General features: G+C 64.3%; 38 protein-coding genes. 22 read left to right on the forward strand and 16 right to left on the reverse strand.

The window, feature by feature from the left end; translation table 11 throughout:
• The 3 genes from C493_RS18275 to C493_RS18285 all read right to left on the reverse strand — a co-directional run.
• Nucleotides 1-1457: 3-hydroxyacyl-CoA dehydrogenase/enoyl-CoA hydratase family protein (locus tag C493_RS18275; RefSeq protein WP_007260974.1), on the reverse strand; the 1457-nt coding region annotated here is incomplete at its 3' end.
• A 53-nt stretch (nt 1458-1510) separates the two neighbouring features.
• The gene (locus C493_RS18280; protein WP_007260975.1) at nt 1511-2212 is read right to left on the reverse strand and encodes an acetate--CoA ligase family protein; all 702 of its coding nucleotides are present in this window, start codon (nt 2210-2212) and stop codon (nt 1511-1513) included.
• Nucleotides 2205-3593, reverse strand: a complete 1389-nt coding sequence (locus C493_RS18285) for an acetate--CoA ligase family protein (protein WP_049889486.1) — start codon at nt 3591-3593, stop codon at nt 2205-2207. Before C493_RS18285 ends, C493_RS18280 begins: the two co-directional genes overlap by 8 nt.
• Before the next feature lie 208 nt (nt 3594-3801).
• Here C493_RS18285 and C493_RS18290 point away from each other — a divergent pair, with 208 nt between their 5' ends.
• A complete protein-coding gene (locus tag C493_RS18290; protein ID WP_007260977.1) occupies nt 3802-4551 on the forward strand; it encodes an IclR family transcriptional regulator in 750 nt (249 codons plus the stop codon).
• Nucleotides 4552-4747: 196 nt separating this feature from the next.
• Here the strand turns inward: C493_RS18290 and C493_RS18295 are convergent, their stop codons facing one another.
• A complete protein-coding gene (locus C493_RS18295; RefSeq protein ID WP_007260978.1) occupies nt 4748-6202 on the reverse strand; it encodes a YjiH family protein in 1455 nt (484 codons plus the stop codon).
• A 682-nt stretch (nt 6203-6884) separates the two neighbouring features.
• On the opposite strand from C493_RS18295, the gene C493_RS18300 reads away from it, so the two are divergent.
• From C493_RS18300 to C493_RS18325, 6 genes are all read left to right on the forward strand, one after another.
• Nucleotides 6885-8030, forward strand: a complete 1146-nt coding sequence (locus C493_RS18300; protein ID WP_007260979.1) for an acyl-CoA dehydrogenase family protein — start codon at nt 6885-6887, stop codon at nt 8028-8030.
• An 86-nt stretch (nt 8031-8116) separates the two neighbouring features.
• Nucleotides 8117-9814, forward strand: coding sequence for a long-chain fatty acid--CoA ligase (locus tag C493_RS18305; RefSeq protein ID WP_007260980.1), 1698 nt, complete (start codon nt 8117-8119; stop codon nt 9812-9814).
• A 611-nt stretch (nt 9815-10425) separates the two neighbouring features.
• Nucleotides 10426-11715 carry a cyclase family protein gene (locus C493_RS18310; RefSeq protein WP_152421202.1) on the forward strand — a complete coding sequence of 430 codons (1290 nt, stop codon included), beginning with the start codon at nt 10426-10428 and terminating at the stop codon, nt 11713-11715.
• Nucleotides 11716-12171: 456 nt separating this feature from the next.
• The gene (locus tag C493_RS18315) at nt 12172-13428 is read left to right on the forward strand and encodes an acyl-CoA dehydrogenase family protein (protein ID WP_007260982.1); all 1257 of its coding nucleotides are present in this window, start codon (nt 12172-12174) and stop codon (nt 13426-13428) included.
• 144 nt (nt 13429-13572) lie between these two features.
• Entirely contained in the window at nt 13573-14823 is a 1251-nt protein-coding gene (locus tag C493_RS18320) for an MFS transporter (RefSeq protein WP_007260983.1), read from the forward strand.
• Nucleotides 14824-14872: 49 nt separating this feature from the next.
• The gene (locus C493_RS18325; RefSeq protein WP_161606917.1) at nt 14873-16072 is read left to right on the forward strand and encodes a CaiB/BaiF CoA transferase family protein; all 1200 of its coding nucleotides are present in this window, start codon (nt 14873-14875) and stop codon (nt 16070-16072) included.
• Between the two features lie 78 nt (nt 16073-16150).
• Here the strand turns inward: C493_RS18325 and C493_RS18330 are convergent, their stop codons facing one another.
• The 3 genes from C493_RS18330 to C493_RS18340 all read right to left on the reverse strand — a co-directional run bounded on the left by C493_RS18330 (nt 16151) and on the right by C493_RS18340 (nt 19205).
• Entirely contained in the window at nt 16151-16630 is a 480-nt protein-coding gene (locus C493_RS18330) for an Lrp/AsnC family transcriptional regulator (RefSeq protein ID WP_007260985.1), read from the reverse strand.
• 97 nt (nt 16631-16727) lie between these two features.
• Complete coding sequence (locus C493_RS18335) at nt 16728-17921, reverse strand: CaiB/BaiF CoA transferase family protein (protein ID WP_007260986.1); 1194 nt, start codon at nt 17919-17921, stop codon at nt 16728-16730.
• A gap of 111 nt (nt 17922-18032) precedes the next feature.
• Nucleotides 18033-19205, reverse strand: a complete 1173-nt coding sequence (locus C493_RS18340) for a 3-hydroxyacyl-CoA dehydrogenase NAD-binding domain-containing protein (protein ID WP_049889485.1) — start codon at nt 19203-19205, stop codon at nt 18033-18035.
• Between the two features lie 142 nt (nt 19206-19347).
• On the opposite strand from C493_RS18340, the gene C493_RS18345 reads away from it, so the two are divergent.
• Nucleotides 19348-20007, forward strand: coding sequence for an enoyl-CoA hydratase/isomerase family protein (locus tag C493_RS18345; RefSeq protein ID WP_007260988.1), 660 nt, complete (start codon nt 19348-19350; stop codon nt 20005-20007).
• The gene (locus C493_RS18350) at nt 20004-21722 is read left to right on the forward strand and encodes an AMP-binding protein (RefSeq protein ID WP_007260989.1); all 1719 of its coding nucleotides are present in this window, start codon (nt 20004-20006) and stop codon (nt 21720-21722) included. The genes C493_RS18345 and C493_RS18350 overlap by 4 nt, the downstream gene beginning before the upstream one ends.
• A 120-nt stretch (nt 21723-21842) precedes the next feature.
• Here C493_RS18350 and C493_RS18355 read toward each other — a convergent pair whose 3' ends face one another.
• Nucleotides 21843-22259: a Zn-ribbon domain-containing OB-fold protein gene (locus C493_RS18355; RefSeq protein ID WP_007260990.1), complete on the reverse strand. Its 417-nt coding sequence runs from the start codon at nt 22257-22259 to the stop codon at nt 21843-21845.
• Entirely contained in the window at nt 22256-23422 is a 1167-nt protein-coding gene (locus tag C493_RS18360) for a thiolase domain-containing protein (protein WP_007260991.1), read from the reverse strand. The genes C493_RS18355 and C493_RS18360 overlap by 4 nt, the downstream gene beginning before the upstream one ends.
• Nucleotides 23423-23599: 177 nt before the next feature.
• Here C493_RS18360 and C493_RS18365 point away from each other — a divergent pair, with 177 nt between their 5' ends.
• On the forward strand, nt 23600-24736 hold the full coding sequence (locus C493_RS18365; protein WP_007260992.1) for an acyl-CoA dehydrogenase family protein: 1137 nt from the start codon (nt 23600-23602) through the stop codon (nt 24734-24736).
• A 66-nt stretch (nt 24737-24802) separates the two neighbouring features.
• Here the strand turns inward: C493_RS18365 and C493_RS18370 are convergent, their stop codons facing one another.
• The gene (locus tag C493_RS18370; RefSeq protein ID WP_007260993.1) at nt 24803-25588 is read right to left on the reverse strand and encodes an enoyl-CoA hydratase/isomerase family protein; all 786 of its coding nucleotides are present in this window, start codon (nt 25586-25588) and stop codon (nt 24803-24805) included.
• A 277-nt stretch (nt 25589-25865) separates the two neighbouring features.
• Between C493_RS18370 and C493_RS18375 the strand changes: the two genes are divergently transcribed.
• Nucleotides 25866-26795, forward strand: a complete 930-nt coding sequence (locus tag C493_RS18375) for a TAXI family TRAP transporter solute-binding subunit (RefSeq protein ID WP_007260994.1) — start codon at nt 25866-25868, stop codon at nt 26793-26795.
• A gap of 69 nt (nt 26796-26864) precedes the next feature.
• On the opposite strand, the gene C493_RS18380 is transcribed toward C493_RS18375, so the two are convergent.
• From C493_RS18380 to C493_RS18390, 3 genes are all read right to left on the reverse strand, one after another.
• A complete protein-coding gene (locus tag C493_RS18380; RefSeq protein WP_007260995.1) occupies nt 26865-27635 on the reverse strand; it encodes an SDR family NAD(P)-dependent oxidoreductase in 771 nt (256 codons plus the stop codon).
• A gap of 93 nt (nt 27636-27728) precedes the next feature.
• Nucleotides 27729-29765, reverse strand: a complete 2037-nt coding sequence (locus C493_RS18385) for a TRAP transporter permease (RefSeq protein WP_083912446.1) — start codon at nt 29763-29765, stop codon at nt 27729-27731.
• Between the two features lie 92 nt (nt 29766-29857).
• Nucleotides 29858-30286 (reverse strand): universal stress protein, encoded by a 429-nt coding sequence (locus C493_RS18390; protein ID WP_007260997.1) that lies wholly within the window; start codon nt 30284-30286, stop codon nt 29858-29860.
• 100 nt (nt 30287-30386) lie between these two features.
• Between C493_RS18390 and C493_RS18395 the strand changes: the two genes are divergently transcribed.
• The 3 genes from C493_RS18395 to C493_RS18405 all read left to right on the forward strand — a co-directional run bounded on the left by C493_RS18395 (nt 30387) and on the right by C493_RS18405 (nt 32792).
• The gene (locus C493_RS18395; RefSeq protein WP_007260998.1) at nt 30387-31184 is read left to right on the forward strand and encodes an enoyl-CoA hydratase/isomerase family protein; all 798 of its coding nucleotides are present in this window, start codon (nt 30387-30389) and stop codon (nt 31182-31184) included.
• Between the two features lie 100 nt (nt 31185-31284).
• The gene (locus tag C493_RS18400; protein ID WP_007260999.1) at nt 31285-31482 is read left to right on the forward strand and encodes a hypothetical protein; all 198 of its coding nucleotides are present in this window, start codon (nt 31285-31287) and stop codon (nt 31480-31482) included.
• 86 nt (nt 31483-31568) lie between these two features.
• Nucleotides 31569-32792 carry an MFS transporter gene (locus tag C493_RS18405; protein ID WP_007261000.1) on the forward strand — a complete coding sequence of 408 codons (1224 nt, stop codon included), beginning with the start codon at nt 31569-31571 and terminating at the stop codon, nt 32790-32792.
• Between the two features lie 55 nt (nt 32793-32847).
• Here the strand turns inward: C493_RS18405 and C493_RS18410 are convergent, their stop codons facing one another.
• Complete coding sequence (locus C493_RS18410) at nt 32848-33738, reverse strand: sulfurtransferase (RefSeq protein ID WP_007261001.1); 891 nt, start codon at nt 33736-33738, stop codon at nt 32848-32850.
• A 157-nt stretch (nt 33739-33895) separates the two neighbouring features.
• Between C493_RS18410 and C493_RS18415 the strand changes: the two genes are divergently transcribed.
• The 4 genes from C493_RS18415 to C493_RS18430 all read left to right on the forward strand — a co-directional run bounded on the left by C493_RS18415 (nt 33896) and on the right by C493_RS18430 (nt 38031).
• Nucleotides 33896-35101 (forward strand): CaiB/BaiF CoA transferase family protein, encoded by a 1206-nt coding sequence (locus tag C493_RS18415; protein WP_007261002.1) that lies wholly within the window; start codon nt 33896-33898, stop codon nt 35099-35101.
• A gap of 68 nt (nt 35102-35169) precedes the next feature.
• Nucleotides 35170-35733 carry a carboxymuconolactone decarboxylase family protein gene (locus C493_RS18420; protein ID WP_007261003.1) on the forward strand — a complete coding sequence of 188 codons (564 nt, stop codon included), beginning with the start codon at nt 35170-35172 and terminating at the stop codon, nt 35731-35733.
• 140 nt (nt 35734-35873) lie between these two features.
• Nucleotides 35874-37145, forward strand: coding sequence for an MFS transporter (locus C493_RS18425; RefSeq protein ID WP_241430921.1), 1272 nt, complete (start codon nt 35874-35876; stop codon nt 37143-37145).
• A gap of 97 nt (nt 37146-37242) precedes the next feature.
• Nucleotides 37243-38031 (forward strand): enoyl-CoA hydratase/isomerase family protein, encoded by a 789-nt coding sequence (locus C493_RS18430; RefSeq protein WP_007261005.1) that lies wholly within the window; start codon nt 37243-37245, stop codon nt 38029-38031.
• 78 nt (nt 38032-38109) lie between these two features.
• Here C493_RS18430 and C493_RS18435 read toward each other — a convergent pair whose 3' ends face one another.
• Nucleotides 38110-39279 carry an acyl-CoA dehydrogenase family protein gene (locus C493_RS18435; RefSeq protein WP_007261006.1) on the reverse strand — a complete coding sequence of 390 codons (1170 nt, stop codon included), beginning with the start codon at nt 39277-39279 and terminating at the stop codon, nt 38110-38112.
• A 632-nt stretch (nt 39280-39911) separates the two neighbouring features.
• On the opposite strand from C493_RS18435, the gene C493_RS18440 reads away from it, so the two are divergent.
• From C493_RS18440 to C493_RS18455, 4 genes are all read left to right on the forward strand, one after another.
• A complete protein-coding gene (locus C493_RS18440) occupies nt 39912-40919 on the forward strand; it encodes a TIGR04024 family LLM class F420-dependent oxidoreductase (RefSeq protein ID WP_007261007.1) in 1008 nt (335 codons plus the stop codon).
• A gap of 665 nt (nt 40920-41584) precedes the next feature.
• A complete protein-coding gene (locus C493_RS18445; protein ID WP_007261008.1) occupies nt 41585-43243 on the forward strand; it encodes a class I adenylate-forming enzyme family protein in 1659 nt (552 codons plus the stop codon).
• Nucleotides 43244-43365: 122 nt separating this feature from the next.
• Nucleotides 43366-43950 (forward strand): rod-determining factor RdfA, encoded by a 585-nt coding sequence (rdfA, locus tag C493_RS18450; protein ID WP_007261009.1) that lies wholly within the window; start codon nt 43366-43368, stop codon nt 43948-43950.
• A 6-nt stretch (nt 43951-43956) separates the two neighbouring features.
• On the forward strand, nt 43957-45804 hold the full coding sequence (locus tag C493_RS18455) for an archaea-specific SMC-related protein (protein ID WP_007261010.1): 1848 nt from the start codon (nt 43957-43959) through the stop codon (nt 45802-45804).
• A 101-nt stretch (nt 45805-45905) separates the two neighbouring features.
• Here the strand turns inward: C493_RS18455 and C493_RS18460 are convergent, their stop codons facing one another.
• The gene (locus C493_RS18460; RefSeq protein ID WP_007261011.1) at nt 45906-46394 is read right to left on the reverse strand and encodes an Lrp/AsnC family transcriptional regulator; all 489 of its coding nucleotides are present in this window, start codon (nt 46392-46394) and stop codon (nt 45906-45908) included.
• Nucleotides 46395-46916: the final 522 nt, after the last annotated feature.

Here is a 46916-nt window from a genome sequence, read left to right on the forward strand (position 1 = left end):
GGGAACTCGTAGACGGTCTGGAACATCTCGTCGACGTCCATGATCTCGGCGGGGTCGTCGGCGGTGAAGCCGGTGATGTCCGCGCCGGAACTGAACGCCTTGTCGCCGGCTCCCTCGAAGACGACGCAGGCGACCTCGTCGACGTCGACGTCGGTGAGGAGTCGGTCGATCTCCATGAACATGTCGTCGGACATCGAGTTCATCCGCTCCTGGCGGTCGAGTTCGATCTCGAGAACGCCGTCGTCGTCGACTTCCCAGTTGATGTAGTGGTAGGGCGGATCGACGCGGTAGTCGTAGAACCCCTTGCCGGCGTCTTCGCCGGTCCAGCCCTCCTCGACGAGTTCGACGAGGTAGTCGGCGGGCTCGTAGCGGTCCTCGCCGTACTCCTCGTACAGCGACTCGAGTTTCTCGAGGACGATATCGAGGCCGAGTCGGTCGCCGCGCCGGCACATCCCTTCGGGGAAGCTGCCGCCGAGGCGGAGGCCGACGTCGATCGCTTCGGGCGTGGCGACGTCGTTACCGACGAGCCAGGCGGCCTTGTTGATCATCACGGCCTCGGCTCGCAACACGTCGTAGTCGCCGGCGTCCTCGGGTTCGTAGTCGACGCCGTCGCCGTCCTCGTAGTCGTAGAAGCCCTTCCCGCTTTTATTGCCGAGGTTGTCGTTCTCGACCTTTTCTTCGATCGCCGGCGGGACGGGTTGTCCCGACGCATCGCGGAAGTGGTACGCGATGTCGATGCCGCCGAAGTCGTTGAGTTCGAACGGCCCCATCGGGTAGCCACGCTTGTAAACCATCGACGCGTCGGCTTCCTGAACGGTGGTCTCGTCGTTCGAGAGCATCCAGGCGGCCTCCTCCATGAACGGGACGAGGACGGTGTTGACGACGAAGCCGTGGACGTCCTTGCGGACGTAGATCGGCGTCTTGTCGACCGACTCGGCCCACTCGTAGGCCGCCTCGGCGGTTTCGTCGCTCGTCGCCTCGCCGTAGGTGACCTCGACGAGATCCATCTTCACCGGCGGGTTGAAAAAGTGCAGGCCGACGACCTGGTCCGGCCGGTCGGTCGCCGACGCGATATCCGAGATCGAGAGACTCGAGGTGTTCGACGCCAAAATGGCGTGGTCGGGGGCGTGCTCGTCGACCGTCGAGAACGTATCCTCCTTGATCTCGAGTTGTTCGGGGACGGCCTCGATGACCAGATCGGCGTCCGAGACCGCGTCGGCGAGATCCGTCGTCGTCTCGACTCGGTCGAGCACGGTCTCCGCGGACTCGTCGATCTGGCCCTTCTCCGCGAGTTTTTCGACGCTCCATTCGATGTTGTCGTACCCGTCCTGGACGAGGTCGTCCTCGATGTCGCGCATCGTCACGTCGTAGCCGCCGATCGCGGCCACCTCCGCGATTCCGTGACCCATGCTGCCGGCACCGAGCACTGCTACTCGTTCGACTAGCTCGTTCGCCATCACGAGTATCTGCGCTACCTCGTCACATATATCTTTGGAAGCGATTCCGCCGCTCAGGCGTCGTCGGTTCGCGTCACGAGCGCGTCGAGCGCGACCGCGTCGTCGGGCCGCGCGAGCACCGGGTTGATCTCGACGTCGCGGACGTCCTCGCGCTCGGCGAGCAGGTCGCCGACGGTGACGATCGCTTCGGCGACGGCCAGCCGATCGACCGTCGGCCCGCCGCGATAGCCGTCGAACAGCGGCGACGCCTCGAGTTCCTCGGTCATCTCGAGGGCTTCGGCCGTCGAGATCGGCGCGATCCGGTGGGTCGTATCCTGCAACACCTCGACGGCGGTGCCGCCGAGTCCGAGGAGGACCGTCGGACCGAACGAGGGATCGCGCGTTCCGCCGACGATGACCTCGAGTCCGGCCTCGAGATCGACGGCTTCCTCGACCAGGACGTCGGCGTCGACGTCGCGGTCGGCTGCGGCCTCGAGGATCGCCGACGCGGCCGACCGAACCGCCGCGTCGTCCTCGAGGTTGACGTTCACGCCGATACCGTCGGCCCACTCGCTTTTGTGCTGGATCGACGGCGAGGCAACCTTGACGACGACGGGGTAGCCGATCCGCTCCGCGACGTCGACGGCCTCCGCGGGCGATCGGACGCGCTCGCCGTCCGGGACGGAGAGCCCGCGCTCGCCGAGCAACGCCTTCGCCTCGGGTTCCGTCAGCGCCGATCGACCGCTCTCGGCCGCCGCGTCGATCGGATCACTCATCGGCGGTCACCCCCGAGACCGCGTCGTCGACGTTCGGATCGGCGTTTCGCCGCGCGTACTGTACGAGCCCGGCGACGGCGTCGGCGCCGCTCTCGGGCGTCCGGTAGGTCGGAATCCCGAGTTCCTCGAGTTTCGGGAGCTCCTCGTCCAGTACGCGCTCGGGCCCGCCGCTGGCGAAGACGATCGGCTTGTCGACGTCCTCGACGACCTCCTCGAGCGTCTCGACGGGATAGCCGAGCCCCTTCTCGTAGAGTTCGTAGACGAGCACGACGTCGACGTTCTCGTCGCGGGCGACGGCGCCGACGACCTCGCCGAACTCGGGCATCGGTCGACCGGTGTCGACGGGGTTCTCCGAGAACGTGATGCCGGGAAGGATCTCCTCGACGACGTCCTGGGTCTCCTCGGTGAGCGACGGCAGGACCGCCCCGTTCGCCTTTAGTCGGTCCGTGATCGCGATCCCCGGGCCCGCCTGGGCGGTGACGACGCCGACGTTCGGGCCGTCGGGCTCGGGGCAGGTCGCGAGCGCCGTTCCGGCGTCGATCAACTCCGCACAGGATCGAACCGTCGGAACGCCGTACTGCGCGAACCCGGCCTTGTACAGTTCGTACTCCCCGGTCAGTGCGCCCGTGTGCGATTCGGCGAAGTCGCCGACGTCCTGTTCGCCGACGTGGTACGCGACGACCGGCGTGTCGACTGACTCGCACGTCTCGAGGAGTTCGCGCGCATCGGCCGTTCCCTCGACGTGTAGCAGGATCGTCTCTGTTCGCTCGTCGTCGTCGAAGTACTCGATCGCCTCTTTGAAGCCGATGTTCGCGCGGTTGCCGAGGCCGACCATCGCCGAGACGCCGATACCGAGGTTCTGGGCTCTGAAGCCGAGCGAGTAGGAGAGGCCGCCGCTCTGGGCGACGATCGCCAGGTTCCCGGCCGGAATCGTCTCGAGGTCGGTCGTGAACGTCGCGTAGAGGTTCTTCTCGGGGACGAGAAAGCCGCTCGTGTTCGGCCCGAGCAACGCGACGCCGCTGGATTCGGCCGCGTCGATGAGCCGTTCCTGGAGCTGTTCGCCGTCGCCGCCGGTTTCGGCGAAGCCGCCCGCGAAGATGACAGCGCCGCCGACGCCGGCCTCCCCGCACTCTTCGATGACGTCCGGCACCGCTGCCGCCGGGACACAGAGCAACGCGAGGTCGGGGTCGTCGTCGATTTCGGTTACCGAGGCGACGAACTCCCGGCCGAACACGTCACCCTCGCCGGAGGGGTTGACCGGATAGACGTCACCGCCGAACTCGAGGGCGTTTCGCATCGCTTCGTAACCGATCTTTCCCGGGGTATCCGACGCGCCGATGACGGCGATACTTCCCGGATCGAACAATCGTGTGACGGACATGGTTCGCAGTTCCGGTAAGACGATAAAAGTCTTTTCCCTCCCGCTCTCGCGATCGGCCGATACCGCGTCCACCGGGCGCGAATCGGCTGAAACGATAGTCTCGCGACCCGCCGACCGGTCGATCCCACCCGTGCCGTTTCTCGCCGTCTCTCCCGAACCGTCCAAAATAGTCGAACAGCTTAATAGCGGGAGTCGTATACGTACTGGTATGTCCGGCATGAAATCGGTTCAACGAGCCTTCGACGTAATAGACGTCCTCTGGAAGCTCGACGGCGCTGGGCCGACCGAGATCGCAAACGAGATGGATATCCCGCGAAGCACGGCCCACGTCTACCTCCAGACGCTCGAGTCGACGGGATACGTCGTGAGCACCGCTGGCACGTACAAACTCAGCCACGCGTTCCTCTCGATGGGATCGCGGATCCAACAGCGAAACCAGATCTACCAGGTCTCGCGGCGCGCCATCCCGGATCTGGCCGAGGAAACGGGGGAGGTCGTGACGCTCGTGATTGAGGAGGCGGGCGAAGCCGTCTTCCTCCAGCGGGAGTCCGGCGAGAAGGCGATCGAACTCGGGCTGTACGCCGGCCTCACGCTCCCGCTTTACTCCCACGCGGCCGGAAAGACCATCCTCTCGCAACTCCCGTCGAAGCGCGTCGACGAGATCATCGATACACGGGGGCTCGAACCGGTCACGACCGAAACGATAACCGATAGAGAACGCCTTCGCGAGGAACTCGAGACGATCCGATCGGACGGCTACGCCGTCGACTGGGACCAACAGATCGAGGGGATGGGGACGATCGCCGTTCCGATCGTGGTCGACGATACGGTCGAGGGGAGCATCGGTATCGCCTGTCCGACCGAGCGGGTGAAAAACGAGTCCTATCGGATGGAGCTGGTGAACAAGCTCCGAGAGACCAACGAGACGATCACGATCAAGTATCGGTACGGCACCTGATCGGCGCTCCGTCTCCTGATTCGTTCTCTTGATTCTCTCGAGAATCGCCGCTTTGCTATCGCATCCCTTTCCGACGGTCGACGACCGAGTTCGACCCGTTCTGGCAGTAGTACTCGTTCTGCGGGACGCTGGCGTCATCGAACTCGGAGACGCGTCGCGGCCGTCGGGTCGCCGGATACTCGAGACGGCGGCCGTCTCAGAGTAGCCCGGCGAGGTTGACGGCGTGGGTCAGCGCGGCGCTAATCGGGATCAACACGAGCGTTCGGACCACGAAGATAGCGGTGATGTCGCGGAGGCGGACCGGAATGTCCGTGAACATGTCCATCATCATCGGGCCGGAGGCCGCAAGGAAGAGGATCTGGCCGCTCACGACGAGGATGACGAAGAACTGCGCCATCGGCGCGAGTCCGGTCGCCATCAGCGCGCCGACGTACATTTCGGCGAAGCCGATGATGAGCGCCGACGCGACGACGTCCGCGTCCGGGATGCCAAACGCCGCGATGACGGGCTCGAGGGGTGTGGAGATGAGCTGGAACAGCTGCGTGTTGTGGTAGGTGAGCAGGACCAGCGTCCCGACGGCGACGACGGTGCCGGTGATCGTCGCGGTGAGGACGATGCCGTCGACGAGTCCCTTCCAGCCCGCGCGCACGGACGACGTTCCTTTCGATTCCTCCATCGCTTCGCTGAGGGCGAGACGGACGTAATCGCCGGCCGAGCCGTTGAGCTTCGGTTCGACGTTCGGCTCGGCGATGTACTCCTCGGGAACGCGAGACAGCGGCGGGATACGGATCGTCACGATCGCCGCTGCGAGGATCGCGATGAGATAGGCGAGCAGAATGACGGGGAAGATGTGGAGCATGTCGAACGCGGCCGCGAAGACGCCGATCGTCCCGATACTCGCCGTCCCGAAGCACGAGCAGATGATGAAGACCTCGCGTTTGTTGTAACCGCCCCTATCGAACACCGTTCGCGTGACGTAGAAGCCAATCGCGAACGAGCCCGCCCACGACGCGGCGCCGTCGAGCGCCGATCGGCCGGGCAGTCCGAACAGCGGCTGCATGACGGGCCGCGCGAGCGTCCCGACGAACTCGAGGGCGCCGCACTCGATGAGCATGTTGACGAAGATCGAGCCGAGCGGGATGATGATCACGATGCTCAAGATGAGCGTCCCCCAGACGATGCCGGAGACGTCCGGATCGAGTACCAGCGCCGGACCGACCTCGAAGAGGAAGCCGGTCGCGATCACCGCGCCGAGGATCCGTAACGCCCAGAAGGCGGTGTTCGTCTCCCAGAGTTCGAGGCTCAGCCGATCAACTGTCTCGTCCTCGAGTTCGTAGATCCGTCGCGAGTGAAACTCCGAAACCGTCGTCAGCAGCGCCGAGCCGACGACCATCAGCCAGGCCATGCCGAGGACGTACTGGGCGGCGTTCGCCTCGATAATGCCGACGAAGATGTCGAACGGAACCGTGACCGTCTCCCCCCACGGAACCGGGAGTACGAAAAACGCTAGCCCGATCGAGAACACGGTGACGAACCGGACGAACGGAATCGTCTCCGTCTCGGTGAGGGAGTCCTCGTCGATCGTTTGCTCGTCGGGTTCGGCGTGTTCCCACGTCTCTGTATCACTACGCCACGCGTCTTGCCGAAGCATATCATGTGACTATGTTACATTAGTTATATATGTTTCGGTACCTTCGCAGACTGGTTCGCGACCGTACAACTATCGCCGAACATCGTCTCGTTTTTCAGAGTGTCACGGAACAATGTCTCTCTTGTGACGCTTTTAGCGTAGCTACTGAACGCCACTACACAGCCGACCGTCAGATGGTGTTCCGATCAGTGTGCAACTCGTTTCAGTGGCTCCTACCGTTCCCGTCGCCCCTTCTTGCGTCGGATGGTCGGTCGTCTCGAGCCGGTCACGTCCACAACTGTTGGATACCTCTCTTTCTAGCGAGAGTATTCGGACGGAGCGTACGCTGCACGGATTGTACGGGCCGGTCGGCCGCCGCGTCGAAACAGACTGATGAGCGACGGTCGTTCAATTGATTTACGAGGGTACTTCTGTAATACCCTGGGCTCTGTTGTGAACGATTCTCTCTGTCTGAGGCTACCACGGCACAGCACATATCCACTACTGTTGGATGAATTCCGTTCTCGTGTCGGTACGTCTGTCGTTGTCGCTCGCGTTCGTCTCCGCCATTGATTCCGCCGTCTACGGTCGGACTGGGCCGCTACAGGGTGTCGCTGCACCGCCGACTTCCGTTCGACGCCCCCGGGACGAGGCGCGTAACGACAATCCGTAAATTTAGGTGGACCCAGTCGTACTATCCGATATGGACTTCGCGATACCGTCCGAACAGCAGGCGATGCTCGAGGAGATCCGCCGGTTCGGCGAGAACGAGATCGAGCCGGTCGCCGGGGAGTACGACCGCGACGAGACGTACCCTCACGAGATCATGGACAAAGCCGCCGAGATGGGGCTGCTCGGCTCGGCGTTCCCGGTCGAGTACGGCGGCGCCGACTACTCGATGCTCGAGCGCGCGCTGATGATCGAGGAACTGTTCTCGATCGACCCCGGAATCGCCCTCTGTATCACGTCCGCCGACTTCGGCAGCGAGGCGATCCTCGAGTTCGGCACCGAGGAACAGAAAGAACGGTACCTGCCGCCGATCGCGGCGGGCGAGGCGGTGATGGGCGCGGCGATCTCGGAACCGCAGGCCGGCTCCGACGTGACCTCGCTGACGACGCGCGCGGAGAAAAGTGGTGACGAGTGGGTCATCAACGGCAACAAGATGTGGATCACGAACGGAACGATCGGCGACTACTTCGTCGTTCTCTGCGAGACGGATCCCGACGCCGAGAGCCGCCACGCCGGCTACTCCCAGCTCATCGTCGAGGCCGACCGCGACGGGTTCGACGCGGACAAGATCAGCGGCAAGATGGGCGTCCGCGCCAGTCCGACGGCCGAACTGATCCTCGACGACGTCCGCGTCCCCGAGGCAAACCTCGTCGGCACGCGCGGCGAGGGCTTCTACCAGCAGATGCAGTTCTTCGACGAGACGCGCGTCACCGTCGCCGCACAGGGCGTCGGCATCGCGACGGGCGCGGCCGACCGCGCACGCGAGTACGCCCAGGAGCGCGAACAGTTCGACCAGGCCATCGCCGAGTTCCAGGCGATCCAGCACAAGATCGCGGAGATGTACACCGACATCGAGGCGGCGCGCCAGCTCACCTACAAGGCCGCCTGGGCCGCGGACCGGGACGACGTCGACGGAACGCGGTACTCCTCGATGGCTAAGGAGTACGGCTCCCGCGTGGCCGTCGACGTCGCCAACGAGGCGGTCCAGATCCACGGGGGCTCGGGCTACGTCGACGACTTCGCCGTCGAGCGCTTCTACCGCGACGCGAAGATCACCCAGATCTACGAGGGGACGACCGAAGTTCAGAAGAACATCATCGCTCGAGAACTGCTCTCGTGAGCCGATGACCCGACGACCCGACCGAGCCGAGCCACCGAAACCGATATGCTGATAGAGACACACACCCACACACTGATCCAACCATGATGGACTACGACCTCACCCTGACGAAAACGCTCACCCGCGCGGTCGAACAGTTCGGACACAAGGAGATCGTCACCAAGCTCGACGACGGTAGTTACCACCGCTACACCTTCGAAGACGCCTACGAGCGCATCTGCCAGCTCGCCCACGCCCTCGACGAGTACGGCCTCGAGCGGGGCGACCGCGTCTCGGTCATGGCGGTCAACCACTACCGTCACTACGAACTGTACTACGGGCCCTCCTGTAGCGGCCGGAGCATCCACATGACGAACCACCGGCTCCCCGAGGAGCACCTCATCGAGATCATCAACGAGGCCGAAGACCGCCTGCTGTTCGTCGATCCCGCATTCGTCGAGACGATCGAGTCGGTCGCCGACGATCTGGAGACTGTCGAACAGTACGTCGTTCTCGACGATTCGGTCCCGGAGACGTCCCTGTCGCCGGTCACAGACTACGAGTCGTTCATCGGTGGCCACCCGACCGAGTACGACTGGCCGGACCTCGACGAAGAGACTGAATGTGGCATCTGTTACACCTCGGGAACGACGGGCCTCCCGAAGGGCGCCGCCTACTCCCATCGCGGACTGTACCTCTTGAGCATGTCCTACGGCGCGAAGGACAGCTTCGGCGTCTGCGAGCAGGACGTCATCCTCCCGGTGGTGCCGATGTTCCACGTCAACGGCTGGTGTCTCCCCTACAGCGGCACCCTCTACGGTTCGTCGTTCGTGCTCCCCGGCTCGCACACCGACCTCGAGAGCGTCGAGGAGATGATCCGCGACGAGGGCGTGACGCTCGCGGCGGCCGTGCCGACGATCTGGACGGAGATGGCGACGTACATCGACGAGAACCCGGCGGCGGACATCAGCACGCTCGACCGCATCCTCACCGGCGGAAGCTCGCCGCCGCCGGCGATCATGCGCCGGTTCGAAGCGGAGTTCGACGCGCCGATCATCCAGGGCTACGGGATGACCGAGGCTTCCCCGCACCTGGTCAACACGCTCGTGACGACGGAGGTTCAGGAGCTTCCCGAGGAGGAGCAGTACGACCTCCGAACGAAGCCGGGACAGCCGACGCCGGGCGTCGAGCTCAGGCTCCGCGATCAGAACGGGGATCCGGTGCCCCACGACGGCGAGTCGACGGGCGAGATTCAGGCCCGGAGCCCGTGGGTCATCGACGAGTACTTCGCCCGGCCTGGAGCAACCCAAGAGTCGTTCACCGAGGACGTCCCTAGGAGCGAAGCGGCTGGGGAGTTGGAAGACTCGTCTTCCAGAAGGTGGTTCAAGACCGGCGACATCGGCACGATCGACGAGTACGGCTACCTCGAGGTCGTCGACCGCTTAGACGACGTGATCAAAAGCGGCGGGGAGTGGATCTCCTCGGTCGAACTCGAGAACGAGCTGATGGCCCACGAGGCGGTCGCCGAAGCGACGGTCGTCAGCGTCGACCACGAGCGCTGGCAGGAGCGCCCGGTCGCCTACGTCGTGACCACCGACGACGTCACCGAGGACGATCTTCGGGACCACCTCCTCGAGCGGTTCCCCAAGTGGTGGCTGCCGGACCTGTTCCTCTTCGCCGACGACATCCCGCGCACGTCGACGGGCAAGTACGACAAGCAGTCGCTCCGAACGACGTTCCACGACGAACACGGCTCGCTCCCGACCGACGAGGCGACGCTCGAGGGGACGCCCGAGCAGGACTGAATTCTCCGGAACGCTGCTCGCTTCGCCAGCCTCGTTTTTTCTTCGCCGCTTGAGTGGATAGTCCTCGGCTACGCGTTCGTGTCTCGGTTGTCAGTCGCTGTGCTGCTTATCGTCAGGGGAGACCGAGAGCACCGCTTTTGATTGTTCGGTGAATACGTTCTGGTCCGCTATAGTAGCCACTGAAAGTCAGTGCACACCCAATCGTACGACGGCTGTACGGTTGGTGTGTAAGCAGTTTCAGTCGTCATTATAGAAACACGTCCATTTTGATGACGCACTTATCGGGGTGTCGGCACGTGTTCTCGTCGCTATGCGATGTCGCCAGTTCTTGCCGGTTCGACCGTGCGTGTCCTGACGACCTCTTCCTTCGAAATTGACCGACTCTATCGCGCATCTTTGGCCCCTTCGCAGCGTCCTCTGATATAATATCAAGACCTCGAGCACTCGGTACATCCACTATCGAAATCGTACGGCCTTCGTTTTGCAGTCTTTCGTCCGGAAGCCGAGATAGACGCGTAAATTAGTGTAGTGTTCCATTATACTACCTCATCCCCTGATTACTCATCACACGAAACCATATAACAAAGCGTTCCATTGACAACTCGTATCATATGTGTGATAACCGAGAGGAAAGCGGAGAAGCGAGTCGACGAAACTTCATGGTCGGATGCGGTGCCGCGGCGGCGATGGCCGTAAGCGGACTCGGTGCCGGTACGGCGGCGGGACAAATGGAGTCGATGGGGGACATCGAAACGCTAGTCGACGGATTGCCGACCAACTGGGGGCGGTGGGGCGAAGACGACGAGATCGGCGCGCTCAATTTGCTCGACAGCGAGCAGACGTTTGCCGGACTGCAGGCGGCGATGCGCGGCGGTCCGAACAACATCCAGCAGTACACGCTGCAGGTCCCGATGACGGGCGACGCGCTGGAATCGGTCGTCGACGAGACCGCAGAGTCGTCGGTGGACGCTGGCGATCCACTGTACCCGCCGCGGACGCCGGCCAGACGGGATAATACCGACGACGCGACGACCATCGACGATCCCGCCGCGAACGCCGGAGTCAAGTCGTCCGACGACGCGTTCGTCACGAAGCTGTTCCTCCACGGGACGACTCACATCGACGCGCTCGGACACGTCTGGTACGGCGACCAGCTCTACAACGGGTACGACGAGATGGCGACGGCGGCGGTGACGGAGTTCGACCAGCCGATTCCGGGGCTCGATGCCGAGGGCAACGCGACCGAGGTGACCGAAACCAGGGGACACGCCGAGGCCAGCGTCGCGCCGCTCGCCGAGTCCGGAATCACGGGTCGCGCGGTCCTCCTCGACGTCGGTCGTCACGCGGGCGACGAAAACGGCTGGCTCGAGCTCGGCGCCTCGATAACGCTGTCGGATCTCCTGGAAACGGCGGATACACAGGGCGTCGACGTTCGGGAACGGGACATCGTCCTCGTCCGAACCGGCGCCGTCGAGCGGGCGGTCGATCCCGACGCGGAGTGGGGACCGGACGCGGAACCGGGCCTTACCTTCAGCGAGGAACTCGTCGAGTGGGTCCACGAGATGGACATTCCGCTCATCGGCGCGGACAATATCGCGGTCGAAAAACTCGTCCAGAAAATCGACGGCGAAACCTACGTGATCCCGCTCCACGCGGCACTGCTTCGCGACCTCGGCGTCTCGCTGAACGAAATACTCTGGCTCGGTGACGTGGCCGAACAGTGTGCAGAAGACGGCATCTACGAACTCATGTACGCCGCGGCGCCGTTACACGTCGACCGTGCGACGGGGGCGCCGGCAAACCCGATCGTCCTGAAAGCGACTCGAGACGGCGACCGCGGACGGGACACTGATCGCCGAGGGGACGCCGCAAACGGCGAAAACCGGCGGCCACGCAACTGAGCGCCGACGAGTGGGCTTTCGCTCGAGTACCGTTCGTCTCTGCCGGCCCCCGTCCGTCCCCGTCGTCCCGATCTTCTGCCCGTCGCGTCCGCTGCGACCTGTTCTTCGAATCCGTGGCGCTTCCAGTTACGGACGCCATACTATACAAGTGTATTACTGTAAATAGTCTCGGATTTTCAACTCTCGAGTTGCCAAACCAGTCTCCGGATTCGACTGGCAAACATCCGTTATCAGATACCATACATCGTCAACGACCGGGTCGGCGTGAGCGTCCGCACTCGTCCGAGTTATATTTTACAAGAGAACGCAGTGAATTGTACTTCGAGGCGCGTTCGCGGCGCTGATCGATTCGCTGATCCGGGAATCGCCAACGGTGATCGACCGTTTCCGAACGCCCGCGTTCTCGGCGGTTTCTTTCGTCGAAACGTTATTGTACCACGGTGGTGACTGGTACGCATGATCGGCGAACGATCGTTGCTCGAGGACGACGAAACGGCGTATCTCGAAGCGACCAAGCGCGTGCTTCGCGAGGAGGTCTTTACGGGCCAACTCGACAGAGACCACATCGAGTCGCTGGACCGAAACGAGGAGACCGAAGACGACTGGGCGACGTACGCAGAGCGGATGGGCGAACACGATTTGCTGGGCGTCTCTATTCCGACCGAGCACAACGGCGGCGGCGAGGGGATTATCGAGACGGTGCTCGCCGAACAGGCGATCGGATACGAAGGGAGCATCGTCCACGCCTGTCAGACCTCCCTGACCCAGCACATCGGTCGGACGATGTACGAACACGGCAGCGACTACATCGTCGAAAACTACCTCGAGCCGATGCTCGCCGGCGAGTTCGTCGTCGCGCAGGCCTTTACCGAACCCGGGAGCGGCACCGACATCGCCAACCTCGAGACGAGTGCGGAACGCGACGGCGCGGACTACGTCGTCAACGGCGAGAAGCGATTCATCGACTTCGCGCCGTACGCCGACGTGTTGTTCGTTCCGGTCCGAACCAGCGGTTCGGCCGGCGACCGAGACGGGCTCTCGATCCTCGTCGTCGACGGCGACACGGACGGTCTCGACGTGCTCGAGCCCCACACTGACTGGCACGGGTTCCGGGGCACCGGCGCCTCCTGGATCGAGTTCGACGACGCGCGGGTTCCGGCGGAGAACGTCGTCGGCGAACCCGGCGAGGCCTGGACGTACATCACGAACGAACTCAACCTCGAGCACCTCACGATCTCGCGGTACTGTCTCGGCGCCAGCGAACGCGCACTCGAGATCGCGATCGATTATACGGCCGAACGAGAGGTAAACGATCAGTCGCTCTCGCGGTACCAGGGTGTCAACCACAAGATCGCCGATCTCAGCACTCGCCTCGACGCGGCTTACGCGCTGAACACGCGGGCGGCCCGGATTCTCGACGACCGGGGGATGGACGCCGGACGCATGGAAGGGGCGATGGCCAAGCAGTTCGGCAACGAACTCGCCCACGAGATCGCCGACACGGCGATGCAGGTGATGGGCGGCATCTCTACGACGACGAAGTATCCGGTCGAACGCATCCAACGCGACGTGCGGGCGGGTCGGTACATGGGCGGTGCGACCGAGGTGATGCAGAGTATCGTCCAGCACGACGTCTACGCGTCCGTCCGCGACGAGACGTTCGACGGCGACCTCGTCGGAAACGAACTCGAGGGCAAACCCTGGCGGACGTGACGGCCGTCATACTGTCGGACAGCAGTCAGTGAGCAGTCGGTCGCTCTGTCGTGAGCGGACGGCGACGAGACGATCGGAACGCCCGGCTGCGTGTGTCGATGCACGCCGAAATATTGATCATCACCTCGCGTGAATGTGGAAACAGTGAACATTGTCGCTCGGTACCGCGGGGCACTCGAACGGAGCGTCCGAGCGCTCTGGAACGACGGCCGCGGCAAGATCCTGCTCGTCATCGCCGTCGGCTGGGGGCTCTCGATGGGGACGCGAATGGTTTACCCAGTCTTGCTCCCCCACCTCCGTACGGCGTACGGGATCGACCATACGACGGCCGGTCTGCTGGTCACCGTGCTGTTCGTCGCGTACGCGATCGGACAGCTCCCCGGCGGGATCCTCGCGGATCGAATCGGTGAACGGACGATTTTGATCGTCAGCGCGCTCCTCGCCGGAGGCACGCTGGCGCTGGTGACGACCGCGGGCTCGGTGGCGGTGCTGTTCGCCACGACGGCCCTGTTCGGGCTCGCGATCGCGCTCTACGCGGTGGCCAGGTACACCGTCCTGACGCGGCTGTACCCCGACAATCTAGGCGCGGCGAACGGGGCGACAGCGGCGTCGGCGGACGCGGCCCAGTCGGTGTTGCCGCCGCTTGCGGGAGTGCTCGCGGCGGGACTCTCCTGGCAGGCGGGATTCGGGTTCGCGGTCCCGCTGTTCTTGCTCACCGCACTCGCGCTCTGGCTGATCGTTCCGGCGCGAACGGACGACGACGAATCCGGCGTTGACGACGATCGAACGGACGAGAACGCTGCCGCAGACGATTCCACTTCGAACCCCATGTCGGACGCGCTCGTCGCTCTCCGCCGTCCCGCGATCGCGAAGGGCGCGCTCGTCTACGCACTCGCACTCTGTATCTGGCAGGCGTTTACCGCCTTCTACCCGACGTACATGATCGAGATCAAGGGACTGTCGCCGTCGCTCGCCGGCGTGTTATTCGGACTGTTTTTCGTGCTGGGAATCGGCGTCAAGCCGCTTTCGGGCGGCGTGTACGACCGTATTGGTGCGCGCCGATCGCTGTTTATCGTCACGAGCGTCTCCGGCGTGGCGCTCGGTCTGCTCCCCTTCGTCGACGCCGTCTGGCTCCTCGTAGTGATCACGGCCCTGATCAGCGCGCTTCTCGGCATCAGTACGATCGTCGAATCGTTTCTGCTCAACCCCCTTCCGGAGAACGTCCGCGGAACCGGATTCGGCGTCGTTCGCACCGTTGCGTTCCTGATCGGTGCGACGAGTCCCGCACTGTTCGGCGCGGCCGGCGATCGCAACCTGTTCGACGAAGCGTTCCTCTCGCTTGGCGTCCTCGCCGGGGTGGCGCTCGTGGTCATCGCACTGCTTCCCGACGAGTGACGGCGCTCGATCCAGTAACTACATAGTCTACCGTGGTAATTGTATGCGTGTGCCACTCTCAGACATCTCCGTCGTCGATTGCGGACAGGTGATCGCCGGGCCGTTGTGTGCGACGTTTCTCGCCGACCTCGGCGCCGACGTCGTCAAGGTCGAACCGCCGAACGGCGAAATGTACCGCAGCTACAGACGAACCCTCAACGGCGAGCCGTACAATCCGGGATTCGAACTGTTCAACCGGAACAAACGCGCCCTCTCGATCGACCTCAAATCCGACGAGGGCGGCGCGCTCATCCACGACCTGATCGAAGAGACCGACGTGTTCATCCAGAACTGGCCGCCGGGCGTCGCCGAGCGACTCGGCGTCGACTACGACACGCTCACGGACATCAACGAGGACCTCATCTACGTTCACATCACGGGGTACGGACAGTCCGGACCGATGGCCCACCTGCCGGGAATGGACGCGATGACCCAGCACGTCTCGGGCTTTACGAGCATACTCGGATACGAAGACGACCGTCCGCCGATCCGATCGCAGTCGTCGCTCGCCGACTACTTCGCGGCGTACAGCGCGACGGTGAGCGTCCTCGGCGCGTTGATCGGCCGCGACGACGCGGGCGGTCAGAAGGTCGAAATCTCGCTCCTCGAGGCCCTGTCGCACAACCTCGACGCGGCCTACGAGTTCTACAACAACCTGGGTGAAGTCCCCGGCAAGGGCGGTCGCAACCTGTACTACCAGCCGGACATGCTCTACGGCGCGGCCGAAGCGGCCGACGGGTACGTCTCCGTCGCGTTGTTGCTGTACTCCGAGCGGATCTGGGAGGCGTACTGCGAACTCCTCGATCGGCCGGAACTCCTCGAGAAAGAGCGGTACCAGACGACGCAGGGCCGTGCCGAGGACGCCGACCACCTCTGTTCGCAGTTCGAAGACTGGCTGCGCGAGCAGCCGGTCTCGGCGGCGGTCGAACGGCTCAACGAACTCGGAATCCCCGCCGCGCCGTACCAGACGATCGAGGAGGCCGCGGAGATGGAGCACATGGACCATCTCGGCGTCTTCGAAGAGATCGATCATCCGGTGTACGAGTCGCTGACGCTGACGTCCACGCCGCTTTCGCTCTCCGAATCCGACGTCTCCATCCGCAGCCGCGCGCCGCTGCTCGGCGAACACAACCGGGACGTCCTTCGGGAGCAGGGGTACGACGACGACGAGATCGACCGTCTCGTCGAGGAAAACGTGCTGTCGGAGTAGTTTCGGTTCGAACGCCCCTCCGGTTCCAGGCGGGGCGATCGAACGCGGTTTCGACACCGAAACCGAACGTCGGCGTCCTTACGTCGATTCGTCCGGCGGTCGCGGCGTCAGGTAATCGTCGACGGTCGTATCGCGGCTCGTTTCGATCGAAAACTCGATGTCGGCGACGGTGTCGATCTCCCTGACGTGCTGGACGAGCGCGTCGACGTCCTCGTTCGAGACGGCGGTCGCGACCGCGTAGATGTCGTAGGTGCCGATGCCCTTGCAGACGAGCCAGAACGGCATCTCGGCGATTTCCTCGAGGAGGGCGTCTTTCGCGCCGGGCTCGTCCGTAACGGAGATCGCGAGCCGGACGATTTCCCAGTCGTGTTCTTCCGGCTCGAGCAAAAAGAACGGCGACGTTCGGTCCAGGAGCTTCGAGACGCGCTTTCGGACGCCCTCGGTCGAGAGTTCGTGGCCCTTGTCGGCGAGCACCCTCGCGATCTCCGAGTACGGCATCCGCGGATCGTCCGCGAGGATCTTGAGAATCGCCCGGTCGATGTCGTCGACGTCGTTCATAATCGAACCGTGCTATGCGTTTGCATATACGTGTACCGGTCGACGATCGAACGACGGCGCTATTTCGCCCTGCCCGTCACGAATCGACGTGGCGCGATTACGCTTCCTCGTCGGCCGGTCCCGCAGTGCCGGCTTCGATCATGCGCTCGATCTGCTCGTCCGAGTAGCCGAGTTCCTCGAGGACGGCGCGGGTGTGTTCTCCCTGCTCGGGCGGGCGGTCGCCGAGTTCGGGTCGGCCGTCGGTCGTGCTAAACGGCGGGTTGGACGTCTTGACCTCGGTGTCCGTCCGGATGTTGTGCGAGTTGGTGAGCATGTTCCGGGCGGCGACGTGCGGGTCCTCGACGAGTTCGTCGGTGTGCTGGAGCGGGCCGGCCGGAACGCCGGCGGTTGCGAGTTGCTCGCAGAGCTCCGACCGTTCGTAGTCGCTGAACTCGTTGTTTAGGATCTCGCGGAGTTCGTCGCGGTTCTCCCAGCGTCGGTCGTTCGTTTCGAACCGGTCGTCGGTGATGAGGTCCTCGCGGTCGATGGTGTTGCACAGCCGCTCGTAGAAGTGGTCGTTGACGACGCTGAGGTAGAACGGCTCCTCGTCGGCGGCGTGGAACACCTCGTTGGGGGCCAACCCGGCGAAGCCGGAGCCGGACCGCTTGGCGACTTCGCCGGTGCCAGTGTAGTGGGCCACCCAGTAGCCCATCCAGGCGGTCGCGACCTCGAACAGGTTGACGTCGATCCGTTCGCCCTCCCCCGTCTTCTCTCGGTCGAGCAGGGCCGACGAAAGGAGAAACGCCGCCGTCGTCCCGGTCCCCCAGTCGATCACGCTCGCGCCGATGCGAACGGGCGGTCGGTCCCGGTAGCCGATCGTGGACATCAGTCCGCTCATCGCCTGGATGATCGGGTCGTAGGCGGGCCACTCGGAGTACGGGCCCTCCTGTCCGAAGCCGGTGAGAGACAGGTACACCACGTCCTCGTTGGTTTCGGCGACCGACTCGTAATCGAGTCCGAACTTCTCGACGACGCCGGGGCGGAAGCTCTCGACGACGACGTCGGCCTCCTCGGCGAGGTCCTGTGCCGCCGCCTGTCCCGATTCGCTCTTTAGATCGAGGCAGACGCTTCGCTTGCCGGCGAGGTTGACCGACGCGAACATCGCTCCGTCGAGCAACCCGCGAAACGCGTCTCCTTCTGGCGGTTCGACTTTAACGACGTTCGCGCCGAGCATGCCCAGGAACTGGGTCGAAACCGGTCCTGCGATCGATTGTGTCAGGTCGAGTACATCGATACCGTCGAATGGCTGCATATGACATGGTCATCGGACGGGAGGACCAAAACAGTATCGCCCGTTCGCGGCGCGGCGCGTGTGCCGGACGCAGTCGGTTCCGAGCGACCGCGACGCTCGAGTACACCCGACTCAGTAGTCGTAAAACCCGGCGCCGGCGTCCGTCCCGGTTCGGCCGTCCGAGACGAGTTCCCGAAGGTACGGCGCGGGTTCGTACCTGTCGGCGCCGTACTCCTCGTGGAGCGACTCGAGTTTCTCGACGATGACGTCGATTCCCGTTTCGTCGGCGTACGTACAGGGGCCTTCGGGGAAGCCGGTGCCGAGGCGCATCCCGGTGTCGACCGCGTCGGCGGTCGCGACGTCGTTGCCGATGAGCCGGGCGGCCTCGTTGACGATCATGGCGTCGACCCGCAGCGTGTCGAACTCCGCGCCGTCACCCTCCTCGTAGTCGGGTCCGTCGCCGTTTTCGTACTCGTAATGGCCCGTCCCCGTCTTCCGGCCGAGCTCTTCGTTCTCGACTTTTTGTTCCATCAGGGGCGGGACGTCGACGTCGCCGGCCTGTCTGACGTGGTAGGAGACCTCGATTCCGGTCATGTCGATGAGTTCGAACGGCCCCATCGGATACCCCCGCCGGTGAACCATCGCGGCGTCGACCTCCCGAACCGTCGCCTCGTCGTTCGAAACCATCCAGTGGGGTTCGTCGAGGAACGGACCGAGGACGTTGTTGACGACGAACCGGTGGACGTCCTTTCGGACGTGGATGGGTTCCTTGCCGATGGCTTCCATAAACTCGGCTGCGCGCTCGGCCGTCTCGTCCGCCGTCTCCGAACCGTAGACGACTTCGACGAGCTCCATCTTTACGGGCGGATTGAAAAAGTGCAGGCCGACCACGTCGGACGGTCGCTCCGTCGCGCTCGCGATCTCCGTGATCGAGAGCGACGAGGTGTTCGACGCGAGGATCGCCCCCTCCGGCGCGAACCGATCGACGTCCGCGAACACGTCCTGCTTCAGTTCCATCTGCTCCGGTACGGCCTCGATGACGATATCGGCGTCGGCGACGCTCTCCTCGAGATCGACCGCCGTCTCGATCCGCGCCATCACGTCCTCGACCGGTTCCTCGAGAGCGCCGCCGTCCTCGAGTTTCTCGAGCGACCACTCGACGTTTCGATACCCCTCCTCGACGGTCTCGTCGTCGACGTCTCGCATCGTGACGTCGTAGCCGGCCATCGCGACGACCTCGGCGATCCCGTGACCCATGCTTCCGGTACCGATTACGGTCGCGTGCTGAATGTCCTCACCTTGCATTGTGAACTTCCTGCACGCCTCACTACTTAACCCCACCGACTCGAGCGGTACGAACCGTCTGTGGCTGGTTTGGGAGGACGTTCGTTCGGACGCGGTGTTCTCGATGAAAAAAGATAATACTCCCGTTGGCAAACGAACACACATGAGTGTAGATAGCACGGATCTCGTCGAACTGGATCGAACGGACGACCTCCTCGAGGTTCGGTTGAACCGGCCCGACAAACTCAACGCGTTGAATCCCGAGCTCATCGAGGGACTTCACGAGGCGTTCACTGCGGTCGCCGACGAGCGAGGACTGGGTATCGTGATAACGGGCGCCGGTCGCGTCACCTGCGCGGGAATGGACACGGAGATCGTCTCCGGCGACTACGGCGAGTACCCGGACCTCCACGCCACGCTACAGGAGGTGTATCAGCTGATCGAGACGCACCCCGGCCCCGTCGCCATCGCCGGTAGGGGCGCGCTCGTCGGCGCCGGGGCGATCATCTCGCTGTCCTGCGAGTTCGTCGTTCTCAGCGAGGACGCGACGTTCGCGATTCCGGAGGTGAAGTACGACATCGCGTCGGCGCGAGCCGCTGATCGACTCCCCGACGTCGTCGGTCCGCGGGCGGCCGCGGAGCTGTTGCTCACCGGGGAGGAGATCGATCCGGAGCGGGCTCGATCGCTCGGGCTCGCGACCGACGTCGTCCCGTCGGACGCGGTCGAGGACCGCGCTCGCGAGCTGGTCGCGACCGTCGGCGACCACGACCCGGAGACGATCGCCGAGCTGATCGAGCTGTTGAACGGAGGGGCCGACACGTGAGCCACCTTCCGCCGCCGGACGAACGCTTCGAGGTCACGCGGGAGAGCTGGCCCGACGACCTCCCCCGAACCCTCTCGTTTCCCGACGGGCGACGCCCCATCCACGAGTCGGTTCGGATCCGCGCTCGAGAGCACCCCGACGCGCCGGCGGTGACGTTCTACGGTCGAACGCTCTCCTGGAGCGACCTCGAGGCGGCCGTCGACGCGTTCGCGAAATCGATGCGGGCACGGGGGTACGACACCGGCGACGTCTGCGGCCTCTACCTCCAGAACTCGCCGCAGTTTCTCGTCGCGTACCACGGCGCGCACAGAGCCGGGATGGCGGTGACGCCGATCAATCCGCAGTTCAAGGCGCCGGCCGTCGCCAGACAGCTCGAGGACAGCGACGCGGCGGTCGTCGTGACTCACACGGACGCAGTCGACGTCGTTCGAACGGCGAGCGCCGAGACCGCCGTCGACGACGTCGTCGTGACCGCCTACGGGGAGTTCGCCGGCGACGGCGACGACGTCCCCCTCCCCGCCGTCGTCGCGGACGAATCACCGGTGGCGGACGTGGTGGACGACGACGTGCCGTTCGAGCGGTTGCTCGAGGAGGATCGATCGGTCGAGCTGCCCGACGTCGCCCTCGACGACGCGGCGTTGCTCCAGTACACGGGCGGCACGACGGGCTTGCCGAAGGGCTGCGTCCACACCCACTGGAACGTGCTGTTCAAAGCGGCGACGACCGCGCGGGTTCGGGGCTACGGGCGACCGGACGTGCTCCTCGGGACGATGCCGCTGTTTCACGTCGCGGGGAAACAACGGTACTGCGACGCGCTGCCGATAACGGGCTGTCACGCGGTCCTCCTCGCCCGGTACGAGCCGGACGCCGTGTTGGCGTCGATCGACGAACACGAGGTGACGTCGACGTGGCTCGCCGTTCCGTCGATCCAGGAACTCCTCGAGCACCCCGACGTCGACGACTACGACCTCACGTCGCTGTCGGACCGCCGCGAGTTCACCAACTGCTCGAGCTTCGGAACGGCGCTCACCCGGGAGCTGAGCGACGCGTGGCGCGAGCGCACGGGCGCGTACGTCCAGGAGTCCGGATACGGGCTCACCGAGACGCACACGACGGATACGCACACGTACGGCGACTCGCGGGTCGACCCCGGATTCGTCGGGCAGCCGTGCTACGGGGTCGAAATCGAAATCCGAGACTTCGAGACCAACGAGGCGCTTCCCGCGGGCGAGTCCGGCGAGATCGTGGTGCGGTCGCAGGCGACGATGGAGGAGTACCTGAACCGGCCGGACGCGACGGCGGCGGTCCTCGAGGCCGACGGCTTCCTCCACACCGGCGACGTGGGGCGGCTGACCGAGGACGGCTTCCTGTACTTCCTCGGGCGCCGCAAGGACACGCTCAAGGTCTCCGGTCACACCGTCTCGCCGCGAGAGGTGGAGACGGTGCTGTCCGACCACGACGCCGTCGACGAGGTGCTGGTCGTCGGCGCGCCACACGAGCGACGCGGATCCGTCCTCGAGGCGCACGTCGTTCCGACCGACGAGGCGACGACCGAGGACGCCCTCGAGGAGGCCATCTTGCCGTTCGCCGAGGCGAATCTGGCCGAGTACAAGGTGCCAAAGCGCGTCGTTCGCCGCGATTCGTTCCCCCGGACCGACGTCGGGAAGGTCGACCGCGTCGCCTACCGGGAGACGCTCCCGGCGGACTACGAGTGAGACGGACGAGGTCGCTCGCCGATTTCTCGCGGACTCGGTTTCGAGGTCGAACGCGTTCGAACGAGTCGAGGCGGTCGACGGGTCGAAAAGAGCAGTTCCGGATCGTCGGCGCGCTCGGAACTAGTCGTCAGCCGGAACGAAGACGGGGACGGCCACGTCGTCGGTCGCCGTCGGCACGAAGCGGGCGTCGACCGCCATCCCCACCTCGACGTCCTCGGCCGGACAGCCGACGACGTTCGTGATCACGCGGGGGCCCTCCTCGAGTTCGACGTAGGCGAAGACCGCCGGCAGGTCGTCGTCCGGCCAGAACTCGAGGTGGCGGTGAATCGCGAACGAGTAGACCGTCGCGGCTCCCGTCGCCTCCCGCCACTCGGCGTCGGCGAAACAGTCCGGACACAGCGCGCTCGGATAGTGGTAGACGAGGCCGCAGTCGGGACACTCCCGGACGAGGAATCGCCCGTCCGCGGCGGCCGACCAGAACGGCTCGGTCTCGGGGGTGACCGTCGGCACCGGACGTGGCTCCCAGGCGTCGATCATCGGTCTTCCCTCCCGAGAACGGCGGTGATCGATCCGTGTCTCGTCCCGAGGCTTCCGCCGGTTCCGTGGGCAATCGCGACGTCGGCGTCGACCTGAACCTCGTCGTTCGCCTCGCCGCGGAGCTGTCGAACCGCCTCGATTACCTTCGTCATACCGCCCCTGTTCCCGGGGTGGTTCGAACAGAGCCCCCCGCCGTCGGTGTTAAACGGCAGGTCGCCGTCGGGCGCCTGCAGCGTGCCGCCCTCGACGAACGACCCGCCCTCGCCCTTCTCGCAGAAGCCGAGATCCTCGAGCGTCTGCAGGACGGTGATCGTAAACGAGTCGTAGATCGACGCGTAGTCGACGTCGTCCGGACCGATCCCCGCGTCCTCGAACGCCCGCGGTCCGGACTCCCGGGCCGCGGTGTGGGTCAGGTCGATTCGCCCGCCCTCGCGGTGGCCGATCGCCTCGCCGTACCCGAGAACCTCCACGCAGTCGCGCTCGAGTTCGGCGCGAACGTCCTCGCTCACGACGAGGAGGGCGCCGCCGCCGTCGGTGACGACGCAGCAGTCGAGCAGGTGCAGGGGGTCCGCGACCGGCCGCGACTCGACGACGTCCTCGACCGTCACCGGATCCCGAAAGAGCGCGTGCTCGTTGTACTGGGCGTGGTGTGATGCGGCGACCCGGATCTCGGCGAGTTGCTCGCGCGTCGTCCCGTACTCGTGCATGTGACGCTGTGCCGCGACGGCGTACTTGCTGAGCGTCGTCGCGCCGTAGGTCACCTCGAAGGCGTCTTGATAGGTGTGAAACTCGTCGCCGCCGGCGTTCTTCCCGGATCGGGGACGTCCGGCGAGCGTGATGAGGGCGACGTCGCAACGCCCCTCGCGGATCGCGTCCGCCGCGTGGCCGACGTGGCCGACGTAGGACGACCCGCCCCAGTCGGTCGTTCCCGCGTGACTCACGTCGAGCCCCAGATAGTCGGCCATTATCAGCGGCGTGAGACCGCGCTCGTACCACGGCATTCCGGCGGTGAAGTAGCCGTCGACGTCGTCCTTCGCGAGCCCCGCGTCGGCGAGTGCGCCGCGAGCGACTTCGGCGTGTAACTGCATCGTCGATTTGTCGGGCGCCTCTCTGGTCGGGTGCTCGTAGGCACCCGCTATGAACACTGGTTCCGAATCGACCATGCGCGAAGTCACTCGGCACTGCTACGTAAACATTGCTATGGGATCCCACACCTTCCACGTCTCGACGACGATGGCGGCGAAGGTGGTGTCAGCTCACGGACGGCTGCACACGCTCGGGTCGCGACCGTGGGGGACGGAGGCACACCTTTAATAGCGCTGGTTCAGAATCAGAACCCGATGATTTCGCTCTCCCCCGAACAGGAGATGCTAGTATCGTCGCTGGAGGACCTCGCCGAGCGCGAGTTCACCGACAAGGCCTTCGAGTGGGACGGCCCGCCCTGGGAAAACGTCGAGTTGCTGGCCGAGCAGGGCTTTCTCGGCATCAACATCGCCGAGGAGTACGGCGGCGGCGGCATGACCGAGTTCGACGCCGTCCTCACGATCGAAGCCGTCGGCCGCGTCTGTCCGGACACCGCGGAGTTCCTCTACAACCAGCAGATGGTCGCGCCTCGAGCCATCGAGATGTTCGGCACCGAGGCGGCGAAAGAGCGGTACCTGCCGCCCGTAATGGACGGCGGGGATGCGATTGCGATCGCGATCTCCGAGCCCGAAGCCGGTTCGGACGTGGGATCGATGCGGACCCGCGTCGAGGAGGACGACGACGGAACGCTCGTCCTCAACGGCGAGAAGATCTGGGTCAGCCACGTCGAGCAGTCGAGCGCCGCGGTCGTCTGGGCGAAATTCCCGGAGGGGCTCGGCTCCGTGATCGTCGAACTCGACGCCGAGGGCGTGGAGATCGAACAGCACTACGCGAACATGGCCGACCAGCACCAGACGCACTTCCGAATGAACGACGTCGTCGTTCCGGACGAGAACGTCCTGACGCGCGGCAAGGACGGGTTCAAGAACCAGCTGCAGGCGCTCAACTGGGAGCGCCTCGGCAGCGCGACGGTCGCGAACGCGTGGGCTCGCTGCGCGCTCGATAAGGCCCTCGAGTACGTCGAGACGCGCGAGCAGTTCGATCAGCCGATCGGCGACTTTCAGGGCGTCGAGTGGATGCTGGCCGACATGACCAAGGAGGTCGAGGCGTCGCGTGCGCTCACCCACCGCGCGGCGGTGCGGGCACACAACCGTGGCGAGGCGCCGGACCGACTCGACTCCTCGCTGGCCAAACTCTACGCGAGCCAGATGGTCGAGGACGTCGTGAGCACGTCGCTACAGCTTCACGGCGCTAACGGCTACCAGCAGGGTCACCCGCTCGAGTACCTCTATAGACTCGCCCGAGGTCGCCGACTCGCGGCCGGAACCGACGAAATTCAAAAGAATCAGATCGCCGCCGCCGTCAAGCGAAACGGACTGCCGGACCTCGCCTAAGGCGACGTTCCGTTCTGGATCGCCGAATTCCGGTCCGATCGCGCGCGGATCGGCCCCGCGTTCGGCTCAGGAACTGTACTCGCGATCGTACTCCGGATCTCGTTTTTCCTGGAACGCGGCGATCGCCTCGTGGTGTTCGTCGTCGTTGACGCACTCCCACTGGTGTTCGATCGCGTCCTTGCAGTAGTCCTCGAAGGAGTTGCGCCAGTCGACGAGTCGATTCGTGCGACGAACCGCGGTCGCCGGAAGGTCGAGGAGATCCTCGGCGAGGGCTCGCGAGGCGCCTACCGGGTCGTCGGCGAGCTCGACGGCGAGTCCGAGGTCGACCGCGTCTTCGGGGGTGATATCCTTCCCCGTCAGCAGGTACTCTTTCGCCTTCGCCTCGCCGATGAGCCGCGGCAGGAGCCAGCCGCCGCCGTCGCCGGGAACGAGTCCGACGCGGACGAACCCCTCCCGAAGAACGGCGTCGTCGCCGACGATACGGAAGTCACACGCGAGGGCGAAGTCACAGCCCGCGCCGATCGCCGGCCCACCGACGGCGGCGATCGACGGCTTGTCGGTCGTCCGCAGCTGTCTGACGACGTTCTGAACTCCCCAGAGGTAGCCCGCATAGTCCTCCTTCGACATGTCCTCGTGCCAGTTCGGCATCTCGCTGACGTCCGCCCCGGCGCAGAATCCGTCGCCGGCGCCCGTAACGAGGATGACGTACACCCCGTCGTCGTCGGTCGCGTCCCTGAGGGCGACGTTGAGCTCGGCGATCGTCTGCTGGCGAAACGCGTTGTACACGTCCGGCCGCTCGATGGTGATCGTCGCGATTCCCTCGTCCGTCTCGTAGCTGATATCCTCGTACATAGCTTGCCTGGTGCGAGCGAGCGAGTTTCATCGCTCGCCGCGAACAAACGAAAGCAGCGACGGCTACTCACTTGAGTGTATCTATCACGCCGGTCGTTCTCACACCCGATCGCGGTCATCGGCGCGGCCGCTCGAGCTATCACTGGAAATATCTTCCTCTACCACAAAAGTAAAATACGTGAAGAAGCATTCGTACGTTATGGGTTATCAAGAGACAACTCGGCGAAAAACCCTTGCAGCTATCGGTGCAGCCGGCACGATAGGAATCGCAGGGTGCATGGGTGGAGACGGGGGCGACCAACTGCAGATGCGCACCTCCACGGAGGACACCTCCGCCTACCAGCTCTCCGCGGGACTCGCCGCAGTCGCCGACGACCACGACGAACTGTCGATCGACGCCCGTCCCTCCGACGGCGCGTTACAGAGTATGCGCCAGCTCGACGCGGGCGACGCCGACCTGGCGTATACGGACTCGTACAACTCGTGGGAGATCGTCAACGAGATGGGCGAGTACGAGGAGAACCCCTTCGAAAACGAGATCCAGTCAGCGTTCTGGTACTACGACATTTACGGCGGCCTCGTCTCCGCCGACCAGGAGACCGCCGAAACGGTGGAGGACCTCGAGGGACTTTCTGTCAATCCGAACCCGGTCGGGACGGCGATGCGGACGATGACGGAAGCCCACCTCGAACACGCCATCGACCTCGATAGCTACGACGAACTCGCACTCGATTACGGCGAAGAGGGGTCCGCACTCGGGGAGGGGACGGCGGACGTCGTCAGCGACATTCGCATCAACGTCGACCTGCAGCCGAGTTACGTCGAGGAGCAGTACTCCATCAACGACGACGCGTGGCTGGTCCACTGGCCCGACGACGTCGTCGAGAGCATTCAGGACGACGAAGCGCCAGTTACCGGGGCGTACCTCGACGCTGAGGATACGCCCGGTCCGGAGTTCGGCGACCGCGACGAAGAGTGGTGGGTCGCGACGGTGTACAACGTGTACGTCCGCGAGGACTTCGACAACGACACCATGTACTCGCTGCTCGAGATGATCCGCGACAACTCCGAGGAGCTCGCGGACTATCAGGACCTCGCCGGCGACTGGGCCGACATGGAGAATCTCGCGGAGCCCGCCGCGGATATCCCCGACGTCGAGATGCACGAGGGGGCGCGCGACTTCTTCGAGGACGAAGGCGTCCTCTAATCGCGCTCGTCGTATTTTGCGAGCGACCTCGTCGAACTGATCGTCTCGCAGGAAAATTGCCGGCCGCCGCTAATCCTGTCTCGCGCCGGAGTCGATGTTGATATCCTGCGCGGTGATGTTCCGGGCTCGATCGCTGGCCAGGAACGCAACGAACGCGCCGATGTCGCCCGGGTCGACGATACTATCGAGCGGTAGTTTTCCGGTAATCCGCTGTCGCCTCGCTTCGTCGATTGAGACGTCACGGTGCTCCGCTTGTTTCTCGATCATCCGTTCGATCCGTTCGCCCTCGACGGCGCCCGGACAGACCGTGTTGACGGTGATGTCGTACTCGCCCCACTCGTACGCGAGATCCCGCGCGAAGCCGATCATGCCGGCCTTCGACGCAGAGTACGGCGTGCGCGTCGGATACGGATCCTTCGCGGCGATCGAGGAGATATTGACGAGACTCGCCTGATCGCTCTCTTTCAGGTACGGGAGGGCATGCTTGCAGACGAGAAACGCCCCGGTCAGGTTGACCTCGAGCGTGCGCTCCCACTCCTCGAGGGGCAGTTCTTCGACGGGTTTGTGCGGGCCGCCGATGCCGGCGTTGTTGACGACGCAGTCGATGCCGCCGAACTCGTCGGCGGTGCGTTCCAGCGAGTCGACGATCGAGTCCGCGTCGGTGACGTCGGTTTCGACGGGAAGCGCGCGGTCCTCTCCGATTCGGTCGGCGGTGTCGTAAATCCCGTCGCCGCGGGCCGCGACCGCCACGGACGCGCCGGCGTCGGCGAGTTCGAGCGCGATCTGTTGGCCGATTCCCTGACTGCCGCCGGTGACGTACGCGGTCACTTCATCGAGCATGTGCTACTGGTTCGCAAATGATCGATAAGTGTGTTGTGGTCTTGGTGTGATCCGATACGCAGCGGACGGTCGCACGAAGGGAGGAGAAGACCGTTACCGGGACGTCATGAGCTTCTCCAGGCTCGGGACCGTCTCGTTGAAGACCGCGACGACCCAGACGAGAAGCACGAGGCTGAGCCCGATCTTGACGGTCATATTCGGCACGAACCAGATCGCGAACGCGAACGCCATGTACAGCGCGCGGGACACGTAGTTGAGCTTCGCCTGCAGATCGTAGCCGACCAGCGCGATGACGACCGAGAGGATGCCGACCGACGAGGTCAGGAAGATGATGGCGGTCGTCGTTCCCTCCCAGTAGATGAGCTGCTCGTTGAAGACGAACACCCACGGGATCAGGAAGGAGAACAGCCCGAGGCGAATCGTCTCCTTACAGACGTCGAAGAACGACGCGCCGGCGATTCCGCACGCGACCGCACACGACAGGGCGACCGGCGGCGTGATCGTCGACAGCAACGCGAAGTAGAAGACGAACATGTGCGCGGTGATCTCGCCGATCCCCAGCTGGACGAGACCCGGTGCCGTGAGCACGGCCACGACGACGTAGGCGGCCGGCGTCGGCATCCCGAGGCCGAACAGGATGCTCGAGGCCATCGCGAGGAGCAACACGAGGATGAACACGCCACCGGCGATGGCGACCATCTGGAGCGAGAAGCTGAGCGCGAATCCGGTCTGGCTGATGATCTGGATGACGATCCCGAGCGAGGCGAGCACCGCGGTTAGCGGCGCCATGTTTACGACGCCGATTTTACACCCTTCGATGGTCCGGCGCCCCCAGATCTTGACCGTCGACGGCGACGACTGATCGAGGATGAGGTCCCGAACCAGGGCGGCCGGCACCAGCGCGATGATCGCGTACAACCCGGCGGTCATCGGATCCCATCGAAGGATGACGAGCGTGTAGATGAGCACCACAAGCGGTATCGTGTACGGCGCGGTACTGATCAGCATTTCCACGGGGCTCAGCCGTTCTTCCTCGGGGACGGCCATCACGTCGCCGTCGCGCATCAACCAGCCGTATCGGTGTGCCGAGAGGTGGACGACGAACGCCATCCCGATGTAGAACAGTATCGCCGGGAGGATCGCCGCTTGGATAATATCGACGAACGAGACGCCGATCAGGTCCGCCATCAGGAAGGCCGCAGAGCCCATCACCGGTGGCAGGATCTGCCCGCCCGTGCTGGCGATCGATTCGATCGACGCGGCGTACTTGTCGCCCACCTTGTTGTCCTGCATCAACGGAATCGTAAACGAGCCGGTCGTGGCGACGTTGGCCGCCGAACTCCCCGTGATCGATCCCATCAGCATACTCGAGACGACGGCGACCTGCGGAATCCCCGACGAGATCCGTCGCCCGACCGACCGCCCGATCTTGATCACGTAGTCCATCCCGCCGTAGGATTCGATGATCCCGGCGAACAGGATGAAGATGACGACCCAGGTTGCGCCGACGCCGAGCAGAAACCCGTAGACGCCGTTTAGCGCGACCGAATTGCTGTAGATGATCGTCTCGAGGTCGAACCCGCCGTGGTTGAGGATGCCGGGAAACATCGGGCCGAAGTAGCCGTAGCCGATCGCTCCGACCGTCACGAACGCGAGTAGCTTTCCGTAGGCTTTCCACGTGGCGTGGATCGTGATGAGGATGATGATGGCCCCGATCAGGAGGTCCACGTTCGTGTAGATGTACTGCTCGCGAGCCTGGCGCAACCAGCGCCAGTAGTGAACGTGGACGTAGGCCGTCGTCGCGAGGACCGTCACGACCAGCCCGGCGGAGATCGCGTTACCGACCCTATCACGAACGCCGCTAGGCGAGAAATTGATGCTGGCGAGATAGAACGCGGCGAGCATCAGCCCTAGGTGAATGTTCGCGTGTTGCGACCGGGGCATCCTCCCGCTCGAGGCGTAGTACAGGTGCCATAGAACGGTTATCACGCCAAGCGTGTAGAGGAGAATTCGAACGAATCGCCGAACGGACAGATCAGATCGAGAGCGGGGAAGAATTTGGGGTAAATCGTCTATCCCCCCAGCGCCAGCAGCATCGCTGACATTTTTCTCAGTGTCTGGTTTACCCATACCATGACCATTTGCTACGGGGTATTAATTCTTGTGCGAAGATGGCGGACGGCGGCCGCGTGTCCGGCGGCCACCTGGTGGGGCTGTCCGTCTCACTCCATCGGCGCAACGGTGACCGGTCGGTTCGTGCCGAGGATCACCGCTTGCGTGACGCTTCCGAACAGGACCTTTCCCGCGGGACTTCGTCTGCGGCCGCTGAGTACGATCGCATCGGCGTCGATCTCGTCGGCGACCCCGAGGATCAATTCGGCGGGATCGCCGTGTTCGCGACGGGTTTCGACGGTATCGACTGCCGATTCGAGTGCGGTCGCTGCGGTGGTAACGGCCGCCGGAAGCGATTCCTCGTCGTAGACGTCCGCCGAGGTCACCTGTCCGCCGTCGTCAACGCCGCCGAACTCCTCTAGAACGTTCAACACCACGACCGCAACGTCGCTCGAGTCGCCCGGGAGATCCGCGATTGTCTGGACGATCGCGTCGGCGCGATCCTCGTTCGTGTCGATCGGCGCAAGCACGCGGTACATACACGGATAGGCGACGTCAGTGCACTTAAACCCAGACGGCCGTTCGCATCGGATCGCCGACGCACCAACGTATTTCACCCACCACCGCGATGTGTGTGGTATGTCCACAGAAGCCGTACTGGCGGAGTTCGACGACGGGATCGCGACGATCACGCTCAACCAACCGGATCGGATGAACGCGCTTTCGGACGACATCAAGCGAGGGCTCGAGAGCGCCCTCGACGCGGTCGAGGAACGCGACGACGTCCGCTGTCTCGTCCTCCAGGGCAACGGGACGGCGTTCTGTGCCGGCGGCGACGTCGGCGGGATGGGCGATCGAGACGAGTCCGACCGAACGTCGCGGGACCGGATCAAGGACCTCGTCGACCTCTGCGAGCAGGTTCCGATCCGAATCTACGAGGCCGACGTGCCGACGGTCGCGAAGATCGACGGCTACTGCGTCGGGGCCGGCGTCGGACTGGCGCTCTCCTGTGACCTGCAACTGGCGAGCGACGACGCGTCGTTCGGGCTCGTGTTTCGAAACGTCGGGCTGTCGCTCGACCTCGCGACGTCGTTTCTGGTGCCGCGGGCGGTCGGCTGGAACGTCGCGAAAGAGCTCGCGCTCACCGGCGAGATTATCGACGCGGACCGCGCCGAGGCGCTCGGGCTGATCAACCACGCCTACCCGTCCGACGAGTTCGAACGGGAGGCGACTGAACTGATCGACACCGTCGCGACCGGGCCGACGGTCGCGCTCGAGCAGTCCCTCCGGAACATCGACCGATCGTACGGCGGAACGATCCGGGAAGCGTCCGAACGGGAGGCGCAGGCGCAAAACATCGCGTTCGAGACCGCAGACCACCGGGAGGGAGTTGCCGCGTTCGGGGAGGACAGGGAGCCGGAGTTCCAGGGTCGCTAGTGGCCGCGAACCGCCGTAAAACGGCCGCAACGAACGCCAAACTCGCTCGCGAGCAGTACGGTGTCGATACCGTTTTACCGCCGCTGTGTGCAGTTGCAGTATGGATCGGGACTCGACTGGCTACCTGTTGTTCCATTACGTCGCGTTGCTCGCGATCATCTTCGGCGTCGTCGCCCTCCTCGAGGGTCTCGGAATCGAGGTGTCGCTGTGGGTCGGCGTCGCCGTCGCCGTCCTCGTCGGAATCGGCTATCCGATCGTGCTCTCCGTCGCGGGTATCGAACCCGAACAGTGGTCGTGAGCGCCCCCCACATCCGGGAGAGCAGATGCGGCAAGTGTTAGCCGGTAGCGAGTAGTAATACCTATGCACAGTGTTATCTCCGTTACGTGAGTCAGAAACGGATCTACTCGAGTATCCGGGGCGTCGTCGCCGGGGTGCAAGCCGACGGTCACGGCAAAGCACTCCTCGCTATCGCGAGCAGTTCGTTTCTCCTGATCGGCGTCCAGATGATCTACCCGGTCGTCCTGCCGGAGCTTCGAACGGCGTACGGACTGAACCTCGGAACGGCAGGTGTGTTGCTGACGGTGCTGTGGCTGTCGAACGCGGCGGGACAGGTTCCCGGCGGGGTACTGGCGGATCGGTTCGGCGAGGGGCGAATCATGGTCGCGAGTACGGTGGTCACCGCCGCGATGGTCGTCTTCATCGTCGCGGTGGATTCGATAGTCCTCCTCTTTCTCGCGACGGTACTGCTCGGGCAGGGAATCGCGCTGTTCGGGGTCGCTCGGTACACGGCGCTCGACGACCTCTTTCCGAACCACGTTGGAACGACCGTGGGCGTCGTACTCGCCGCTGCTGACGCCGGCCAGGCGCTGCTTCCGCCGCTTGCCGGCGTGCTCGCCGCCGCCGTCGTCTGGCAGCTCGGATTCGCCTACACGCTCCCGCTGTTTGCCTTCGTCGCGCTCGCACTCTGGCTGTACGTGCCCGCGAGCACTTCCGGGCCGGGGAGTGGGTTCGATACGTTCTCGAGAGCGCGTCTCCGAGACGTCGGTACGGCGCTCCGGAAGCGAACGGTTCTGTACGGTTCGGCGGCGTTTATCGTCTACATGATCGTCTGGATCACCTTCACCGGCTTCTATCCGACGTACCTTCTCGAGATGAAGGATCTCTCCACGACGGCCGTCGGACTGCTCTTCGGGAGCTTTTTCGCCGTCGGCGTCGCCATCAAACCGCTGTCTGGAATGGCCTACGACCGATTCGGAATTCGCCTCTCACTGCTGACAGTTATGGCAATCTCCGGTACGGCGCTCGTCGTTCTTCCGTTCGTCGAGGGGCTCTTACCGATCGCGATCATCACGGTTCTTATCGCGCCGATACTCGGAAGCGGGACGATCACGCAGTCTCATCTCATCCAGGGGATTCCCAACGACATCAAAGGAACCGGTCTCGGCGTCGTTCGAACCGGCGGGATGGCGATTGCTGCGGTGAGCCCGGCGATATTCGGTACTATCGCCGACTGGGGGTACTTCGACGAAGTGTTTCTGTTCCTGGCCGGATTAGCGGCGTGTATCATGCTGTTCGTCCGCCGGATTCCTCCGGGCGAGCACCACTAGTTCGCTCCTTCGAACCGTCGGGAGAACCGTTGCGAGAATCGGGATGGAGACGACGCTAGTCGCTCACCATCGGACATGACTCGTCTCGGCCCCACTCCGCAAGCGATCCGTCGTAGACGGCGACGTCGTCGACGCCGAGCAGCGCCAGTGCGAACGCCACGCTGCTGGCCGCAATGGCGCCGCCGCAGTAGGTGATTACCCGGTCGGCGTCCAGCGCGCCGGCTTCGGCGAACCACCGGCGAAGTTCCTCACGCGAGCGATACTGCGCGGTCTCTTGATCGACGATTCCGGTCTCGCCGACCGCGGGAACGTTCGCGCTCGAGGGAATGCGCCCCGGCCGTCCGTACTTCACCGTGCCGTCTCCGTCGTGGTCTTCGGGACGGAGGCCGTTGATCAGACAGCAGGTCTCGTCGTCGATCGCCGCCAGAACGTCGGCCTTGTCGACGATCAACTCGGGCCGGACGTCCGGAGTAAAGCTCGCTCGAGACGGGGTCGGCCGATCGTCGGCGCTCGAGACCGGTCGATCCTGTGCGGTCCACGTCGCAAAGCCCCCGTTCAACACGCCCGCGCGGTCGAAGCCGAACGTTCGAAGCAGCCACCAGACGCGGGCCGCCCACGCGTTCCCTTCGGAATCGTACAGCACCACTCGGTGGTCGTCACCGACGCCGAGTTGCTCCATCGTCGCGGCGAACTCGTCCTCCGATGGGAGCTGGTAGGGGTAGTCGGGGTCGTCCGTCTCCGAGAGCGCCGTCGGAATGTTGACGAAGACACTCCCCGGAACGTGCGCCCGGTTCCAGTCGTCCCGGCCCGATTCCGTGTGTCGCTCTCCCGTCTCCGGATCGAACTCGAGATGGACCGTACAGTCGATAATCCGCAGGTCGGGTTCATCGAGGCGCTCTTCGAGCCAGTCCGGTTCGACGAGTTGCGGGATCGCTGCGTCCGTCATCGTGTCTCAGGACAGGTCGGAGGCACTTCACCGTTCTCGTCGCTCGTCCCGCGCCCAACGCTGACCCGACACGGGGGCACCCAGTCGACCAGTTGGCAACGGTTCTCGCGGTGTGGGGCGTCCAAACACTTACTGTAGCTCGACCGAATCACGATGTATGGACGCAGCAGGCCGAACTGAAAGCGGAGCGCTGCCGCTCGAGGGTATCACGGTCGTCGATCTCACGCAGGTCGTCGCGGGACCGTTCACGACGATGATGCTTGGCGACCTCGGCGCGGAGGTCATCAAGATCGAAGCGGTCGGCCGGGGCGACCGCAGTCGGAGCATCCAGCCGAACCCCGCGTACTTCGACAGCGTCAACCGAAACAAACACAGCGTCGCGCTCGACCTCAAAAGCGACGCCGGACAGCGGGCCGCCCAGCGGCTCATCGCGGACGCCGACGTCTTCGTCGAGAGCACGAAACCCGGCCGCGCCGCCGCCTTCAATCTCGACTACGAGACCGTCTCGGAGCTGAACCCGGAACTGATCTACTGCTCGATCGTCGGCTTCGGCCGCGACAGCCCCTACGAGGAGCTCCCGGCGTGGGACATGCTGATCCAGGGGATGAGCGGAATCATGAGTATCACCGGCGAGGAGGGCGGCGAACCGCTGTGGTCCGGCCTCCCCAGCGGCGACCTGATCGCCGGCTCCTACGCTTCCCAGAGTGTTCTCGCCGCGCTCTACGCGCGCGAACGCGGACGCATCGACGGCGAGTGGATCGAGGTCCCCATGCTGGACGCGGCGATCTCGTGGCTCACCGCCCGCGCCGGCCACACGTTCGGGTCCGGCGACCCGTTCCCGCGGCTCGGCACCCATCACCCGTCGATCGTCCCCTTCGGAAAGTACGAGTGTGCCGACCGACCGATAATCGTCGCCGCCGGCACGGCCGACTTCTGGCGCGGGTTCTGTCGGGCGATCGACCGGCCGGAACTGCTCGACGACGACCGGTTCGCCACGATGGACGACCGCGTCGACAACCGGGCGGAGCTGGCCGAGATCGTCGAACCGATCCTCCGCGGGGAGGAAAGCGACTACTGGATCGACCGGTTCCACGCGGAGGACGTCCCGGCCGGCCCGATCTACGACACGAAGTCAGTCTGGGACGACGACCACGTCCAACGACGAGCGCTCCACAAGACCATGGAACGCGACGACCGGGCGGACGCCGACGTGATCGACCACCCCGTCCACTTCACCGCGCTGACGACGCAACTCGAGGTCGCCCCCGAACGGCTGGGTGAGAGCACGGATTCGATCCTGGAACGCCACGGCTACTCTCCCGAGGAGATCGAGACGCTTCGCGAGGAGGGCGTACTCGAGTAACCGGCTGACCGCGGATCGCCAGTCGTCACGTACCGAACAATTATCACCATTTGTGTGCGTGTCTTACTATGGCGCGAATCGACCTTCCGCAACAGTCGGATCTCCCGGACGAGTACCAGTACCTGCTCGGCGACGACGCCCTCGGCGAACTCGAGCTGTTGCAGGGCATCGGCGCGAACCCGCGCGTGCTCCAGACGTACATGCGCCACGGAACCGCGCTGTGGGAGCACGCGGGGCTGGCGTCGCGAGACGTCGAACTGGTCATCCTCGCGGTCGCCCGCGAACTGCGAAGCGAGTACGAGTGGCACCAACACGTCGGCCTGGCTCGAGACGTCGGCGTGGAACCCGACGAGATCAGGGCCATCGCCGCCGACTGCCGCGAGGCGTTCGCCCCCGCGGACCGGGCGCTGATCGACTACGCGCGCCGGGCGGCGCGCAGGGCCGTCGACGAGGACACGCACGACGCGCTCGCGGAACACGTCGGTGAGGAGACGGCCGCGGGCGTCGCGACGCTGGTCGGTCACTACGTCGGGACGGCCGTCGTCATCGACGCGCTGGCGCTTCGACCCGAGACGGAGTTCGTCGGCTGGGAGCCCGACGACGAGACGATCGAAACATACGACGATGCGTAGCGCCGGGTGCGGTCGTCGATCCGGATCTCGACTTCGACCCCGGCGAAACCGGACAGATCGAGCGGCAGTTCCGACGCTCGAGCCGGAACAGTTCGTGGGGAATCCGAACGATTAATCCGCCCGACCGGGTGGTGTCGGACGTGATTCCCGATCCGAGACGCGTCATCGCTCGCCGCGTGTACTACGGGTGGGTGATCGTCGCGGGCTGTCTGGCGATGTCGATGGTCGTGTTCGGCACGAGCTACGCGTTTGGCGTCTTTTACGACGCCTTCGCTGCCGAGTTCGACGTTTCGCGGTCGGTCCTGGCGCTCGCGTTCGGGATTCAGACCGTGTTCATCTACGTCGTCGGCCTCGCGGCCGGCTGGCTCGTCGACCGGTACGGGCAACGGCGGATCGTCGCCTGCTCGACCGTGATCCTTACCGCCGGCCTCGTCTGGACGGCGTTCGCGCGGTCGTACGTCGAACTCGTCGCCGCCTTCGGCGTCGTCACGGCGGTCGGGATGTCCGGGCTGTACGTGGTCGCCTACGCGACCATCCCGCTGTGGTTCGAGCGCCGCCGCGGCACGGCGGCCGGCATCGCCTCGGCCGGCCTCGGCGTCGGGCTCTTTCTCATCCCCCAGACCGCGGACGTCTTCATCTCGGCGCTCGGCTGGCGAGAAGCGATGCTCGCCATCGCCGCGGGCGTCGGCACAACGATGCTCGTCGTCACGCTGCTGTTCGTCGACGAGCCGGAGGCGGTCGCCGCGGAGACGAGCGACGAGTTCGCCGACGCGGCCGCTCGAGCGGACGGTCTCGCGGATCGGCCGTCGAACAGTCGAGCGATCATCGCGTCGCCCTCGTTCGGTTTCGTGTTCGTCGGCTGGGTCCTGCTCTTCACGCCGGTGTTCGTCGTTCTCACCCACGTCGTCCTCTACGCGTCGGCGATCGGCATCAGCCGCTCGGTCGGCGTCGCCGCGATCGCGATCGTCGGCGCGACCACCACGATCACCCGTCTCGGCATCGGCACCGCTTCGGATCGGCTCGGCCGAACGCGGACGTTTCTCGGGTGTAGCGGACTGATGGCTCTCGTGACGGCGGGAATGGGGGGTCTCGGACTCCTCGAATCCGCGTCGGTACGGACCGCCGCGTTCGTCCTCCTCATCGTTTGCTTCGGTTTCGCCTACGGCGGCTGTGGCGGGCTCATTTCGGCGCAGGTCGCGGACCTGTTCGGGAACCGAAACCTCAACACGCTGTTCGCCGCGATGTCGGTCTCGTTTGCGGTCTCGGGACTGCTCGCACCGCCGCTCGCGGGGCTGTCGTTCGACGTCCTCGGCAGCTACACGCCGGCGTTCGTCGCCGCCGGCCTGTGTGCCGCGCTCGGAACGGGATGTGTCTACGGCGCGGCGCGACGGATTGCGGGTCCCTCGGCGTAGCGCTCGAGAGACCTCCCGACGGACGACGGATCGAGCGCCACGCTCGGCCGTGTCCGCCGCAGAAAGGTTAACGTCGCCGCCTCGTGAACCGACGGCTATGTCAGTTACCGTCGACCGCGATCCCGAACTGGACACCGTAGCGCACGTTCGCCTCGATTTCGGCGATCTGAACCTCCTTTCGCCGGGTGCGCTCGTCGAACTCAACGAGGGGCTCGCGACCGTTCCCGACGACGCGTCGGTGGTGACGGTCGGTCCCGACGCGAGCGACGCCGACGGCGACGTCGGCGGACTTACCGCCGGACTCAAACTCGACGAAGTACGGGACCTGTCGGTCTCCGAAGCGCGGGACGTGCTGACGTCGCTCTACGAGGCCAACCAGCGCGTGCGAGACCTCGAGGCGATCACCGTCTGTCGGTGTGGCGAGTACGCACTCGGCGGCGGACTCGAGCTGGCGATGTCGTGTGACTTCCGGATCGCGACCGACGACGCCGTCCTCGGCCTGCCGGAGATCGACGCCGGTCTCGTCACCGGCATCCAGGGCGGACTCCTCGTGCGACTCGTCGGGCTGCAGGCCGCAAAGGAGCTGATCTACACGGGCGAGCCGGTGTCCGGTGTGGAAGCCGAGGAGCTGGGACTCGTCAACGACGCCGTTTCACCGTCGGCGTACGGGGCGACCGTCGACGAACTGGTCGAGACGCTGGCGAGCAAGAGCCCGATCATCGCCGCGCGACAAACACAGGTCTTCCGGGCGCTCCGGTCGAACGGCATCGAGTCCGGAATCGATCACAGCCTCGAGACGATCGCGGCCTGTTTCGACACTCACGACCAGCACGAAGCGATGACCGCGTTCCTCGAGAAGCGAGAGCCGGCGTTCGAGGGGCGGTGAGGACGACGGTAGAGGGCAGTCAGCTTCGCGTTCGACCACCTCTCCCGTCCGGCGGGCCCGCGGACGGCGAAACCGCGGTCAGTACGACCGCGGGAGATCGAGCACGTGCTGTGCGATGTAGTTTTTCACCATCTCGTTCGAGATCGGCGCGATGACGTTGATCATGACCTCGCGCCAGTAGCGCTCGACGTCGTACTCCCTCGCGTACCCCATCCCGCCGTGGACGCGAACGGCGCGCTCGCAGGCTTCGATCGCGTCCTCGCTCGAGCGAAGTTTGACGGCGTTGGCCTCCGGCCCCGCGTTCTTCCCCTCGTCGTACAGCCAGGCGGCCTTTCGGATCATCAGTTCGTCCTGGGCCAGCTTGCTCCAGGACTCCGCGAGGGGGTGTTGGATCGCCTGGTAGGAGCCGATCGCGGCGTCGAAGACCTCGCGCTCTCTGGCGTAGGAGGCGGCCTTCTCGAGGGCGGCCTGTCCGATTCCGACCGCGTTCGCGGCGATGCTGATCCGTTCGGAGTTCGCGAAGGAGAGGAGGTATTTGAACCCCTCTCCCTCCTCGCCGATGCGGTCTTCGACCGGGACGCGGAAGTCCTCGAACCAGACCTCGTTCGAATCCGCCGCGCCGCGGCCCGCCTTCGGAATCTCGCTGACGTCCACGCTGTCCATCTCCTCGTTGAATTCCGTAAAAAACAGCGTGAGTCCGCCGAACCGCTCGCTCGCTTCCCTGGGCTGCGTTCTGGTGAGCAACATGATGACGTCGGCTTCCTGGGCCTTCGAGGTCCAGATCTTCTGTCCGTTTACGACGTACTCGTCGCCGTTTCGCTCGGCGACCGTCTCGATCCGGGACGTGTCCGTGCCGGCGTTCGGTTCCGTGACGCCGGTACAGACCATGACGTCCCCGTCGGCGATACGCGGCAGGTACCGTTCTTTGTGGTCCTCGGAGCCGTACTCGACGAGCGGGGCGGCGCTGAAAACGTGGTGGGAGGTGATCGACGTCCCGGCCATCGCCGCGCCGGAGCGGGCGATCTCCTGCTGGACGATGCTCGCTTCCTGAACGCCGTACCCCTGGCCGCCGTACGCCTCCGGAATCGTGATGCCACACCAGCCGCCCTCGGCGAACGCCTCGTAGAACTCCCACGCGAATTCGTGGTTCGCGTCCTTCTCGCGCCAGTACTCGTCGCCGAACTGGTCGCAGAGCGTCTGAATCTCGTTCCGGATGAGCCGCTGCTCGTCGCTGAGCGCAAAGTCCATACTGATGTTTTCCGAGGCGACACCTTATAGCCTCCGTCGGTCGCTGCCCCGACACGTCGGTTTCCAGCGGCTGCGTGGACCGTCTTTTGTTCTGTTCTGTGGAACAGTCGAGGTCCCCTGTTCACGGCAACTATCGCCCGAAATTCCCACTCCTGACGTGTATTTACAACAGTATAGATGTAAATACATCCCGCTGCACATCAGACCGTTTGTTTGTTCGTGACACACACGATAAGGCGAGAGTACCAGTCAGTAGTCGTTCGTGGACGCATCGCTGGTCGACGCCTCGAGGAGCGCCCTCGCAAATTTCCCAACTAACGTGCTGGGATATTACTACTACCAGCACTGGATTGCGTTCCGATGCGGGGAACGGATACCGGTCCGTCTTCCGTGGTCTCGACAGTTATTCACTTCGTTGAACCGTCCACCAGCCATGAACTACTCGTCCGTCGGTTTTGTTAGCGCGGCGACCGCGTTGCTGGTCGACGGACGCACCGACGAGACGGACATCGGCTCTTGGCAAATATAACAAGAACTAGTCACTAACGCTGAAATTTATGCGGCTTGGTTGCGTGGTGGCTGCTAATGGCTATCAACCAACCGACCCACCAGTCAGTACGGAGCGCAGACCCGTGAACGCCGAACTCGACCTGCTGATCCGGCTCTACGACTACGAACGGCCACAGGACGTCGGCGACCGCGCCGCCGAGGCGGAGGAACTCGGCTTCGATCGCATCACCGTGGGCGAGACGACGGACTGGAACATCGTCCCGCCGCTGACGCTGGCCGCCGACCGGACCACGGACCTCGGCATCTCGAACGACGTCGTCTCGCCGTACGGGCGCTCGCCGGCGCTGCTCGCTCAAACCGCGTTGACGCTACAGGACGCGTCTGACGGACGATTCCGACTCGGCCTCGGACCGAGTTCGCCGGCGCTGACCGAACGGTGGCACGGCCAGGAGTTCGACCGTCCGCTGCGGCGCACCCGCGAGACGATCGAAATCATCCGCGCCGTCTACGAGAACGGGAATCCGGCCTACGACGGCGAAATCTTCGACATCGCCGGGCTCAACTACGACCGCGGCGTCCCGGAGAACCCGCCGCCGATCGACGTCGCAACTCTCGGGCCCAAGGCCACCGAGCTGGCCGGTCGCTTCGGCGACGGCTGGACGCCGCAGCTGTTCACGAAAGACGGCCTCGAGGAACGACTCGAGGACCTCGAGCGCGGGGCGGAACTCGGCGACAAGGCCCTCGACGACCTGCGCGTGGCGCCGATCGTTCGCTGTATCGCAAGCGAGGATCGCGAGACCGCCCGCGAGAAAGCCCGCAGCACGTTCGCGTTCCTGCTCGGCGCCTACGGCCCCTACTACGGCAACTCGGTCGCCGAACAGGGCTACGAGGACGTCGTCGACGAGATCAGGGCGGCGTGGGACGACCGCGACACCGAGGCCATGGCGGCCGCGCTCCCGGAGGAGGTCGTAGACGAGCTAGGACCCGCGGGAACGCCCGACGAGGTGCGGGCGTGGGTCGAAGAGTACGCCTCGATCGACGGCGTCGACGCCGTCCGGATCGGCTTCGTCAACGAGATGAGCGAAGACGAAAAACGGACGACGATGGAGGCGGTCACTGAGGCGATCTGACCGTCCCCTCACGGCGTTCTAGAACGGGGTGCGATAGTCGTCGGGCTAGAAATGGTAATTGAGTTGCCTACTCCTAACACTCTCTGGTATTGCTCCAATGAGGAAATACAGGTAGTGGAGGTAAGACGCTATGACTGTCAATACTGTTCGCTTCGAGAATCGATTAGCGACACGCCCTCGAGACCACACGACGAAATCTAACCGCCTAGCGCTCGTTTGAAGTGGTAGTTCGTTCCGTCATTACCGAGTGTGATTTGGAGAATCGGCGATCTCGTGTTTCGATGGAGGAACGCCCCTCTAGCCGACACTGTGTCCTTCTTTCGCCACGTTAGACGTGTATAAGTCGCAGACGGAGCGGGCTCCGCTCTGGATCAGAATTGACTTATACGTGAGTTACTGCTCTGTTCTACAGGCGGAGTGGTCGTATAACCGAGAGATACACTGGGCGGGAGCGTACGACCCCCTCGATCGACTCACGCCTCTCGAGCGGACCGATCTCGCCGCGCTCCGGTACCGCTCGGCTTCGTGGACGGCCGGCGGCGATCCGCACTCTGGATCGCCGGTCGCTCGCACCGATGACACCGCGTCGGCCGGTGAGTCGCTGGCCTCGAGCGGTCGCCCCGGGAAAACACCTATCACGAACCGTGTTATCTTTCACCAATGCAATGGAGCTACACGATCAGGAGTTGATCGCGGAGTACGAAGCGGCGGATGCTTGGGGAAACGAGACGTTGCTCGATCGGTTCGCGGAGACGGTCGAGCGCCACCCCGACCGGACGGCCGTGGTGGATCCGCCGAACGCGCGCGAACTGGTCGATCGCGACCCGGAACGACTGACGTACGCTGAACTGTCCGACGCCGTCGACGCCGTCGCGACCGCGCTCCGCGAGCGGGGCATCGGCAAAGACGATTTCGTCGTCCTGCAGTTGCCGAACACGTTGGAACTGGCCATGCTGTATCTGGCGATCGCCCGAGCGGGCGCTATCGCGTCGCCGATGCCGATCCAGTGGCGCCGACACGAACTCGAACACGTGGTCGACGTGACCGACGCCGTCGCCTACATCGGCCCGCGGGAGTTCAAGGGGTTCGACCACGTCGAGATGGCGACGGCGTTCGCGGCGGAATCCGACGCGCTCGAGCGTATCCTCTCGCTTTCGGATATTCAGGAGTTTGCGACCGCGACGCCGGATCCGTCCGCACTCGAGTCGGTCGACGTCGGCGCGAACGAGGTGTTCAACCTCCAGTGGACGTCGGGGACGACCGCGGATCCCAAGGCCTGCCCGATGACGCACAACAACTGGCGATCGAATCCGACGCCGCCGCTGTGCGAGATGTCCGAGGGCGGGACGATCCTCTGTGCGGCGCCGCTGGTCAACATGACAGCGCTCGGCGTCAACTACGTTCCGTGGCTGCTCACGAGCGGCACGCTCGTCCTTCACCACCCGATCGATCTCGGGATGATGGTCGAGCAGATGCAAGACGAGGGCGTCACGTTTACCATTCTGGTGCCGACGATGCTGAACCAGGTGCTCAAACACCCCGACGTCGACGAGTTCGACCTGAGCGGCGTCGAAACGATCACGACCGGGTCGGCCGCGCCCTCGGAGTGGGCGATGCGCGAGTTCGACGATCGGTGGGGGATCGAGATCATCAATATCTGGGGGCAAAACGAGGGCACGTCGGCTATCAGCGGCCCGAAGACGACGCCGCTGGAGCGGCGGGCGACCGACTTCCCTCGGTTCGCGTCGGACGTCGACTGGGGGATCGACGACCCGCGGGTCGACGCCGTCGACATCAGAATCGTCGACCCGGAACGCGGCGACGAACTGACCGAACCCGGCGAGGTCGGCGAAGTCGCGTTTCGGGGGCCGGGGCTCATGGCGGGCTACTACAACCAGCCCGACCTCACCGAAAACGCGTTCGACGAGGACGGGTACTTCTACACCGGCGATCTGTTCCGGGTCGAAGAAGACGACTACATGAGCTTCTTCGACCGCAAAAAGGACGTCATCATCCGCGGCGGGTTCACCATCAGCGCGAAGGAAGTCGAAAACATCGTCATCGAACATCCGGACGTGGCGGACGCGGCCGTCGTCGGCGAACCGCACGACGACCTCGGCGAACGGGTTGCGGTCTTTGCCGTCCCGCAGCCGGAGACGGATCTCGAACTCGAGGACATCACCGAGTACATGGGCGACGACGTCGCCGTGTACAAGCGTCCCGAACGGCTTGAAGTCGTCGAGGAGATCCCTCGAAATCCGGTCGGGAAGATTCTCAAGACGGACCTCCGGGATCGACTGGGAGCGGACGGATTCGGCGAGTGAATCGCTCGGTCGGCCCGGTGGCGACTCCGTACTGCCGGTAACGAGCGCGGATCGGCAGACGCCACGTTATTATAGTTGCTCGAACCGCTGTACTTATTTAGAGCCGGTGTGAAGAACGACCGATGAGCGAGTACGGCTGTAAAGTGTGTCGAATACTGGACGAGTACGGAATGCAGCGATACGAGACGCAACTGCTCGAACAGTGGCAGGCGGACCCGCCCCAGCGGAAAGGCTATCGACAGCTCGCCGAGTGGTTCAACACGCTCATGTTACGCCGCGAGATGGACCGCGCGGGGCTCTCGACTCTCGGTGACGAAGCCGAATCGAAGTACGAGCGACTCCGCTCGGACGAGGCAATCGCCGAGGAAGTCGCGACGGAGCTGTCGAACGCGGGCGTCCCGATCGAGCGGTTGCGAGCCGATTTCGTCTCCTACGGCGTGATCCGTACCCATCTGAAGGACTGTCTCGACTCCGACGTCGACCTCTCGAGCGGAGAGTGGGAACGGGAAGCGATCGAAATTTCGACGAGCCACGCGACGACGAAGATCGAAGAGGCCGTCCGGTCGCTTCGAAACAAGGATCGGTTGTCCGCGGGCGGCGACGTTACCGTCTCCGTCGACGTCGAACTCGAGTGCGAGAACTGCAACGCGCGTCTTCCCGCGGATCGAGCGATCAGAAGAGAGTACGTCTGTAACTGCACTAACTAACTAACTATGTCCGATCGAACGCTACATATCGAACTGGAAAATATTGGGGGTATCGAACGAAAAGAAGTCTCGATTTCTGCGGGGGCAACGTTCATTCAGGGCCCGAACGCGGCGAACAAGAGTTCGCTCCTGAAGGGACTGCTCTTCGCGCTCGGCAGTCGGGACGTTCCGATCCGAAGCGGGGCCGACGAAGCCCGCGTGCGGCTCTCCGTCGGTGACGAGAGCATCGAACGGGTCGCTCGACGAACGGATGCCGGCGTCAAGACGAACGGGGACGCGTGGGTCACGGAAACCGACGACGTCACGCTCCTCGAGCGGTTTGCGGGACTCCTGGAGACGAACTCGCTCAGAAGCGCCGTGGCTCGCAACGACGACGTCGAGTCGCTGCTGAAAGAGCCGATGAACATCGAGGCGCTCGAGGCGCAGCGATCGGCGAAGATGAACCGAAAGCGAGAGCTTACCGCCGACATCGAGTCGGCCGGCGACGTCGAGGACCGCCTCGAGAATACCGAGCGGGAACTCGGGGAGAAACGCGACCGGCTCGACGACCTCGAGTCGACGCTCGAAGCGCTGTACGACGAACAGGAGACGACCGAAACCGACGACGCACTCCAGGAACTTCGCGAGGAACGGGCCGATCTGCGGTCCGACGAAGCCGACTGCGAGACCCAGATCGATCAACTCGAGTCCGCGATCGACCGACTCAAGCAGCGACGAACCGAGATCGAGGACGAACTGGAAGCCGCACGCGACGCCGCCGAGGGAACCGACGTCGAGACGCTCAAGAACCGACGCGAGTCCGCGCGCTCGGAACTCGACGAGATTCAGGAGCGCCTCGAGGTGTTGCAGTCGGCTCTCACCGCGAACCGGGAGATGCTCGACTCCGAGTTCACCGGCGTCCTCGGACGCGATTCGGGGCTGATGGGCGACGAAGTGACCTGCTGGACGTGCGGTCGGTCCGCCCCCGTTGACGAGCTAGAGGAGACGGTCGCGGAGCTAAACGAACTCGTCGAGGCCGACAAGCGACGAAAGCGAGAGCGCGAACCGGAGATCGACGACCTCACCGAGCAGATCGAGGACGTTCGACAGTCTGAGTCGGAAGTGAAACGCCTCGAGACCGAAAAACGGGACCTCGAGCAGAAACTCGAAAGCCGCCGCGACTCCCTCAAAGAGCAACGCGAGCGACGCCGGTCGATCCGCGACCGACTCGACGAACTCGACGACGACATCGCCGACCGGGCGGCCGACCAGCGCTCCGAGCAGTCCGAACTGACCGGCGAAATCGAGGAGACGCGCGTCGAAATCCAGACGCTTCGACGAGAGATCGAACGGCTCGAGGACACCTGTGAGTCGCTTCGCGAAACGCGCGTCGAGCTAGAACAGAAGCGCGAGGACGTCGAGCGCCTCTCCGAGGAGATCACGGCGCTGACGGATCGAATCGAGAACCTCGAGACCGAACTCAGAACGGTGTTCAACGAGACGATGGACGACCTGCTCGACGTCCTCGAGTTCGACCGGATCGAGCGCGTCTGGCTCGACGGCGAGTTCGAACTCGTCATCGCCCGCGAGATCGACGGCCGAACCCAGTCCGACTCGATCGAGCACCTCGCCGAGAGCGAGCGGGAGATGATCGGACTCGTCCTCGCGCTGGCCGGCTTCGTCACGTTCGACGTCACTGACGTGGCGCCGGTCCTCGCGCTGGATTCGCTCGGCGCGTTCGACGACGAACGGACACGCCGTCTCGTCGAGTACTTCGCTGACGAATCCGACTTCCTGGTCGCGACCGCCCATCCGGAATCGACCGTCGATGCCGACTTCGAAACGGTGATCTTCGAGTCGCCGGTCCAGAACTGACCGACGGCTGGTCGTCGCATCGAGTTGTCAGTCGCTTGTTTCACTCGATCGAGCAGGGTGGAACGAACGTTTCGAGGGCCATTCATCCCGTCACGCGACTCTCATTCGTAAACTGGGAGGTAGTTTCTAATATTCACCGCGCGATCCGTTTCGATGAAGTGCTCGACCTCGGTCACGGAGTCGAGGGCCTGTAACCGAACGAGCAGGTCGTTGATCTCCGGATTCGATTTCGCGGTGGCGATTCCGTAAAGATCGATGGTTCCGAACCCTTCGGCGACGAACCAGAAGTCCATCTCCGACATCGCCTCGAAGGTGTCCCGCTTCGAGTTCGGTCCGGTGGCGGTGCTAACCGTTATGAGGACGATCTCCCAACTGTTCCGTTCGGGACGCGGCAGGAAGAAACTCGTCATGTTCTCGAGCAGCGTCGTCACGCGCCGTCGGACTCCCTCGCTGCTGAGTTCGATGTCGTATTCGGCCAACTCGTCCGAGATGTCGGCGTACGGACTCCGCGGATCGTTCGCGAGGATCTCGAGGATGCGTCGATCGATCTCGTCTATCTCGAGTACGTCGTCGTCGGAGCGGTTCGTCATGGTCGAGTACTGTCTCTACCACCCCTTAAAATCGCTAGATAACCACCGTCCGATATCGACCGTGCATGCCCGTCTCGATCGACGGAGCGAATAAACGACCGGGCAGTTAACGACGCCGTCGGCTGCCAGCGCAACGACGGAACCGATCCGGGATCGAGTGGCGCTCGTCGTCACGGCGGTCCGCGATGAGCGATCCTGATACTGACGGTAGCGGCTGGGACTCGCGAACCGAAACTGCGGAGATGTTATTATAGTAATATCTGAAACGATTTCCACACTGCTCACACAGCTCACGGGTCGTCCCTCTCCGTTCGCGTTTCTGTGGCTCTCACTTCGTTCCGAGCCGCGCGTCCGTCGGGCGATCAGGTGTGCAGTGACGTTCAGTGGCCACTATCGCTCGCAGACGTCACGATAGTAGCGTTACTCTGACCGGGCATCGGCGAGTCGACGGTTACCGCTTTTCGAGCGCGATCGCTCGAGACTCCGGCGCCTCACCCTGTCTCTTATACACATCTCTGATGG

This window comes from Natronolimnohabitans innermongolicus JCM 12255, assembly GCF_000337215.1.
GTDB lineage: Archaea > Halobacteriota > Halobacteria > Halobacteriales > Natrialbaceae > Natronolimnohabitans > Natronolimnohabitans innermongolicus.

Coding starts and splice junctions, on each gene's coding strand:
- C493_RS18280 (WP_007260975.1), bottom strand. CDS start 2,212: ATGAGTGATCCGATCGACGCGGCGGCCGAGAGCGGTCGATCGGCGCTG.
- C493_RS18285 (WP_049889486.1), bottom strand. CDS start 3,593: ATGTCCGTCACACGATTGTTCGATCCGGGAAGTATCGCCGTCATCGGC.
- C493_RS18290 (WP_007260977.1), top strand. CDS start 3,802: ATGTCCGGCATGAAATCGGTTCAACGAGCCTTCGACGTAATAGACGTC.
- C493_RS18295 (WP_007260978.1), bottom strand. CDS start 6,202: ATGCTTCGGCAAGACGCGTGGCGTAGTGATACAGAGACGTGGGAACAC.
- C493_RS18300 (WP_007260979.1), top strand. CDS start 6,885: ATGGACTTCGCGATACCGTCCGAACAGCAGGCGATGCTCGAGGAGATC.
- C493_RS18305 (WP_007260980.1), top strand. CDS start 8,117: ATGGACTACGACCTCACCCTGACGAAAACGCTCACCCGCGCGGTCGAA.
- C493_RS18310 (WP_152421202.1), top strand. CDS start 10,426: ATGTGTGATAACCGAGAGGAAAGCGGAGAAGCGAGTCGACGAAACTTC.
- C493_RS18315 (WP_007260982.1), top strand. CDS start 12,172: ATGATCGGCGAACGATCGTTGCTCGAGGACGACGAAACGGCGTATCTC.
- C493_RS18330 (WP_007260985.1), bottom strand. CDS start 16,630: ATGAACGACGTCGACGACATCGACCGGGCGATTCTCAAGATCCTCGCG.
- C493_RS18335 (WP_007260986.1), bottom strand. CDS start 17,921: ATGCAGCCATTCGACGGTATCGATGTACTCGACCTGACACAATCGATC.
- C493_RS18340 (WP_049889485.1), bottom strand. CDS start 19,205: ATGCAAGGTGAGGACATTCAGCACGCGACCGTAATCGGTACCGGAAGC.
- C493_RS18345 (WP_007260988.1), top strand. CDS start 19,348: ATGAGTGTAGATAGCACGGATCTCGTCGAACTGGATCGAACGGACGAC.
- C493_RS18355 (WP_007260990.1), bottom strand. CDS start 22,259: ATGATCGACGCCTGGGAGCCACGTCCGGTGCCGACGGTCACCCCCGAG.
- C493_RS18360 (WP_007260991.1), bottom strand. CDS start 23,422: ATGGTCGATTCGGAACCAGTGTTCATAGCGGGTGCCTACGAGCACCCG.
- C493_RS18365 (WP_007260992.1), top strand. CDS start 23,600: ATGATTTCGCTCTCCCCCGAACAGGAGATGCTAGTATCGTCGCTGGAG.
- C493_RS18370 (WP_007260993.1), bottom strand. CDS start 25,588: ATGTACGAGGATATCAGCTACGAGACGGACGAGGGAATCGCGACGATC.
- C493_RS18375 (WP_007260994.1), top strand. CDS start 25,866: ATGGGTGGAGACGGGGGCGACCAACTGCAGATGCGCACCTCCACGGAG.
- C493_RS18380 (WP_007260995.1), bottom strand. CDS start 27,635: ATGCTCGATGAAGTGACCGCGTACGTCACCGGCGGCAGTCAGGGAATC.
- C493_RS18385 (WP_083912446.1), bottom strand. CDS start 29,765: ATGGGTAAACCAGACACTGAGAAAAATGTCAGCGATGCTGCTGGCGCT.
- C493_RS18390 (WP_007260997.1), bottom strand. CDS start 30,286: ATGTACCGCGTGCTTGCGCCGATCGACACGAACGAGGATCGCGCCGAC.
- C493_RS18395 (WP_007260998.1), top strand. CDS start 30,387: ATGTCCACAGAAGCCGTACTGGCGGAGTTCGACGACGGGATCGCGACG.
- C493_RS18400 (WP_007260999.1), top strand. CDS start 31,285: ATGGATCGGGACTCGACTGGCTACCTGTTGTTCCATTACGTCGCGTTG.
- C493_RS18410 (WP_007261001.1), bottom strand. CDS start 33,738: ATGACGGACGCAGCGATCCCGCAACTCGTCGAACCGGACTGGCTCGAA.
- C493_RS18415 (WP_007261002.1), top strand. CDS start 33,896: ATGGACGCAGCAGGCCGAACTGAAAGCGGAGCGCTGCCGCTCGAGGGT.
- C493_RS18420 (WP_007261003.1), top strand. CDS start 35,170: ATGGCGCGAATCGACCTTCCGCAACAGTCGGATCTCCCGGACGAGTAC.
- C493_RS18430 (WP_007261005.1), top strand. CDS start 37,243: ATGTCAGTTACCGTCGACCGCGATCCCGAACTGGACACCGTAGCGCAC.
- C493_RS18435 (WP_007261006.1), bottom strand. CDS start 39,279: ATGGACTTTGCGCTCAGCGACGAGCAGCGGCTCATCCGGAACGAGATT.
- C493_RS18445 (WP_007261008.1), top strand. CDS start 41,585: ATGGAGCTACACGATCAGGAGTTGATCGCGGAGTACGAAGCGGCGGAT.
- rdfA (WP_007261009.1), top strand. CDS start 43,366: ATGAGCGAGTACGGCTGTAAAGTGTGTCGAATACTGGACGAGTACGGA.
- C493_RS18455 (WP_007261010.1), top strand. CDS start 43,957: ATGTCCGATCGAACGCTACATATCGAACTGGAAAATATTGGGGGTATC.
- C493_RS18460 (WP_007261011.1), bottom strand. CDS start 46,394: ATGACGAACCGCTCCGACGACGACGTACTCGAGATAGACGAGATCGAT.